General features: G+C 64.5%; 46 protein-coding genes (1 of these 46 running past the window's edge). 19 read left to right on the forward strand and 27 right to left on the reverse strand.

Annotated features, from left to right (window positions below; genetic code table 11):
- Both Q0O95_RS02100 and Q0O95_RS02105 read left to right on the forward strand, forming a co-directional pair.
- Window positions 1-753 (forward strand): acetoin reductase (locus Q0O95_RS02100; protein WP_293694847.1); only part of this gene is annotated, 753 nt, incomplete at its 5' end.
- Between the two features lie 75 nt (window positions 754-828).
- Window positions 829-1,464: a nucleoside triphosphate pyrophosphatase gene (locus Q0O95_RS02105; RefSeq protein WP_293694849.1), complete on the forward strand. Its 636-nt coding sequence runs from the start codon at window positions 829-831 to the stop codon at window positions 1,462-1,464.
- 7 nt (window positions 1,465-1,471) lie between these two features.
- Here Q0O95_RS02105 and Q0O95_RS02110 read toward each other — a convergent pair whose 3' ends face one another.
- Window positions 1,472-1,831, reverse strand: a complete 360-nt coding sequence (locus Q0O95_RS02110) for a DoxX family protein (protein WP_293694851.1) — start codon at window positions 1,829-1,831, stop codon at window positions 1,472-1,474.
- Between the two features lie 63 nt (window positions 1,832-1,894).
- On the opposite strand from Q0O95_RS02110, the gene Q0O95_RS02115 reads away from it, so the two are divergent.
- Window positions 1,895-2,449 carry a TetR/AcrR family transcriptional regulator gene (locus Q0O95_RS02115; RefSeq protein ID WP_293694853.1) on the forward strand — a complete coding sequence of 185 codons (555 nt, stop codon included), beginning with the start codon at window positions 1,895-1,897 and terminating at the stop codon, window positions 2,447-2,449.
- Between the two features lie 71 nt (window positions 2,450-2,520).
- On the opposite strand, the gene Q0O95_RS02120 is transcribed toward Q0O95_RS02115, so the two are convergent.
- The 4 genes from Q0O95_RS02120 to mgtE form a co-directional block, all read right to left on the reverse strand.
- Window positions 2,521-4,569, reverse strand: coding sequence for an ABC transporter ATP-binding protein (locus Q0O95_RS02120; protein WP_293694854.1), 2,049 nt, complete (start codon window positions 4,567-4,569; stop codon window positions 2,521-2,523).
- 2 nt (window positions 4,570-4,571) lie between these two features.
- Window positions 4,572-6,290 carry an ABC transporter ATP-binding protein gene (locus Q0O95_RS02125; protein ID WP_293694856.1) on the reverse strand — a complete coding sequence of 573 codons (1,719 nt, stop codon included), beginning with the start codon at window positions 6,288-6,290 and terminating at the stop codon, window positions 4,572-4,574.
- A 7-nt stretch (window positions 6,291-6,297) separates the two neighbouring features.
- Window positions 6,298-6,897 (reverse strand): TetR/AcrR family transcriptional regulator, encoded by a 600-nt coding sequence (locus tag Q0O95_RS02130; RefSeq protein WP_293694858.1) that lies wholly within the window; start codon window positions 6,895-6,897, stop codon window positions 6,298-6,300.
- Between the two features lie 161 nt (window positions 6,898-7,058).
- Window positions 7,059-8,417 (reverse strand): magnesium transporter, encoded by a 1,359-nt coding sequence (gene mgtE / locus Q0O95_RS02135; RefSeq protein ID WP_293694859.1) that lies wholly within the window; start codon window positions 8,415-8,417, stop codon window positions 7,059-7,061.
- A gap of 378 nt (window positions 8,418-8,795) precedes the next feature.
- On the opposite strand from mgtE, the gene Q0O95_RS02140 reads away from it, so the two are divergent.
- On the forward strand, window positions 8,796-10,559 hold the full coding sequence (locus Q0O95_RS02140; RefSeq protein ID WP_293694860.1) for a biotin carboxylase N-terminal domain-containing protein: 1,764 nt from the start codon (window positions 8,796-8,798) through the stop codon (window positions 10,557-10,559).
- Window positions 10,560-10,763: 204 nt separating this feature from the next.
- Here Q0O95_RS02140 and Q0O95_RS02145 read toward each other — a convergent pair whose 3' ends face one another.
- On the reverse strand, window positions 10,764-12,194 hold the full coding sequence (locus tag Q0O95_RS02145; RefSeq protein WP_293694862.1) for an NAD(P)H-quinone dehydrogenase: 1,431 nt from the start codon (window positions 12,192-12,194) through the stop codon (window positions 10,764-10,766).
- 28 nt (window positions 12,195-12,222) lie between these two features.
- Between Q0O95_RS02145 and Q0O95_RS02150 the strand changes: the two genes are divergently transcribed.
- Window positions 12,223-13,047 carry a purine-nucleoside phosphorylase gene (locus Q0O95_RS02150; protein ID WP_293694864.1) on the forward strand — a complete coding sequence of 275 codons (825 nt, stop codon included), beginning with the start codon at window positions 12,223-12,225 and terminating at the stop codon, window positions 13,045-13,047.
- The gene (locus Q0O95_RS02155; protein WP_293694865.1) at window positions 13,044-14,669 is read left to right on the forward strand and encodes a phospho-sugar mutase; all 1,626 of its coding nucleotides are present in this window, start codon (window positions 13,044-13,046) and stop codon (window positions 14,667-14,669) included. The genes Q0O95_RS02150 and Q0O95_RS02155 overlap by 4 nt, the downstream gene beginning before the upstream one ends.
- A gap of 61 nt (window positions 14,670-14,730) precedes the next feature.
- Here the strand turns inward: Q0O95_RS02155 and Q0O95_RS02160 are convergent, their stop codons facing one another.
- The 15 genes from Q0O95_RS02160 to Q0O95_RS02230 form a co-directional block, all read right to left on the reverse strand.
- Entirely contained in the window at window positions 14,731-15,189 is a 459-nt protein-coding gene (locus tag Q0O95_RS02160; protein ID WP_293694867.1) for a PTS sugar transporter subunit IIA, read from the reverse strand.
- Window positions 15,186-16,295, reverse strand: a complete 1,110-nt coding sequence (locus tag Q0O95_RS02165) for an adenosine deaminase (protein ID WP_293694869.1) — start codon at window positions 16,293-16,295, stop codon at window positions 15,186-15,188. Before Q0O95_RS02165 ends, Q0O95_RS02160 begins: the two co-directional genes overlap by 4 nt.
- Before the next feature lie 114 nt (window positions 16,296-16,409).
- Window positions 16,410-16,892, reverse strand: coding sequence for a hypothetical protein (locus Q0O95_RS02170; RefSeq protein ID WP_293694870.1), 483 nt, complete (start codon window positions 16,890-16,892; stop codon window positions 16,410-16,412).
- Between the two features lie 9 nt (window positions 16,893-16,901).
- Complete coding sequence (locus Q0O95_RS02175) at window positions 16,902-17,876, reverse strand: class C sortase (RefSeq protein WP_293694872.1); 975 nt, start codon at window positions 17,874-17,876, stop codon at window positions 16,902-16,904.
- A 61-nt stretch (window positions 17,877-17,937) separates the two neighbouring features.
- Window positions 17,938-19,377, reverse strand: a complete 1,440-nt coding sequence (locus tag Q0O95_RS02180; RefSeq protein WP_293694874.1) for a SpaH/EbpB family LPXTG-anchored major pilin — start codon at window positions 19,375-19,377, stop codon at window positions 17,938-17,940.
- A gap of 103 nt (window positions 19,378-19,480) precedes the next feature.
- Entirely contained in the window at window positions 19,481-22,105 is a 2,625-nt protein-coding gene (locus Q0O95_RS02185; RefSeq protein ID WP_293694876.1) for a SpaA isopeptide-forming pilin-related protein, read from the reverse strand.
- A 501-nt stretch (window positions 22,106-22,606) separates the two neighbouring features.
- Window positions 22,607-23,083 carry a hypothetical protein gene (locus tag Q0O95_RS02190; protein WP_293694878.1) on the reverse strand — a complete coding sequence of 159 codons (477 nt, stop codon included), beginning with the start codon at window positions 23,081-23,083 and terminating at the stop codon, window positions 22,607-22,609.
- 130 nt (window positions 23,084-23,213) lie between these two features.
- Window positions 23,214-24,506, reverse strand: coding sequence for a thymidine phosphorylase (locus Q0O95_RS02195; protein ID WP_293694880.1), 1,293 nt, complete (start codon window positions 24,504-24,506; stop codon window positions 23,214-23,216).
- Window positions 24,499-24,909 (reverse strand): cytidine deaminase, encoded by a 411-nt coding sequence (locus Q0O95_RS02200; RefSeq protein ID WP_293694882.1) that lies wholly within the window; start codon window positions 24,907-24,909, stop codon window positions 24,499-24,501. The genes Q0O95_RS02195 and Q0O95_RS02200 overlap by 8 nt, the downstream gene beginning before the upstream one ends.
- Window positions 24,910-24,912: 3 nt before the next feature.
- Complete coding sequence (locus tag Q0O95_RS02205; protein ID WP_293694884.1) at window positions 24,913-26,226, reverse strand: ABC transporter permease; 1,314 nt, start codon at window positions 26,224-26,226, stop codon at window positions 24,913-24,915.
- Window positions 26,223-27,446 (reverse strand): ABC transporter permease, encoded by a 1,224-nt coding sequence (locus Q0O95_RS02210; protein ID WP_293694885.1) that lies wholly within the window; start codon window positions 27,444-27,446, stop codon window positions 26,223-26,225. Before Q0O95_RS02210 ends, Q0O95_RS02205 begins: the two co-directional genes overlap by 4 nt.
- The gene (locus tag Q0O95_RS02215; protein WP_293694887.1) at window positions 27,443-28,966 is read right to left on the reverse strand and encodes an ABC transporter ATP-binding protein; all 1,524 of its coding nucleotides are present in this window, start codon (window positions 28,964-28,966) and stop codon (window positions 27,443-27,445) included. Before Q0O95_RS02215 ends, Q0O95_RS02210 begins: the two co-directional genes overlap by 4 nt.
- A gap of 115 nt (window positions 28,967-29,081) precedes the next feature.
- The gene (locus tag Q0O95_RS02220; RefSeq protein ID WP_293694888.1) at window positions 29,082-30,200 is read right to left on the reverse strand and encodes a BMP family ABC transporter substrate-binding protein; all 1,119 of its coding nucleotides are present in this window, start codon (window positions 30,198-30,200) and stop codon (window positions 29,082-29,084) included.
- Between the two features lie 925 nt (window positions 30,201-31,125).
- The gene (locus Q0O95_RS02225) at window positions 31,126-32,088 is read right to left on the reverse strand and encodes a nucleoside hydrolase (protein ID WP_293694890.1); all 963 of its coding nucleotides are present in this window, start codon (window positions 32,086-32,088) and stop codon (window positions 31,126-31,128) included.
- Window positions 32,089-32,095: 7 nt separating this feature from the next.
- Window positions 32,096-33,220, reverse strand: a complete 1,125-nt coding sequence (locus Q0O95_RS02230) for a mannose-1-phosphate guanylyltransferase (protein ID WP_293694891.1) — start codon at window positions 33,218-33,220, stop codon at window positions 32,096-32,098.
- A gap of 110 nt (window positions 33,221-33,330) precedes the next feature.
- Between Q0O95_RS02230 and Q0O95_RS02235 the strand changes: the two genes are divergently transcribed.
- Together Q0O95_RS02235 and Q0O95_RS02240 are read left to right on the forward strand one after the other, a co-directional pair.
- Window positions 33,331-34,122: an NAD(P)-dependent oxidoreductase gene (locus Q0O95_RS02235; RefSeq protein ID WP_293694893.1), complete on the forward strand. Its 792-nt coding sequence runs from the start codon at window positions 33,331-33,333 to the stop codon at window positions 34,120-34,122.
- Window positions 34,123-34,253: 131 nt separating this feature from the next.
- Window positions 34,254-35,414, forward strand: coding sequence for a glycosyltransferase family 1 protein (locus Q0O95_RS02240; protein ID WP_293694894.1), 1,161 nt, complete (start codon window positions 34,254-34,256; stop codon window positions 35,412-35,414).
- Here Q0O95_RS02240 and cydC read toward each other — a convergent pair.
- The 3 genes from cydC to Q0O95_RS02255 are packed head-to-tail and all read right to left on the reverse strand — an operon-like array spanning window position 35,348 to window position 41,571.
- On the reverse strand, window positions 35,348-38,866 hold the full coding sequence (cydC, locus tag Q0O95_RS02245; protein WP_293694895.1) for a thiol reductant ABC exporter subunit CydC: 3,519 nt from the start codon (window positions 38,864-38,866) through the stop codon (window positions 35,348-35,350). The two genes, Q0O95_RS02240 and cydC, sit on opposite strands and share 67 nt — an antisense overlap.
- Entirely contained in the window at window positions 38,863-39,918 is a 1,056-nt protein-coding gene (cydB, locus tag Q0O95_RS02250; protein WP_293694931.1) for a cytochrome d ubiquinol oxidase subunit II, read from the reverse strand. Before cydB ends, cydC begins: the two co-directional genes overlap by 4 nt.
- A 42-nt stretch (window positions 39,919-39,960) precedes the next feature.
- Window positions 39,961-41,571, reverse strand: a complete 1,611-nt coding sequence (locus tag Q0O95_RS02255) for a cytochrome ubiquinol oxidase subunit I (protein WP_293694896.1) — start codon at window positions 41,569-41,571, stop codon at window positions 39,961-39,963.
- Between the two features lie 100 nt (window positions 41,572-41,671).
- On the opposite strand from Q0O95_RS02255, the gene Q0O95_RS02260 reads away from it, so the two are divergent.
- The 6 genes from Q0O95_RS02260 to Q0O95_RS02285 all read left to right on the forward strand — a co-directional run bounded on the left by Q0O95_RS02260 (window position 41,672) and on the right by Q0O95_RS02285 (window position 46,640).
- Window positions 41,672-42,037: a BlaI/MecI/CopY family transcriptional regulator gene (locus Q0O95_RS02260; RefSeq protein ID WP_293694933.1), complete on the forward strand. Its 366-nt coding sequence runs from the start codon at window positions 41,672-41,674 to the stop codon at window positions 42,035-42,037.
- A 10-nt stretch (window positions 42,038-42,047) separates the two neighbouring features.
- Complete coding sequence (locus tag Q0O95_RS02265) at window positions 42,048-43,010, forward strand: M56 family metallopeptidase (protein WP_293694897.1); 963 nt, start codon at window positions 42,048-42,050, stop codon at window positions 43,008-43,010.
- A gap of 162 nt (window positions 43,011-43,172) precedes the next feature.
- Window positions 43,173-43,541: a succinate dehydrogenase, cytochrome b556 subunit gene (sdhC, locus tag Q0O95_RS02270; protein ID WP_293694935.1), complete on the forward strand. Its 369-nt coding sequence runs from the start codon at window positions 43,173-43,175 to the stop codon at window positions 43,539-43,541.
- Complete coding sequence (sdhD, locus tag Q0O95_RS02275) at window positions 43,541-43,993, forward strand: succinate dehydrogenase, hydrophobic membrane anchor protein (RefSeq protein WP_293694899.1); 453 nt, start codon at window positions 43,541-43,543, stop codon at window positions 43,991-43,993. Before sdhC ends, sdhD begins: the two co-directional genes overlap by 1 nt.
- Window positions 43,994-44,013: 20 nt before the next feature.
- Window positions 44,014-45,825 carry a succinate dehydrogenase flavoprotein subunit gene (sdhA, locus tag Q0O95_RS02280; protein ID WP_293694901.1) on the forward strand — a complete coding sequence of 604 codons (1,812 nt, stop codon included), beginning with the start codon at window positions 44,014-44,016 and terminating at the stop codon, window positions 45,823-45,825.
- Window positions 45,826-45,833: 8 nt separating this feature from the next.
- Complete coding sequence (locus Q0O95_RS02285) at window positions 45,834-46,640, forward strand: succinate dehydrogenase iron-sulfur subunit (RefSeq protein WP_293694903.1); 807 nt, start codon at window positions 45,834-45,836, stop codon at window positions 46,638-46,640.
- Window positions 46,641-46,732: 92 nt separating this feature from the next.
- Here the strand turns inward: Q0O95_RS02285 and Q0O95_RS02290 are convergent, their stop codons facing one another.
- Entirely contained in the window at window positions 46,733-47,398 is a 666-nt protein-coding gene (locus tag Q0O95_RS02290; RefSeq protein ID WP_293694904.1) for a hypothetical protein, read from the reverse strand.
- 112 nt (window positions 47,399-47,510) lie between these two features.
- Entirely contained in the window at window positions 47,511-49,154 is a 1,644-nt protein-coding gene (gene ptsP / locus Q0O95_RS02295; RefSeq protein WP_293694905.1) for a phosphoenolpyruvate--protein phosphotransferase, read from the reverse strand.
- A gap of 54 nt (window positions 49,155-49,208) precedes the next feature.
- Between ptsP and Q0O95_RS02300 the strand changes: the two genes are divergently transcribed.
- The 5 genes from Q0O95_RS02300 (at window position 49,209) to Q0O95_RS02320 (ending at window position 55,894) form a co-directional block, all read left to right on the forward strand.
- The gene (locus tag Q0O95_RS02300; protein WP_293694907.1) at window positions 49,209-50,225 is read left to right on the forward strand and encodes a YihY/virulence factor BrkB family protein; all 1,017 of its coding nucleotides are present in this window, start codon (window positions 49,209-49,211) and stop codon (window positions 50,223-50,225) included.
- A 170-nt stretch (window positions 50,226-50,395) separates the two neighbouring features.
- Window positions 50,396-51,268 carry an exodeoxyribonuclease III gene (locus Q0O95_RS02305; RefSeq protein WP_293694908.1) on the forward strand — a complete coding sequence of 291 codons (873 nt, stop codon included), beginning with the start codon at window positions 50,396-50,398 and terminating at the stop codon, window positions 51,266-51,268.
- 11 nt (window positions 51,269-51,279) lie between these two features.
- Entirely contained in the window at window positions 51,280-52,275 is a 996-nt protein-coding gene (gene trpS / locus Q0O95_RS02310; protein WP_293694910.1) for a tryptophan--tRNA ligase, read from the forward strand.
- A gap of 134 nt (window positions 52,276-52,409) precedes the next feature.
- On the forward strand, window positions 52,410-53,009 hold the full coding sequence (locus tag Q0O95_RS02315; RefSeq protein ID WP_293694912.1) for a GNAT family N-acetyltransferase: 600 nt from the start codon (window positions 52,410-52,412) through the stop codon (window positions 53,007-53,009).
- A 38-nt stretch (window positions 53,010-53,047) separates the two neighbouring features.
- Window positions 53,048-55,894, forward strand: a complete 2,847-nt coding sequence (locus Q0O95_RS02320; protein WP_293694914.1) for a LuxR C-terminal-related transcriptional regulator — start codon at window positions 53,048-53,050, stop codon at window positions 55,892-55,894.
- A gap of 106 nt (window positions 55,895-56,000) precedes the next feature.
- On the opposite strand, the gene Q0O95_RS02325 is transcribed toward Q0O95_RS02320, so the two are convergent.
- A protein-coding gene (locus Q0O95_RS02325) for a VaFE repeat-containing surface-anchored protein (RefSeq protein ID WP_293694916.1) crosses the window boundary here: on the reverse strand, window positions 56,001-57,671 show its 3' portion. It continues 1,368 nt past the right edge of the window; 1,671 of the gene's 3,039 nt are visible here — the last part of the coding sequence; its start codon lies off the right edge, out of view; its stop codon occupies window positions 56,001-56,003.

Below are 57,671 nucleotides of genomic sequence, written 5' to 3' on the forward strand. Positions count from 1 at the left end.
GGAGCCGCTCAGGGCATTGGTCGCGGCATCGCGCTCAAGCTTGCGGAAGACGGTTTCGACATCGGTGTAGCGGACCTCCCCGCACAGGCGGAGACCGCCGAGGAAACGATCTCGGGCATCGAGAAGCTCGGCCGCAAAGCCGTGTTCGTCGGCGTGGACGTATCGAAGAAGGACGACATCGAGCAGGCTGTCGACTCTGTCGCCGACTCGCTCGGCGGGTTCGACGTCATCGTCAACAACGCGGGCATCGCGCAGGTGAAGCCGGTGCTCGAGGTGACGGAGGAGGAACTCAACCAGCTCTTCCCGATCAACGTCAACAGCATCTTCTGGGGCATCCAGGCCGCGGTTCGCAAGTTCGATGAGCTCGGCGTGAAGGGCAAGGTCGTCTCAGCCGCTTCGATCGCAGCCGTCAAGGGATTCCCCATCCTGAGCGCGTACTCCGCTTCGAAGTTCGCCGTTCGGGGGTTGACACAGGCCGCCGCGCAGGAGCTCGCGCCGAAGGGACACACCGTCAACGCCTATGCCCCCGGAATCGTCGGAACCGGCATGTGGGAGCTCATCGACCAACGACTGCACGAGATCAACGGCAAGCCGCTCGGGCAGAATCTTCAGGAGAACGTCGAGTCGATCGCGCTCGGACGCATTGAAACGCCCGAGGACGTCGCAGGGGTCCTCTCCTTCCTGGCAAGTGAGAACTCCAACTACGTCACCGGCCAGACGATCATGGTCGATGGCGGAATGGTCTACAACTAGCCCGATCCGCTGACAGCCAACCGAGAGGGGCCCGGCGTGAGCCGTGGCCCTTCTTCGTGCACGTAGCATGGTCGCATGCGTCTCGTGCTCGCCTCCGCCTCACCCGCTCGTCTCATGCTGCTTCGCCAGGCCGGAATCGAACCGATAGTGCGACCGACGGACGTGGACGAGGATCTGCTGATCGCATCCGCGAAAGCAGAGCACGGAACGCTGACACCCGAGACGTACGTGACGCTGCTGGCGCGCGCGAAGGCGGAGGCCTTCCTGAACACCGAGGCGAGCACCGGATTCACGGGCCTCGTGCTGGGCGGCGATTCTTCCCTGGAGCTCGACGGCGAAATGCTCGGCAAACCGCACACTCCCGAACGCGCCCGCGAGCGCTGGCTGCAGCAGCGGGGCAAGACCGCGGTGCTGCACTCCGGTCACCATGTTCTCCGGGTCGAGAACGGCGAGAGAGTCGGCGCGGATGAGGCCTGGACGTCAACCGAGCTCACGTTCTCGGCAGACATCTCAGAGCCTGAGATCGATGCGTACGTCGCAACCGGAGAGCCGCTTCAAGTCGCGGGCGCTTTCACGATCGATGGCCGAGGCGCCGCCTTCATCGACACGATCACGGGTGACCCGTCAACGGTGATCGGGATGAGCATCCCGGCCGTCCGCCGCCTGGCGCGCAGACTCGACGTGCCCTGGCATGAGCTCTGGGCCCCCTAGCGAAACCTCAGACGAGGAAGCACCAGACGAGCACCGCGATGCAGATGGTCAACATGCCAGTCGCGTTGACGAAGAGATTGCGGCCGAAGTCCCGTGCGCGAATGTGCAGCGAGATCGCGACGATGAAGTAAGCCACGAGGCAGAGACTCGTCAGCAGCCCCAGCCACGGCAGCCAGATACCGATGATCAGCCCCGCTGCGGCCGCCGTCTTGATCGGAGTGAGCATCCACCACCACCGCTTGGGAAACCGCACGTCGTGCAGGCACTGCGCGATGAAGGGCACCGGCTTCCAGCAGATCACGGCATCGAAGAGGCAGATGGCCGCGAGCACAACGACTGGCCACACAGGATCGGGAAGGCCGCTCATGCGAAGAACATACCATACGGTATGGTATGGAAACCAGCATTACCGGAAAGCTAGGAGACACGTATGCCGACGAAAGACGACTGGATCGCCGCCGGTCTCGACGCGCTCGCCGAAGGTGGCGAGAGCGCCATCCGCGTCGATCGACTCGCCGCCAGGCTGGGCGTGACGAAAGGCTCCTTCCACCACCACTTCCGCGGCGCTGCCACGCTGCGGGCAGCAGTACTCGAGAGCTTTCGACAGAGCAGAGAGGAGCTCGCGGAAGCCATAGGGCGCGGCGTCGACGAGATGAACGAGGAGGCGGCTCTCGAACACCTCGCGGCGCTCATTGCGCGTGTGCCAGATGATCGCCTCGACCGCGCCGTCCGATCGTGGGCGCTCGTCGATGAGCGAGCTCGCGCAGTGCAGGACGCCATCGACGCTCAGCAGCTCGCTGCGCTGGAATCGATCTGGCGGCGAATCGTGCCGAGCGAGCACGCACGAACCGCCGCGCTCATCCCCTTCCTGGCACTCGTCGGAGCCAGCGCGACGACCGCCGTCGACCGCGACGACATCGAGGCCGTGCTGCGGATGCTCGCGCAGGAGGCCCGCCACGTGCCGGAGATCGTCGCCAGGCTCTGAACTGCGGACATCAGACGGAAACGGCACGCCGAGCGTTCTCAGCGTGCCGTTTCCGTCTCGGGATGACGGGTTCAGGTCTGCGATTCGCCCTGCACGGGAATCGCGCCCGTCTCCAGCGCTTCCTCGGCGTCGATGTCGACTGCGGCCTGCTCGAACTGCGCGTTCAGCAGACGCCAGTAGGCGCCCTGCGCGTCGACGAGCTGCTCGTGCGAACCCTGCTCGACGATCGAGCCCTGTTCCATGACCAGGATGACGTCCGCATCCCGAATCGTGGAGAGCCGGTGCGCGATCACGAACGACGTCCGGTCGCTCCGCAGCGCCGCCATGGCGTGCTGCAGCAGTGCCTCCGTACGCGTGTCGACAGAGCTCGTGGCCTCGTCGAGGATGAGCACGTTCGGCCTTGCGAGGAAGGCCCGCGCAATCGTCACGAGCTGCTTCTCGCCCTGCGAGAGGTTCGTGGCGTCCTCGTCGATGACGGTCTCGTAACCGTCGGGCAGCGACTGCACGAACCGGTCGACGTACGTCGCCCTGGCAGCTTCGAGAATCTCTTCTTCGGTTGCGTCGGGACGTCCGTAGGCGATGTTGTCGCGGATCGTGCCGCCGAACAGCCAGGTGTCCTGCAGCACCATGCCGGTCTGCGCGCGCAGCGCACTCCTGGTCATGTCTCGCGTATCCATGCCGTCCAGCTTGATGCTCCCACCGTCGATCTCGTAGAACCGCATCAGCAGGTTCACGAGCGTGGTCTTGCCCGCACCCGTTGGCCCGACGATCGCGACGGTTTGGCCCGGCTCGACACTCAACGACAGATCCTCGATGAGGGGCTTATCGGCACTGTACGAGAATCGAACGTGCTCGAAAGTCACACGACCGGCACCCTCCTGCACCTCGTCGGCGCCCGTGTCCTCTTCCTCGTCCTCCGCATCCAGGAGGTCGAACACGCGCTCGGCACTCGCCGCACCCGACATGACCATCGACATGTTCTGGCCGATCTGACTCATGTTCTGCGTGAACTGCTGCGAGTACTGGATGAACGCCTGCACGTCACCGACGAGAATCGACCCCGCGGCGACGAAGAGACCACCGGCGACGGCAACGAATACGTAGCCCAGGTTCCCGACGAAGGTCATGAGCGGGAAGATCAGGCCGGAGACGAACTGCGCTTTGAACGCGGCACCGTAGACACCTTCGTTCTCCTCCTTGAACTTCTCGAGGGTGTCGCGCTCACGGCCGAACACCTTCACCAGCGCATGACCGGTGTACGACTCCTCGACGAGCGAGTTCAGTGCGCCCGTACGACGCCACTGCTGCCTGAACAGCCCCTGCGCCGGCCCCATGACGGCACCCATCACGATGGCCGTCAGCGGCAGCGCGATGAGCGCGATGAGGGCTAGACGCCAGTCGATCCAGAACATCATGATGAGAACACCGATGATCGTCAGAACACCCGTCATGATCGCGCTGAACACCTGCGAAAGAGTCTGACCGATGTTGTCGAGGTCGTTCGTCAGACGGCTCAGCAGTTCACCGCGGTTGGTGGTGTCGTAGTACTGCAGCGGTAGCGTGTGCACCTTGTTCTCGACGTCTTCGCGCAGGCCGCGAATCGACTTCTGCACGACCCTGTTGATCACGAAGCCCTGCAGCCAGTTGAAGAAGCTCGCCGCCGAGTAGAGCAGCAGCACGACCGCGAGGAAGATGCTGAGGCGCTCGAAATCGATACCTGCGCCGGGTTCGAAATTGCGCATGGCCTCGATCATGTTGGCGAAGTCGTCTTCGCCCGACGCGCGCAGACCTTCGACGACCTGCTCCTGCGTCACGCCCGCTGGCATCTGCATCTGGATGAAGCCCTCGACGATCACGTTCGTCGCTTCACCGAGCACACGGGGTGCTGCGACGAGTAGTACGACGCCGATCGACCCGATCGCGATTACCGTCGTCAGCAGCCACTTGAACGGCGCCATCAGACCCAGCAGCCGCTTCACGGTCGGTATCAGGTTCTTCGGCTTACCGGGAGGCGGGCCGCCCCAGTCGCCGTCGGCCGCGCGACCGGCCTCTTCGAGCTCCAGCTCTGCGCGCTCTGCGTCTGTCATTTCCGGCTCTGTGGTTACGTTGTTCTCCGCCATGCTCACGCCTCCACACTCATCTGCGACTCGACGATCTCTCGATACGTCTCGTTGGTCTCCAGCAGTTCCTCGTGCTTGCCGAGCCCGACGACTTCACCGTTGTCGATGACGACGATCCGGTCGGCGTTCTGCACGGTCGTGACGCGCTGCGCGACGACGATCCTGGTCACGTGACCGAGCCGGGCGTCCAGCGCCGCCCGCAGCCGGGCATCCGTCGCCGTGTCGAGCGCTGAGAACGAGTCGTCGAACAGCAGGATGCGCGGCTTGCGCACGAGCGCACGTGCAATGGAAAGCCGTTGCCGCTGGCCGCCCGAGAAGTTCGTGCCGCCCTGGGCGACCCTGGAGTCGATACCCTTCTCGGTCACGAAGCCTTTCGCCTGTGCGATGTCGAGGGCGTTCCACAGCTCCTCGTCGTCGGCGCTTTCGTCGCCGTAGCGGAGATTCGAGGCGACTGTACCCGAGAACAGGTACGGGCGCTGTGGCACGAGCCCGAGTGAAGCCCACACCGCTTCCGTGTCCGCCTCGCGGACGTCGACGCCGCCGACGCGGACGCTGCCGCTCGTGACGTCGAACAGTCGCGCAATGAGGTTGACCATCGTGGTCTTGCCTGCGCCGGTCGAGCCGATGATGGCGACGGTCTCCCCTTCCTCAGCTCTGAAGGAGACGCCCCTCAGAACGGGAGCGTCGGCTCCTGGATATGCGAACGTCACGTTGTCGAACTCGACGGTGCCATCGCGAGGAGCAGCCTCTCCCTCGCCCTGTCGCAGCGAGGGCTCGGTCTCGAGCACCTCGGTGATACGGCGGGCACCGACGGCGGCACGCGGAATCATCATGGTCATGAACGTGACCATGATGACGCCCATCAGGATCATCATGAGGTACTGCAGGAAGATCATCATCGTGCCGATCTCCAACTCGCCGGCTTCGACGAGGTGACCACCGAACCAGATGACGGCAACGCTCGAGATCTCGACGATCAGCATGACCAACGGGAACGCGATCACGAAGAGATTGCCGGTCTTGAGCATCGCCATGTAGACGTCCTCGTTCGCGGCGTCGAAGCGACGCTTCTCACGCGGCTCCTGCACGAAGGCGCGTACGACGCGAATGCCGGTCAGCTGCTCTCGCATGATGCGATTGATGCGGTCGATCTTCTCCTGCAGCGTCGAGAAGATCGGGATGAGGCGGCTCACGATGATCGTCATCACGATGAGCATCACGGGAACCGCGACGCCCACGATCCAGAAGAGCGACGCGTCTGCGCGAAGTGCCATGATGATGCCGCCGATCGACAGCATGGGTGCCGACATCAGCATCGTGCACGACATCAGGACCAGCATCTGCACCTGCTGCACATCGTTCGTATTGCGGGTGATGAGGCTTGCGGAACCGAAGCGCTGCATGTCCTGCTCGCTGAAGCCGGAGGCTCGCGAGAAGATGTCGGCGCGCATGTCGCGCCCTGCGCGCATTGCGACGATCGCTCCGCAGAGAATCGCGAGTGCGTTCGCGATGATCTGCATGAAGCTGAGCACGAGCATCCAGCCGCCGAGGCGCCAGATGACTTCTGTGTTGCCCTGGAGCACGCCGTCGTTCAGGATGTCGCCGTTGATGGTCGGCAGCAGCAGGCTGAGCACCGACTGCGCGAATTGGAAGACGACGACGAGCACGAGCAGCCACCAGTAGGGCTGCGTGTATCGCCATGCGAGTCTGAGAAGTCTCACGTTGCTCCTAGTCGTTTTGGGCGCCGCTTGTGGCGGCGCCGTTGAGGAATATGTCAGCGTAGCTTTCGGCTGAAAGCTTCGGACCCCAGGCCGATCCCTGATCGGAAACCGCTACCGCATACATGCGAAGTATGGCGGCGGCCGCATCCGCTTGGATGCGCAGGTCGTTTGCGTGAGGCGCAAGCGCATCGGTCCAGGGCTCGAGCTCCCGTTCGAACTGTTCAATAGCCTCGTCATTCGGCTTATCCATGAGCGGGCCAAGGGCGTAGAAGAGTTGAAAAGATAGCTGATACTGAGCCGCCGCCTGGCCGATGATGCCGATCACCAGCTCGCGTAGTGTCATCCGCTCGGGATCGATCGTGCGCAGCCACTCGCCGACAGCATCCGGCATAGCCGCGTGCTTGCCCGCAAGAGCACGCAGCAGATCGTCTTTCGTGCCGAAGGCTTTGAACAGTGTGCCCTCTGCCACGCCGGCGGCTTCCGCGAGCTCTTTCGAGGTCACGGCCATACCGCGCTCGATGACAACGTCGAGGACACTGTCGAGAATCTGATCTCGCCGGTCTTCGCGTGAGAGTCGAGCGCCACGGTTCAGAGAAGAGTTTGGCACGCACACAATTTACTTGAGTGAGCGCTCACTCACCAAGCTCGGCCGAACGCGATCGGCGTGTCCGGCGCAATTGTGCGGGTACGTACCGGCACCTCCCAGAACCCACTCACTTCGCTGCCCCGCTCGTGTGCAGATTCAACGCATGACGAACGGGGCCATCTCTAGATCTGCAGCACCAGCTTCGCGATCAGGAAGTACACGACGAGTCCTGTCGCATCCACGAAGGTCGTGATGAACGGGTTCGAGAACACGGCAGGATCCACTCGCAACGCACGGGCGACCATGGGCATGATCCCGCCGATGGTCGCGGCCATCGAGCATACGGCCAATAGCGTGAGCCCGATCACCAATCCGATGCGAGGCTCATAGATCAATGCCGTTATCGATCCACCGAGGATGCCCAGGAGGGAACCGAGCGAGAGCCCGACTCCGAACTCCCGGGCAAGGACCCGGAGCAGATCACGCGGCTGTACATCATCGAGCGCGAGTGCCCTCGTCACCGTAGTGGCGGCCTGGTTACCCGTATTCCCGCCGGTGCCGATGAGCAGCGGCACGAAGAGTGCGAGCACGGTTATCTGCTCCAGTGTTGCCTCGAAGATCGAAAGTACCTGGACCGTGAGTGTCGCACCGACGGCGAGCACGAGCAGCCAAACGATCCGCGAACTCACGAGCGATCGCAGCGGAGTTGCGAAGTACGGCCTGCGCAGTGGCTCGACACCTCCCTGACGGGCGGCGTCCTCCGTCTCCTCGTGCTCGAGAATCCTCACGGCATCGTCGATCGTCAGGATCCCGAGCAGCCTCGACTCCTTATCGACGATCGGCAGAGCAAGGAATCCGTGGTCCGTGCATTTCCTGGCCGCCGATTCGGCCGTCTGATACACCGTCGTGACCTCTGCGTGCTGCATGATCTCGGAGATCATGCGTTCGGACTCCGACCGAAGCAGATCCCGCAGGCTCACGACCCCGATGACCCGGCGGCTATCGTCCAGCACGGGCAGCGTATACACCGTCTCGGCGTCGTCGAGACGTGAGCGCACCCGTTGCAGAGTCGCCCCGACACTGGAATCCGCCCTCGTCGAAATGTACTCGGGGCTCATGCGCCGACCAACCGAACCCTTCGGATAACCGAGCACTTCGGCGGTCAGCTGGCGCTCCTTCTCCGTCAGCCCCTGCAGGAGCAGAGGAGCGAGCCCGGCTGGCAGTTCATCCAGCAGCCAGACGCGGTCGTCGGGATCGAGGTCGGCGAAGATCGACGCGACCTCGACGTCTCGCAACGATCCGATCAAGTCGCTCTGCATGCCCGGGGAGAGCTTCTCGAATACATCGACGGCTCGGTCCTTCGGCAGAAGCCGGTAGACGATGGCGCGTTCGTGCATCGGCAATCGTTCGAGCAGGGAGGTCAACTGCTCCGCGGATGCGGGAGTGACGGCATCGATGATCGCCGCGAAATCCTTCTCATCGATCAGCGGCTGAATTGCTTCGGAGAGGTCGATGACCTCAGCGATCTGCTTGGCGTTCATGGCTTGGTCCTTTACGCAGAGGAGCTGCGCCTAGCCGAGCGATAGGGCTCGGTCGGCACGGGAGAAGAACCACGCCCGCTGGTGCGCTACAACTCGAAGACCTGGAAAGGCACCGGGCCGAGTAAGGAGTCGTGCCGCAGGGAGGGCGCGGTGCACGATCGATGACTGGAACTGTCACTGTTCACGGACCCTCACCTCACTTTCAAGACTCGGCGGTGCTGCCAACGGACAAGCTTACCCCTTCACGCATCAACTCAACCTCTGGGCACGCTCGGAGACTCCGTTGTGCGCGTTCTCTGGCGGATTTCAACAGGAGAATCGCGAATTCGATGGAGGTTTGATGCAAGAACGTACCGAGGCGGTTTAGGATTTGGAGCTATGCCCCGAATTTCCAAGGTGCTCATCGCCAACCGCGGTGAGATCGCAGTCCGAGTCGTCAGAGCCGCAAAAGATGCCGGAATCGCCTCGGTCGCCATTTACGCAGACCCGGACCGCGACGCGCAGCACGTTCGCCTCGCCGACGAGGCCTACGGCCTGCACGGCAAGACGAGCGCCGAGACGTACCTCGTGGTCGACAAGATTCTGTCGATCGCGCGCCGGTCGGGAGCGGATGCCGTGCACCCCGGCTACGGGTTCCTTGCCGAGAACGCCGCTTTCGCGCAAGCCGTCATCGATGCCGGTCTCGTCTGGATCGGCCCCAGCCCCGCCGCGATCGACGCACTGGGCGACAAGGTGAAAGCGCGACACATCGCCGAGAAGGTCGGGGCACCCCTTGCACCGGGCACGCTGAACCCTGTCGAGACCGCAGACGAGGTGCTCGAATTCGTCGACGAGCACGGCCTCCCCGTCGCGATCAAAGCCGCGTTCGGTGGCGGCGGACGCGGCCTCAAAGTCGCCCGTACGCGCGACGAGGTCGCTCAGCAGTTCGACTCGGCGACACGCGAGGCCATTTCCGCGTTCGGTCGCGGCGAGTGCTTCGTCGAGAAATACCTCGACAAACCCCGTCACGTCGAGACCCAGTGTCTCGCCGACGCGCACGGCAACGTCGTCGTGGTCTCCACCCGCGACTGTTCGCTGCAGCGACGTCACCAGAAGCTCGTGGAAGAGGCGCCGGCGCCCTTCCTGACGGACGAGCAGCTCGACCGGCTCTACACCTCTTCGAAAGCGATCATGCGGGAGGCCGGCTACGTGGGAGCAGGCACCTGCGAGTTCCTGATCGGCGCGGACGGCACCGTCTCGTTCCTGGAAGTCAACACACGACTGCAGGTCGAGCATCCCGTCTCCGAGGAAGTCACGGGCATCGATCTCGTCCGCGAGCAGTTCCGCCTCGCGGAGGGCGAAGAGCTCGGCTACGACGACCCCGAGATCCGCGGTCACTCGTTCGAGTTCAGGATGAACGGTGAGGATGCGGGCCGCGGCTTCCTGCCCATGCCCGGCCCGATCTCGGTCTTCCGAACCCCTTCCGGCCCCGGCGTACGCGTCGACTCCGGCGTTGTCGCCGGCGATGTCATCGGCGGCAACTTCGACTCGATGATGGCGAAGCTCATCGTGACCGGCCGCACGCGCGAGGAGGCGCTCGACCGCTCGCGCCGAGCCCTGGCGGAGTTCCAGATCGAGGGCCTCCCGACCGTGCTACCCTTCCACAAGCTCATCGTCGATGACCCCGCGTTCACGGCGGCAGACGGCGATTTCCGCGTCTATACCTCCTGGATCGAAACCGAGTGGACGGGCGAGGTCTCCCCGTGGGAGGGCGAGCCCGGCGACCTGGGCACGCCCGAAGAACGCCGCACCGTCGTGGTCGAAGCCGACGGCAAGCGTGTCGAGGTCTCAATGCCGCGCAGGCTCTTCAGCGAGACCAAGGACGCACGTGGACCCGCGCCTCGCCGCAACAAGGCGACCGCAGCATCCGGCGCATCCAGCGGCATCGTGACGAGCCCCATGCAGGCGACCGTCGTGAAGTGCGAGGTCGAGCCCGGCCAGCGTGTTGTCGCAGGCGACCTCCTGCTCGTGCTGGAAGCCATGAAGATGGAGCAGCCGATTCAGTCGGCCGTCACCGGCACCGTCGAAGAAGTGGCTGCTCCCGTCGGCGGCACTGTCTCATCCGGTCACACGCTGCTTCGGATCGCGCCCGACGCTGCGTAGGTCGACCCACGACGAAGAGTAGCCACGACGGGGTTCGGCATCCGGTGCCACTTCCCACCTCGCTGCCCGATCACGAACCAAAATTCAGCAATCGACCCCATCTCAGAAATCAACTTCTCGGTCGCTGGGCGACGACACGCCGGCAGAAAGCCGTCTCGTCGCCAGGCGACCGAGAAGTTGGCGAGACGGATGGGCGGAAGACGGCTACTCGACGATGCGGTGCAGGGCACGCGCCGCGTCGGCGATGGAGCCGGTGAGCGACGGATAGACGGGGAACGTCTTCGCGACCATGTCTACTGTGAGACGGTTCTCGAACGCGATGGCTAGCGGGTAGATCAATTCGCTCGCCTTGGGTGAGACGATGACGCCGCCGATGACGGTGCCCGAGCCCTTGCGTGCGAAGAGCTTGACGAAGCCGTCCTCTATGCCCATCATCTTCGCGCGCGGATTCTGCGCAAGGTGCACGACGTGGATATCGCCGGACGCGATGCCTTCTTCGATGTCTTTCTGCATCCATCCGACCGTTGCGATCTCCGGCTGCGTGAAGATGTTGCTCGTGACTGCGCGTAGGCTGATCGGGTTCACGGCATCACCCATCGAGTGGTACATCGCAGTACGGCCCTGCATCGACGCCACGGATGCGAGGGGCAGCACGTTCGAGCAGTCGCCGACGGCGTAGATGTTCGGGCGATTGGTGCGCGCGACACGGTTGACTTCGATGTGCCCGCTCCCGGTCACCTTGACGCCGGCGGATTCGAGGCCGATGCCCTCCGTGTTCGGCACCGAACCGACGGCCATGAGGCAGTGGGAGCCTTCGACCGTGCTGCCGTCCGTGAGCGTCACCACGACGCCGTCCTCCGTGCGCTCCACGCTCTCGGCACGCGACTTCGACATCACGTTCATGCCCTGCCGCTTGAAGACTTCCTCGATCACGGTCGCTGCGTCGGCGTCTTCCCCCGGCAGCACGCGATCACGAGACGAAACCAGCGTCACCTTCGCGCCGATGTGCGAGTAGGCGCTGGCGAACTCCGCACCCGTAACGCCGGAGCCGACGACGATGAGGTGCTCGGGCGTCTTCTCGAGCCCGTACAGCTGCTTCCATGTCAGGATGCGCTCGCCGTCGGGCATCGCGGACGGCAGCATCCGCGGGCTCGCGCCAACGGACACGATGATCGTGTCGGGCTCGAACTCGTCGAAATCGGTGCCGTCCGGCGCGGTCGAGACGACAACGCGCCGGTCGTCCTCGAGGCGTCCGTGGCCCTGCACGATCGTGACCCCGGCGGCCTGGAGTTCGGTCTTCATGTCCTCAGACTGCTGGGCAGCGAGCGACAGCAGGCGCTGGTTCACAGCACGCAGGTTCACCGCGACCTCGGGCTTGTGCGCGCGCCCGGCATCCCCACGGACGAAGAACTGCACACCGAGGGCGTTCGCATCCCGAATCGCCGCTGCGCTCTCCGCGGTCGCGATGAGCGATTTCGAGGGAACAACGTCGGTCAAGACCGCTGATCCTCCTACGCCTACTCGCTCGATGAGCGTGACGTCGGCTCCGAGCTGCGCGCCCGCTAGGGCCGCTTCCGCTCCGCCGGGTCCTCCGCCGATGACAACTACCTTTTGGGCGCCTTGGGTTCCGTTCACACATCCATTTTGCCGTACGTTAGGGGGCATGGCTTCCAGAAAAGACGAGAACCCGTTCGCACTGGCGCAGCGGGCAGCAAAAGACATCGCCAATCTCACCGGTGTCACGGAGCACGACATCGCTCTGACGCTCGGATCCGGCTGGGCGCAGGCTGCCGATCTCATCGGTGAGACGACGCACGAATTCGATGCGACGGCAGTGACCGGATTCTCGAAACCAGCGCTCGCGGGGCACGTCGGCACGATCCGCTCCATCCTGATCCCGGATGGCCGCCGCGCGCTGGTCATCGGCGCTCGCACGCACTACTACGAGGGTCGCGGGGTACGCTCCGTCGTGCATTCCGTCCGCACGGCAGCAGCGACCGGAGCGAAGATCATGATTCTCACGAACGGAGCGGGCGGCATCAAACGCCACTGGCGGCCAGGACAGCCGGTACTCATCAGCGATCACATCAACCTGACAGCGAATTCGCCGCTCGAAGGGGCTACGTTCGTCGACCTCACCGACCTGTACTCGGCGAGGCTGCGGTCGATCGCACGCGAAGTCGATCCGTCGCTCGACGAAGGCGTGTACGTCCAGTTCCGCGGCCCCCACTACGAGACACCGGCCGAGGTGAATATGGCCGAGAAGATCGGTGGCGACATCGTGGGCATGTCGACCTCGCTCGAGGCGATCGCCGCCCGCGAAGCCGGCATGGAGATCCTCGGGCTGAGCCTCATTACGAACCTCGCAGCCGGCATTCAGGAGACACCGCTTTCGCACGCGGAGGTCGTCGAGGCCGGCAAAGAAGCCGAGTCGGTGATCTCGAAACTGCTCGCGGATGTCGTCGAAGCCATCGGAACACGCGCATGACCCTCATCGACACCGCGAAGGCGTGGCTCGCTCAAGATCCCGACGACGCGACCCGCGTGGAACTCGAGCGGCACATCGCCGCTGCAGAGCGCGGGGATGCGGTAGCGCTCGAAGCCGCTTTCGCTGGCCCCCTCGAGTTCGGGACAGCTGGCCTGCGCGGCCAGCTCGGGTCGGGCCCCGCCAGGATGAATCGCGTCTCGGTCGGCCAGGCCGCAGCGGGGCTCGCGGCATTCCTGTTGAGCCGTGAAGAGCATCCCAGTGTCGTGATCGGCTTTGACGGCCGCGAGAATTCGGACGTCTTCGCCCGCGACACGGCCGAGATCATGGCAGGAGCGGGCGTGCGCGCAATGCTGCTGCCGACGCTCTCGCCGACTCCCGTGACGGCGTTCGCGGTGCGGGAACTCGACGCTTCAGCGGGCGTCATGGTCACCGCGAGCCACAACCCGCCGCGCGACAACGGCTTCAAGGTGTATCTGGGCGGCGAGGATGCCGGCAGCCAGATCGTCTCCCCCGTAGACGCGCAGATCGCGGCGCAGATCGCGGCCATAGCAGCCTCGACGACGTTCTCCGAGTTGCCGAAGGGCACGTTCGAGACGCTCGACGAAAGCGTCCACGATCGTTACATCTCCGCGACCGCCGGGCTCGGCGAGCAGCGCGAGAGCAGCACCGTCGTCTATACGGCGATGCACGGCGTCGGGTGGGCGACGGTCGAGCGCGTGGTCGAGGAAGCGGGTTTCGCACCGCTCGTGCCGGTCGAGGCGCAGCAGCACCCGGATGCGAAGTTCCCGACCGTCGACTTCCCGAACCCGGAGGAGCCGGGTGCGCTCGATCTGGCGATCGCAACGGCGGATCGCGTCGGCGCCAAGCTCATCATCGCCAACGACCCCGACGCGGATCGGCTGTCGATCTGCGTGCCCGTCGACGGCGGTTGGCAGCAGCTCACCGGCAACGAGGTAGGGCTCGTCCTCGGCTGGGATGCCGCCCATCGTGCTCGCGAGGAGGGCACAGAGGGCACACTGGCAGCGTCCATCGTCTCTTCACCTGGGCTCGAGGCGATCGCCAAGCACTTCGATCTCGGATACGCATCCACGCTCACCGGCTTCAAGTGGGTCTCGCGCGTCGAGGGCCTCATCTACGGTTACGAGGAGGCGCTCGGCTACCTCGTCAACCCGGAGACCGTGCGCGATAAGGACGGCATCTCGGCGCTCGTGCGCATCCTCTCGATCCACAGCGCGCTGCGTGCTGAAGGGCTGACGCTGCTGGACATGCTCGCTGCCATCACCGACGCTGTCGGCGCCTTCGCCTCCGGTCAGGTCTCCGTGCGCGTGACGGATCTCGCGCGCATTCCGGCGATGATGGAGAGTCTCCGCACGGCACCGCCGCAGGAGCTCGGCGGCGTCGCCGTCACCGCGGCCGACGATCTGCGGCAGCCGGAGCACGGCAGCATCGGCAACATCCTGCGGCTGACGCTCGCGGACGGCTCACGCGTCATGGTGCGACCGAGCGGGACAGAACCGAAGGTGAAGGCCTACATCGATACCTTCAATGCCGACGGGGATGCGGATGCAGCACGCGCGCAGGTGGGCGTCTACGCGGATGCGCTGCGGCAGTTGATCGTCTAGCCCCGGCCGGCTTCGTTACTAGATTTGCACGATTCTCGTAACGAGATCTGCGCAATTCTCGCTATGCAGTCCCCACACGCGCACGCAGAGCACGCAACGCAGCGTCCTTACCGGACGCCGCGATGAGCTCATCGACCGCGCCCTGACGATCCAGTGCATTCGCGAGCGCGGCGAGCATCGTGATGTGCTGCTTCGCCGTCTTCGCTGCGATGGCGATGACGACTCGCACCGGGTCGTTGTAGGGGTGGCCGAACGTGACCGGCTCGTCCAGCACGACGACGGCCATCCCACTCTGGCGCACGAGCGACCCCGCATTCGAGTGCGGAACCGCGACGTGCGGCGCTACGACGCAGTACGGCCCCGAGTTCTCGATCAGCTGCACCATTTCGTCGATGTACGCCGGCCCGACGGCGGCGGCGTTGACGAGGTCGAGCCCCGCGGCACGCACTGCGTCGCGCCAGGACTCCGCGCTGACGCCGGAGGCGAACGTGGCAGTTTCTACGCGAACTTCCGCGTTCATGACACCTCTGCGAATCCGTCTTCGATGACGTCGGCGAGTTCCTCTCGCTCATCCACCGGCAAGAAAGCTCCCTCTGCAGCGTTCAACTGGAAGGTCTCGTGGTCGTCGAGGTTGTAGCCGAACGCGTCGGTCAGCAGCGCGAGTTCATCAGACAGGGTCGTGTTGCTCTGCAGACGGTTGTCGGTGTTGACCGTCACTGCGAAACCGAGCTGATAGAGCAGATCGAACGGGTGATCCTCGACCTCCTCACCCCACGCTTCTATCGTGCCGGTCTGCAGGTTCGACGAGATGGAGAGCTCGAGCGGGATGCGGCGATCCTTCACCCACTCCGCCAACTGCCCCATGACGACCTGGAAGGCGTCCCCGCGCTCGTCGAGCACTTCGATGTCCTCGGCGATTCTGGCCCCGTGACCGAGCCGCAGCGCGCGACCGGTGATGAGGGCATCCCGGATCGATGCGAGCCCCGCACCCTCGCCTGCGTGCACCGTGACGGGCATGAACTCCTCGGCGAGATACTGGAACGCCGCTGCGTGCGAAGACGGCGGGAAGCCTTCTTCCGGCCCAGCGATGTCGAAGCCCGCGACACCGTTCATGCGGTTGCGGACGGCGAGCTCGGCGATGTCGGTCGCCGCAGAGTTCTGCCGCATAGCGCAGAGCAGCTGCTGCACGCGGATGTCGTGTCCGCGGTCGCGCGCCTCCTCGGTTCCGGCACGCAGTCCGGCACGCACCGCTCCCACGGCCTCGTCGAGCGACAGGGTGCCGCCGAGGTGCTGTTCGGGGGCCCAACGCACCTCACCGTAGACGACGCCGTCATCGACGAGGTCGAGCACGTAGTCGCGCGCCGCCCGTTCGAGCGCTGCGCTCGTCTGCAGCACGGCTGTCGTGAGGTCGAACGTCTCAAGATACGTGGGCAGCGAGCCAGAGTTCGCAGCGTCCGCGAACCAGTCGGCGAGATCATCCGGGTCTTCCGCCGGCAGGTCGATGCCCTCGGATTCCGCGAGTTCGATGATCGTCTCGGTTCGCAGTGCCCCGTCGAGGTGGTCGTGCAGACTGACTTTCGGCAGCGTCACGATGTCGACGTCGTCGTTCATGTACTCATCGACCATGATGCTGCCTCCACTGAACTGGTACGGATGCCATTGTATGCCTTCGCCGCTATGCAACGGCAGTGCAAATGGTGTGACGGCACACTTCGTTCTCCGTCCCGTATACGCGGCAGTTCAGCCGCGCGGAAACCTGACGGCCATGACGTCGTGCACTTTGCCGGTTGCGAAGACCGTGAGCCCCGAAACCGGCACCCCGACGCCCAGCACGATCAGCGAGATCAGCAACCACCACTGCACCTCGGAGCCGCTGACGACGGTGAACCACCCTGCCGCAGCGAGTGGCCCGGCGACGGCCAGCAGCAGGGATGCTCCTCCCGCGAATCGGGTCGCCGCACGTTTCTGCTCCTCGTCGTCGGAGTGTTTTCGCACGACCCCCCAGGTGACTAACGCGACGAGAACACCGGCAAGGACTCCCGCACCGAGCGCAGCGGGGCCGACGAGCACGATGAAGGTGCCGAGGATTCCGAAACCGGACGTGATCAAGCCGAGCACTTCGAGCATGACCACCGTGATGAGACCAGCGAGGACGCCCCACAGCGCGCCCCTGATGACCAGGAACAGCGATCTCGAGTCATTGCCGTACCGGTCGCGCGTCACGGCACCAGTCTACGGGCGCTTGATACGTCGTGCCGCGTCACCATACCCGGTTCGCCAGATGTAGGCGGTTGCCGTAACGACTGCGAGCACTGCTGCGACCGCCCACCACGGGAATCCGGGGATCTCCGGGTCGGCGCCCGCGCCCTCGATATCCTCAATCGGCGTTGGCGTGACCCGTTCCCCTGTGACGAGAATCCGGTGACTGTTGATCCCGAGCGGAGTGCAGGTGATGAACGTGACGAGGTCGCTGTCGGGTTGCGCTCGCAGCGTGTCGGTTTCGTGCGGCTCGACCACCCGGATCTCCCGCACCTCGTAGGTGAGGACCTCGTCGAGCACTTCGATCGTGAATCGATCACCGACCTCGACGCGATCGAGGTTCGAGAACATGGTGGCGTTCGCCAATCCTCGATGTGCGGTGATCACGGAATGCGTTCCGGTACCGCCGACGGGAAGGTGGGAGCCTTCCAGGTGCCCGGCGCCACGATCCAGCACTTCGTCGCTGGTGCCGTGATAGACAGGCAGATCCACGTCGATGGACGGGATGCGCACGCGAGCCATGAGGCCGGCAGAACCCGCGGAGAGCATCTCGTCGTAGACGAGCGTCTCGTCCTGGAGCGTGCCGCTGCCTGTCGCGATGTTCGCGTTCGCTTCGATGTCCACGCCCGCGAGCAATGCGTCGTTGTACTCGTGCGCGAGCCGAAGCTGTTCAGCGGCTCCGGGGTCGGCCTCGGCGACGCTCTGCGAGTAGTCGCCGATCAGCTGCGACTGGTTGTACGACGAAAGCCATGACGCTGTTGAGGGGTAGAACAGGATGCCGACTCCGGTGAGCATGACGAGCGCAATGGTCACCGTGAGTGCACTCGGTCTCCACGGCCGACGCGTGCGGCGAGGTGAAACCCTGGTTGCTGTCACGACTCTCCCGTTGGTCGGATCTTTGCCGCTCAGTCTGAAGGTGATGACCGGAGCGGGGGTACTTCCGGCCATCACCTTCAATTCGACGGCTGCTCGGGAGGGCGCGGGTTCACAACCTACGCCCTCCCTTGTGCTACTGCTGGAGAGCAGCCTTGCGGCGGTTGTACATCACGAGCCCGATGGCGATCGCCAGCAGTGCGATACCGCCGATGATCAGCAGCAGCTGACCGGCAGCACCGGTGAGCGGCAGTGCCGGGACGGACTGCTGCGTGTTCTCGACCTCGACACGTGCGGTAGAGGCCTCCGTGGTCTCACCCGCGACGACCGTGACCTCGATGGAGCCCGTCAGCTGCGTGTAGCCTGCGGGTGCCTGCGTCTCGACAAGGTAGTAGGTGCCGGTCTTCAGACCCGGAATCGTGACGGTGCCGTCCGCTCCCGTTGTGAAGTCGGTGGTTGCCGTGCCGTTCACGTCGACCGAGACCGGGCTGCCGCTGCCTTCAGGATTGGTGAACACCTGGAAGGTCGCGCCCTCCAGCGTCGCCTCGGTAGCGGCGTCGATCTTCGTGATGATGACCTGACCCCAGGGCGTGAAGACCTCGCCGGTCTCGTAGTCGACGCCGCCGACGTTGACGATGGCGTCGTTCGGGATCTCACCGATTCCGATGACCTCTGTGGTGAACGCGAACGTCACGACGGCTCCCGCGTTGAGGGAGTTGAGGTGGTCGAGCCCATCCTGCGTGAATGCAACGGTCAACGTACCTCCGACACCGCCGGGGTGCTGCGCTTCGAAGAAGTCGGAGGAGACTGCGACACCGTCGATCTCGACGACGACAGAGTCGGCGACGTACTCGAGGCGGTCATCCAGGTTGTCGGTGAGGCCGAACTCGGTCAGCGGCTCACCGGAGCCGACACCGATCGGCGGTGCGGTTACCGTCCAGGTCACTTCGTCGCCGGCGCCGATCGCATCGGTGTCGTCGACTTCCTTGGTCGCGACGCCCTCGATGACGTTCTTGGGGTACACGTGCACGTCGTAGTTCCAGCCCTGATCGCCGGTTGGCATCGGCAGTGTCACGAGGAACGGCTGTGCCGGTGCCGTGATGTTGTGGCCTCCTGCATCGGTTTCCTCGACTAGATACAGACCGACCGGCAGATTCGTCGAAACGCTGCCGTCAGCACCTGTAGTCACCGGAACACCTGTCCCGAGCGTAAAGTCATCCGGGTTCGGCGGTGTGGTGTCGTAGTCCGCGATGGCGTCCCAGCTGTCAGGATTCGTGAGATCGATCTGGTCGGATCCGATGGCAGTGACAGGTGTGACGGTGAACTGTACGCCCTCGAGCGGTGCGCGTTCCGGGTCGGTTGGCAGCTGTGTGCCGTCGTGCGCATCCGTCGTGACAGGCGTGCCGGCGTACTTGTGGATCGTCAGCGAGCCTTCGGTGGGAGCGCCCGGCTGGCCGGGTGCGGAATTGTCGCTCTGCGCGTTGGCTGCTCCGGCTCCGGCGAAGCCGAGAGCCGCGATGGCAACCGCTGCGAGGGAGGCCGTGAGTCGCCTCGTGCCGCGGGATTGCAGTTTCATGATGTGCTGTTTCCTTTCTTGCTCCCTTCGACATCGTCGGGAGTGTGCTGTGTGGGTAAAGCGAAGTGAGTAGTCGTCAGTGCAGTTTGGTCCGCGCCCGGGATCACGCCGTCAAAGTTCGCACCTTTCGCCGGTGCCAGATCAGGGCGGCGAGTGCCAGTGCCACGAGCACCGCTCCGATGATGAAGAACAGATCGGCTCCGAGACCGCCGGTCAGCGGTATCGCCAAGGCATCTCGCTGCTGGTTCTCGACCGAGCCGAGATCGAGGTGCAACGTGTCGGAATCGCTTACTGGGCCGATGGTGAAGGCGATCTCTTCTCCGCTCAGCTGGTAGCCCGCGGGGGCTCGAGCCTCAACGAGCGTGTAGTCGCCCCAGACGAGATCTTCGAGCAGGAACGCGCCTGCTGCGCCGTCCTGGTCGGGCCCGTCGGCATTCGGCGCGGTTCCCTCGAAGTCGACGACCTCAATCCCGTCTGTGTCGCTGCCCGGCCCCGTCAGCAGCCACTCGGAGCCTGACAAGAGGACTCCGGAACCGGCTGCGATCTTGTCCCAGGTTACGGAGCCGGGCAGGTCTTTGTTGGTGAACGTGCAGACCACGTCTGCTCCGACACCGATGGTGATTCGCTGGTCGGCGTCGACCGGCACATCCGTGCCCGTCGCGCGATCAACGCACACCAGGCTCTCGAGCACATAGCCGAGTTCTTTCGCCCCGTAGTCAGGTAGCAGCGATTCACTCAGCGTGTACTGCCCCGGCTCCACGGCGACGTCTGTCACAGCGGCGCTGTCGGTGACACCGCTCACACCCGTTGTCGGCCCGTCAGCCTGCAGTAGCCACTGATCGACTCCTGCATCGGGGTCGAACTGCGTCAGCAGTTCCTTCTCGAGTGTGAGCGTTGAATCGCAGGTTACGGTGTTTCGCACGAGGATGCTGTTGACGTTCTCCGTCTGCCCCGTCGTCTGCCCCGTGGCGGTGAGACGATGCGCGTACCCGTTGCTGAAATCGTGCGATGCGGCATCACCATTGATACGAGTGATGCGTTCGCTGTCGACGGTGCAGTGAGCAAGCTCGGAGCTGATCGTCACGGTTTCTGCCAGATTGACCAGCTGACCGACCACGAGACCGCCGTGGACATCACCCCAAGCAAGGGAGCTGCCGTTCACCGTGAGCTGTGTGTCGAGCCCCTCCGGCTGGTCGCCATGCTGATAAACCGTGCCGTTGACCGCCCACTCTTTATCGACGATCAGACCGGCGTTCTTCGTCGCATTCGTGATCGTGCAAACGGTGTCACCCGTCTGGTTCGGGGTCGAGATCTGGAAGCTGAAACCGCTCCCGCTGCCTAGTTGCTGCTGACTTCCTCCGACAGCGGTAAATACACAAGCCCAGGTCGCCTGGTAGTCCTCAAGTGCCGAGGGCCCTTCGTCGATGGTTTCGCTAATGCGGTAGCTCTGATTCGTGCGCGCAATCACTGGGCCGAGCTGAGTGCTGGTGCTCGCACCCTCTGTCGTCACGGAAGCGAAAGGTGGTTCGTTTCCGGTCGCAATGCTGATGGTGAATTGATCCTCAGCGTCCGCGCGTAACGGCAGCTCCTTGATCACCGTGATCGTGGGTGGCTGCTGGCAGGAAGCCAAGTCCGTGCTGCTGCCGAGCCCTGAGAGCGTCGGGCGACCAGGAACCTGGGCAAAGCCGTTACTGGGGTCGAGGAAGAACGCCTGGTTGCCGGTACCGATAATCACGGTTCCGTCGCTGTCGACGGCAACACCATTTGCAGCCGTGCCACCCAGATTCACGGGAGCCTGATTCGTCCGTGCGACGATCTGCGGGTTTCCGCTATTGATCGAGGCACCGGAGATCGTGTAGATGGCGGCCGTGGGATTCGTCCCGGAGTCGGAGCGCAGCAGGAACAGGTCACCCGTTGCACTGAATGCGAAGTCCCCGTTGGCGGGCGAAAGCTCTGATCTACTGGAGTCCACTTGCACGCTGCCTACACTTTGCGCTTGTTCAGTGGCCGGGTCAAAGCTGAACAGGTGGAAGTGGAGTGTGTATTCGGTGTAGCCGATCGGCCAAAACCCTACGTACTGGTTTGATGTGCTGTACACGCCGTAGAAGTACTTTCCGCTCGCGTTGTCGAATGCACCGGCGATGAAGTTTGTTCCGTTGAAGCCTCCACGGGGTGCGTTCTGCAATACGCGCTGAACACCGGTCTCAGTCCATCGATAAATGCCGAGATTGTTCTGGGTTCGGGAATATCCGTACATCGTCGAACCGTCACCGGTGAGCGCGAGTCCGTTGAAAGACGTGCCTTGATTCGGAGCACTCGCGAACGTGGTGATTTGCCCACCGCTGGTGATCTGACGGATCGAACCGTTGGTCTGTATGGAATAGAACTGACCGGGCGAGCACGATGCCCAAGAAGACTCTTGCAGCAACATGCGGTCATCAACGCGAGACCTCTCATTCAATTGAGAAGGGGTTTCCTCAACGGTCTCGGTCGGCGTCGGCTCTACGGGAGCGGGCTCACGAGTCGGCTCGGGCTCGACGTTCTCCGACGGCGTGGGCTCGACGCTCGGCTCGACTTCGGTATCGTCGGACGGCCGAGGTTCGGCGCTCGGGTCGGTGTCAGCGGCAGCGAGCGGCGCATGCGTTTCGTGCTGCTCAGCGGGTTCCGACACCGGGTCTTCTTGGGCGTTCGCCAGGGGTACATGGTCGAGCATGCTGATAGCGGTCACCGCGGCAACCGCACCGATGAGTAGCTTCGTCGCTCGGCGCAACAGTGGCCGTGAGCTCCGTGTGACTACGTGTTCCACAAAGGTTCCTAACGCTCATTGGGGCACAATTGCCAGAGGGGCAGCGCCGCACAGCGTGGTGCAAATTTTTGAGGGGATCTCTCACTGGACGAGTCTCGAAGAGGGCTGGTGTCGCGTGAGTGTAAGGGACGTGTTGCTGCGCTCAATGTACACACGACTAGCGACTAATGTCTAGTTTTATAGAAACTTAAGTAGCTTTATAACCAAGACTCTACAATTGAGTGGACGTTTCTCTGTAGATATTCGTCAATAGCATCGCGTTTAAAGTCGCACACGACGATGTCGCCTCGAGGCACCACAACCTACGCAAGCGCGTTCCGGCCCTCCGGGTTCGACCGCTTGAAGAACGAATCATCCTCGGGAGCAATCTCGCGTCATGCCGTGCCGACCGACGCGGGCGCTACTGCACGGCTACGTTGCGCGTTACGCCGCCCCGGACGCGCAAGCACCTTTGCGGCGCAGGAGCGAACGCACCGTGTGCCACGTCCCGAGCACTCCCACCAGGAACGGAAGCGCCCCGAACAGCACATAGATGCCGAATCGAGACCCAAGCCATCCGCTCTCCGATGCGGCAGCGACGATAACGAGCATCACCGCGTTGATGCCGCCCGGAACGAAAACACCGGCGAACGACGCAAATGACGTGGCAATAGGGATCATGACTGCGATGGCTGCACCGGCGATGGCGATCACCAAGACCGGGCGCTGCCCTGCGAGCAGGAGACGCCATACGAGCCACGCCAGTACTGCCCCGGCACCTAGGCCGAGGAGTGCTCCGATGATGCCGCTCACGACCGCCAAGAACGCCCAACCGCTACTGCCCGTGAAAAAGGCAAGGCCAATGAACGTGACACCGGTTGTGCAACCTGCGACTCCTCCCCATCGGAGTCCGCGTGCCATCAGGAACTTGCGATCCCGATGATCCGGGTTTCTGGCCTCCCCCGTCATGCCGTCGCGTCTCGCTCTTGTTCAGTGAGCGCAGTCTTACGGCACACGAGGCCTCGCAGCGTGAACCACATCCCGAAGACTGCTAGGAGGAGATCCTGTCTCGCACGATCGGCTGCCTGTCGAACGACGTCCCTGCCGGCGCGATCTCGTAGGCGCCCTCGACCGCGTCGAGCGCTCGCTCGAACCGCGCCGCATCATTCGCAGCGAGCGTGAAGAGCGGTTGCCCGGCACGCACCTCGTCACCGGGTTTCGCGTGCAGATCGATGCCCGCCGCGTGGACGACCTCGTCGGATGCTCGTGCACGGCCGGCGCCAAGCCGCCAGGCCGCGACGCCGAACGGCAGCGCATCCTGACGTACGAGCACGCCGTCCTGTTCGGCGACGACGGTGTGCGTTTCGTTGGGCGTCGGGAGAGCCGCATCGGGGTCGCCGCCCTGCGCTTCGACGAATTGCCGCCACGTGTCCATCGCACGGCCGTCCTGCAGGGCGGCTTCGACATCCGCATCCGGCTGCCCGACCGAGGCGAGCATCTCGCGAGCCAGGGCGACCGTCAGTTCGACGACATCTGCGGGTCCGCCGCCGGCGAGCACCTCGACGGATTCGCGCACCTCGTTCGCGTTGCCGATCGTGAGGCCGAGCGGAGTCTCCATGCTGGTGAGCAGCGCGCTCGTCTCGACACCGGCATCCGTGCCGAGCGCCACCATGGTGCGCGCCAGCTCACGGGCACGCTCCTCCTCGCGCATGAACGCGCCGGAGCCGAACTTCACGTCGAGCACGAGCGCGCTCGTGCCCTCGGCGATCTTCTTCGACATGATGGACGACGCGATCAGCGGAATCGCCTCGACCGTGCCGGTGATGTCGCGCAGCGCGTAGAGTCGCTTGTCCGCGGGCGCGAGCCCCTTGCCCGCTGCGCAGATAACACCGCCGAGCCCTTCGAGCTGCTGCAGAATCTGCTCGTTCGACAGCTCTGCGCGCCAGCCGGGGATCGACTCGAGCTTGTCGAGCGTGCCACCCGTATGGCCGAGCCCGCGGCCCGAGAGCTGCGGTACCGCGACACCGAAGCACGCGACGAGCGGCATGAGCGGCAGCGTGATCTTGTCGCCGACACCACCCGTGGAGTGCTTGTCGACCGTGGGCTTCGACAACGACGAGAAGTCCATGCGCTCGCCGGAGTGGATCATCGCCTGCGTCATATCGAAGATCTCGCGACGCTCCATGCCGTTCAGGAAGATCGCCATGATGAGCGCGGACATCTGCGCGTCGTCAACGTATTCGCGCGTGTACGCGTCGATGAGCCAGTCGATCTGCTCGGTCGACAGCGCGGCGCGATCCCGCTTCGAACGGATGATGTCGACGACATCGAATGCTTCAACCACTGGTTCCCTTTCGGTACTCTTCGAGTGAGCGCGGGCCGAATCCGTCCGGCAGCACTTCGTCCATCGTGCGGATGCCCGACACCGTCAGCAGCTCGGTCTCGTCGCTCGAGTGCTCGAACAGCAGCTGCCGGCACCTCCCGCACGGCATGATCACGTCACCGGCGCCGTTCACGCAGACGAAGGCGCGAATCGTGCCGCCACCGGTCATGAACAGCTGTGAGACGAGAGAGCACTCCGCGCACAGCGTGACCCCGTAACCGGCATTCTCGATATTGCAACCGGCCACGAGACGACCGTCATCGGCGATCGCAGCGGCGCCGACGGGATATCCGGAGTACGGCACGTAGGCGTGCTTCGTCGCATCGTGCGCCGCTGACTGCAGCGCTTCCCAATCGATCGTCATCGGCTACTGCTTCGCATACGGTTTACCGCTCGCAGCAGGCGCCTTCGAGAGCCCGATGAAGCCCGTGACCGCGAGAATCGTGATGATGTACGGCAGCATGAGCAGCAGCTCGCTCGGCACCTGACTTCCCGCCGCCGAGAGCGTCTGCTCGAGGGCTCTCGCGAATCCGAACAGCAGCGCTGCGAACGTCGCCTTGAGCGGATGCCACTTACCGAAGATCACGGCCGCGAGCGCGATATACCCGAGCCCGCCCGTCATCTCCTTCGTGAACTGGCCAGTCTGGTCGAGCGTGAAGTACGCGCCGCCGAGGCCCGCAATGGCGCCCGCGAGCGAAACGTTCCAGAACCGCCATCGGCGCACTCGGATGCCGACCGTGTCTGCCGCCAGCGGGTGCTCGCCGAGCGCCCTGGTACGCAGACCCCACGTGCTGTTGAACATCGCGATCGTGATGATGATGACGGCCGCATACATCAGGTAGACGATGATCGTCTGGCTGAAGAACGTCGGACCGATGATCGGAATCTGCGAAAGACCGGGGATCGGCAGACGCGGCAGGCGGCCGGACGAGTTCAGTTCGGGGTTCTCCGACATGACGGTCGAGTAGAAGAACCCGGTCAGCCCGACGACGAGCACGTTCAGCACGACGCCGACGATGACCTGCTCGACCAGGTAGCGGACGGCGAAGGCCGCCAGCACGAACGAGACGAGCATCCCGGCCGCCATCGCCCCGATCAGGCCGGCTGTGAGGCTGCCCGTGATGGATGCGACGAGCGCGCCGGAGAACGCGCCGGAGAGCAGCTGCGCCTCGATGGCGATGTTGACGATACCCGAACGCTCGGAGATCACACCGCCCATAGCACCGAAGATCAGCGGCACTGCGAGGCCGACGGAGGCGATCATGAGATCGGTGAACGAGAACGACTTGCCGGCTGCTGCCCAGGTGAGGAAGTCGATGATGAAGAGTGCTCCGAAGACGATGTAGAGCCAGCCCCACACCTTCTGCCGCTGGATCGTGCGCATGATCGCGAAGGCCGAGATGACCGCCATGATGCCCGTCGCGACGATACCGACGACGCGGACACCGAGCGTGAGGTCGGGGAGCAGGAAGAAATCGTTCGGCCTTGCGAATCGGAAGACGGTCGATTCGTCGTTCCCGAAGCCGACCGTCAGCACGAACGCGACGATCGTGAGCGACGTCAGCGCGACCGCGGGCCGCCATTTCCGTACCTGCACCCGCTCGAGGTGCACCTCCTGCTCGGGAACACCGGCTTCGTGTTCTGTGAGCTGTGCGCTGTTCTGCGCCGGTGTGTTGGTCACGAGCGTGCTCCCTTCGGGTAGAAGAAGATCGTCTTCACCAGCGCCGGGGCTGCGATGAACAGCACGATGAACGCCTGGAGCACGAGTACGAGGTCAATGGGGATCTGCTGCGCCGCCTGCATGTTGAAGCCGCCTGCCCGCATGGCTCCGAACAGGAGGCCCGCGACGAGTGTTCCCCACGGAGAGGATCTGCCTAACAGCGCGACGGTAATCGCCTCGAAACCGATGCCGGCGTCGATATTGGCCGTGAATCCGCTCGTGACCTGCCCCGCGACCTGCACGCCTCCTGCAAGGCCCATGAAAGCGCCTCCGAAGGCCATGGCGAGTGTCGTGACGAGCCCGACGTTCATGCCCGCCTGACGCGCGGCATCCGGATTCAACCCGACGGCCCGGAACTGATACCCGAGGTTCGAACGCTCGATGAACCACCAGTACAGGATCACGACCGCGATCGCGATCAGGATGCCTGCGTGCACGCGGAAGCCGGGCAACGAGTGCAGGATGGCGGTGTCCATCATGGGGGGCGAGACCGGGTTGTTGTTTTCCTGGTTTCGCAGCAGGTCCGGGTTACGGAGCGCGTACTGGATACCCAGGTACGCGACGTAGTTGAGCATGATCGTCAGGATCACCTCGTGAGCGCCCGTTCGTGCCTTGAGCAAGCCGACGATCCCGCCCCAGAGCGCTCCCGCAAGAGCGCCGGCGATCAACGCGACCGCGACGTGCAGGACGGGAGGCAGCGGCACGGTGAAGCCCACCCAGCCGGCGACACCCGCGCCGACCAGCATCTGGCCACGGCCACCGATGTTGAAGAGACCGACCTTGAACGCGATCGCGACGCCGAGACCGGCGATGATGAGCGGAGCCGCGTAGTAGAGCGTCGTCGACAGCGGTGCGAGCACCTGCTGCACCGAGTCCATGCGGTTCGGGTTGAAGATCGCACCCTGGAAGAGCGAAATATACGCACCCGAGACTGCCTGCCACAGCGCTGCGAACGTGTCTCCCGGGCGCGCGAAGAAGTACCCCGCGGCCTCCGCAACGCGGGGGTTCGTGAAACCGATGAGGATGGCGCCCACGACAAGTGAAGCGAGCACCGCGAGCACCGACAGCATCGGTGTCCCGTTGAAGAGCCGGTGGAGGAGCTCGCGGCCGACGTCACGGCGGGGCGCGTCCTCGGTCGGGGGCTCGGGAACAGCGGCCTGCTGGGCGACCTGATTGCTCATGCTTCGACCTCCTCAGCGGCCGGCTGCAAGTGTTTGGGAAGCTCGCCGGCCATCATGATGCCGAGGTCCTCTCGATCGGTGTCGGCCGGAACGATGCCGACGATGCCACCGCGGTACATGACGGCGATCCGGTCGGCGAGGCCGACGACTTCGTCGAGTTCAGTCGATACGACGATGACGGGGATGCCCGAGTCGCGCGTCAGGATGATCTGCTTGTGCACGAACTCGATCGAGCCGACATCGAGCCCTCGCGTCGGCTGCGAAGCCACGAAGAGATCGAGTTCGCGCCCGAGCTCGCGCGCGAGCACGACTTTCTGCTGATTTCCGCCGGAGAGTGAGCTGGCCGGCGAATGAATGCTCTGCGCACGCACGTCGTAGTCCTTCTTGGCCTGCTCGGCGAACTCGTCTCGCGTTGCGAAGTCGATTGTGGCGCCTTTGACGAAGGGGGCGCCGATGTAACGGTCGAGCATGATGTTCTCGGCGACAGTGAACTCCGCGACGAGACCATCAACCTTGCGGTCCTCCGGCACGAATCCGACACCTGCGTCGAGCACTTCGCGCACCGACTTACCCGTGAGTTCTGTTCCGTTGAGTGAAATCGTGCCGTTCTCGGCTTTGAGCAATCCGATGAGTGTCTCCGTCAGCTCCGTCTGGCCATTGCCTTGCACGCCGGCGACGCAGAGCACCTCTCCCCCGCGCACCGAGAAGGAGACATCATTGACGACCTTGTGCCCGACCTTGTCGAGCACCGTGAGGTTCTTCACGGCGAGGGCGTTGTCGGTCAGTTCGGCATCGCCTTTCTCGACGTTGAGCGAGACGGACCGCCCGACCATGAGCGACGCGAGCTCAGCACTCGAAGCGGTCGATTCGGCTGTTCCCACGATCTTTCCGAGGCGGATGACCGTGATCTTGTCGGCCACGGCCCTCACCTCACGCAGTTTGTGCGTGATGAAGACGATCGCCGTGCCTTCGTCGCGCAGTTGCCGCATGACCTCCATGAGCTCATCCGTCTCCTGCGGCGTCAGAACAGCCGTGGGCTCGTCGAACACCAGCACCCCGGCATCCAGCGAAAGCGCCTTGATGATCTCCACGCGCTGCTGCACACCGACCGCGAGGTCCTGCACGAGTGCGTCGGGGTCGATGTCGAAACCGAACCGCTCCGACAGCTCCTTCACCTTTTTGCGCGCGCCCTGTATGCCTCCGAGTCGGCGCTCGTGGCCGAGCAGCACGTTCTCCGCAACCGTGAAGACGGGGATCAGCATGAAGTGCTGGTGCACCATGCCGATTCCGGAGCGCATGGCGTCACCGGGGCTCGCGAAGTGCCGTGTTTTACCGTCGAGCAGGATCTCGCCCTCTTCGGCCCGATAGAGGCCGTAGAGAACGTTCATCAGCGTGGATTTCCCGGCACCGTTTTCGCCTAGCAGACAGTGGATCTCACCGGCTTCGACCGTAAGGTCGATGCTGTCGTTCGCGGTGAACGTGCCGAAGCGTTTTGTGATGCCTCGGAGTTCAAGCCTCATCGCTCTATCCCTTCAGATGTTCTGATTAACCTAGCCCACGCGCACAAGCGACTAGACCGGACAGCGGCGCCGGGGATCGAACTTGACCGATCCCCGGCGCCTCCGGTTGTGCCGCTTAAATGCTGGGCGAGGAGGGTGACTCGACGACGAGGGAGCCGTCGATGATCGCGTCGCGCAGCTCGTCGATGTCGGCATCGATCGTGTCGGGCAGGTCGCTCGCGAAGTCGTAGAAGTCAGCGATACCGACCCCGTCGTTCTCGAGCGTGCCGACGAACGGCTCGTTGTTGAACTCGCCGTTCACGGCCTCCGTGATCGTGTCCTCAACCGAGACGGCGAGGCCCTTCAGCACCGAAGTGAGGAAGATGTCGGCGTACTCGGGAGCCGACTCGGTCAGGTCGGTGTCGACACCGATCATCGCGAGGTGCGGGTTGTCGCCCTGAGCGTCCAGTACCGCTTCGGCAGCGGGCTGGAAGATGGGGCCACCGACGGGCATGAGCACGTCAGCACCCTGCGAGATGAACTGCTCGGCCATCGAGCGCGCCTCCGGGTTGGCTTCGAAGCCGCCCGTGAACGAACCGTCCTGAGCCTCGACATCCCAGCCGAGCACCTCGACCTCGGCGCCGTTCTCTTCGTTAAAGTACTCGACACCCTCCGCGAAGCCGTCCATGAAGATGGTGACGGTCGGGATGTTCATCCCGCCCCAGGTCGCGACCCGGTCGCTCTCGGTGTAAGCGGCGGCAGCGTATCCTGCGAGGAATGCGGCCTGAGCGGTGTCGTAGATGAGCGGCTTGACGTTGTCGGCCACGATCTGGTCGTCATCGATGATCGCGAAGTTGACGTCTTCGTAGTTCGCCGCCATCGTTTCGGTCGCCGGCTGCAGGAGGAAGCCGACCGAGAAGATCAGCGTGCAACCCTGGTTGACGAGGCTCTCGATGTTCGACTCGTAAACCGTGTCGTTCTCAGACTCAACCGTGCGCGGGTCGAGGCCGTGAGCCTCCGAACCGGCGACGAGACCGTCGTGGCTCAGCTCGTTGAACGACTGGTCGTCGAATCCACCGGCGTCGGAGACCATGCAGGGAACCTGGTCACTGCCATTGTCTCCTCCGTCCGCGCCTGTGTCGCCGTCGTCTTCTGGCGCTGTGCCGCAGGCCGCCAATAGACCCGCGATAGCGATCACCGACGCGCCACCGAGCAGGTTGCGACGAGCGGTGCTCTTCTTGGAAAGCGTGCTCAAGGGAATCCTCCGTGTCATGGAACATGCCCCTACCGCAGGGCGCGGCAGGAATTAGATATAAAACGAAATGTTACGCGAAACACCGCATCGTGAGGCGTCGAAGCGGTAGATCGAAACCGAATCGTTGTCGAGCGCCTTGTGCAATGACCCATTTTGGGTTGACCGGCAGGGACGGCAAGCAGGGAGGGAGGCGCGGGAAGTCTGCGGCTTTCGGTCTGCCCAGCTCGGGGCTTCTGGCTTTGGGCTTTGAGCCGGTGGTCTGGCCACGAAATGCGGCGCTATTCGCGATCCGTCACGAAACACGGCACTATTTTCCGCTTCTTGAGCGAAGTGCCGTTCTTCGTGCACGCGGTGATAACAGGGATGACCGATTCCGGCTTGACCGGCAGGGACGGCAAGCTGGGAGAATGCAGCGGGAAGTCTGCGGCCTCCCGTCTGCGCAGGTCGGGGCTTTGGGCCGGCGTCTCAGTCACGAAATGCGGCGTTATTCGAGATCTGTCACGAAATGCGGCGCTATTTGCTGCTTTCCGAGCACAACGCCGTCTTTCGTGCAAGCACGTGTAGTGGGACCTGAAGTTCGCCCCTGGACGCCAGGGGCTGGGTCCCTGCTGTGTGCTGACTGAGTCAGCACACACGACCGCCGGGATATGACTTCGGAGCCTTGCCGCTGGAGTGTGCGTCCGTTGCTGTAGGGACCATAGCGAGCACATTCCGGCTTAGCGGGCAGGGACAGCATGCGGGAAGGGCGAAGCGAGAAGCCTGCGGCTTTCGGTCTGCCCAGCTCGGGGCTTCTGGCTTTGGGCTTTGAGCCGGTGGTCTGGCCACGAAACGCGGCGCTATTCGCGATCTGTCACGAAACGCGGCGCTATTTGCCGCTTCTCGAGCCAAGTGCCGTGTTTCGTGCACTTCCGGCACGTTGCGTCGATCACGCCTTCGGGTTTCCGATGCGCTCGAGGGCGTCGACGATGACATCCCAGAAGCGTTCACGGTCGAGCTCGAGCGCCGCCGACGTTCGGCAGTCCGCCGGTGCTTCTGTACGGAGATCGGCGACCGTCATGCCGAGCGTGTGGGTACCCGTGGTCTCGACGACGATCGGCATCCGCGTCGCACGCACGATCGTGGGGTCGATGACGTGAGCGACTGCGCAGGGGTCGTGCACTGGCGGATGAGCGAACCCCTGCACCTCCCTATACGTGTGCCCGAAAAACTCCAGCAGCTCACCCACGAACCGCGCGGGCACCGTGCCGACATCGTCGACTCGCTGCACGACATCCTCCGTTGCAAGCGCCTGATGCGTCAGGTCGAGCCCGACCATCGTGACGTCCCACCCCGCCGAGAAGACGATGTCGGCGGCCTCCGGGTCGATGACGATGTTGAACTCGGCCATGGGGCTCCAATTGCCGACGCGCACACCGCCGCCCATGAGCACAACCCGTTTAACGCGCTCCACGATCGCGGGGGCTTTCCGCACGGCGAGTGCGATGTTCGTGAGACCCCCGGTGGGCACGAGCGTCACGGTTCCCGGGTCGTGCGCCATGATCGTGTCGATGATCACATCGACCGCGTGCCTGGGGTCGAGGTCGATCACGGGCTCCGGCAGTTCGGGGCCGTCCATGCCGCTCTCGCCGTGAATGGATGGCGCGATCTCGACCTCGCGCAGCAGCGGCCGATCCGCTCCCGCGGCAAAGGGCACGTCGGTGATGCCGGCGACACTCGCAACGGCGAGCGCGTTGCGCGTGACCTTCTCGAGCGTCTGGTTGCCCACGACGGTCGTGACGGCGAGCAGATCGATCACGGGGCTGCCGTGCGCGAGCAGAATCGCGATGGCATCGTCGTGGCCGGGGTCGCAATCGAGAATGATCTTCTCGCGCGTGCTGTTGTGTTGCATGCGATTCCTAGAGCACGCCGGAGTGACCGCTGCGCCGGATGGCGTCCACGACCTGCTTGACGCGCTGCGCCTGCTCCGTCGTGGTCACAAGGAGGGCGTCGGGGGTGTCGACGACAACGATGTCCTTCACGCCGACGAGCGAGATGATGCGCTTCGACTGCGATACGACGACTCCGGACGCGGAATCCGCCAGCACCGTACCGCCGTCGCCGAGGATCGCGAGACGATCGCGGCGTCCGTGATTGTGGAGTTTGGCTACGGAGGAGAAGTCGCCGACGTCGTCCCAGTCGAAGTCACCGGGCACGACGAGCAGCTTCCCTCTGGCCGCGGCGGGTTCGGCGACGGAGTAGTCGATCGCGATCTTCTTCAGCTGCGGCCAGATCCGATCGACGGCAGGGCCCCGCTTCTCCGGTTCATCCCAGACGGCGGCAAGCTCTTCTATCTGTTCGGCGAGCTCCGGCTCGGAGTGCGCGAGCTCCTCCAGCAGCACGTCGGCGCGCGAGATGAACATCCCGGCGTTCCAGAGGTAGTCGCCGGATTCGACGTACTCCTTCGCGACATCGATCGTCGGCTTCTCGACGAAACTGTCGACCCGCCGAGCAGAAGGGGCGCCCTCGATGTCGGCGAGCCCGTCGGCCTTGATGTAGCCGAAGCCGATGGCCGGCTCGGTTGGGGTGATGCCCAGCGTGACGATGAAGCCGTCGCGAGCGGCGGCAACCGCCTCGGAAACGCAGCGGCGGAATCCGCGCCAGTCGTCGATGACGTGGTCGGCCGCGAAGGAACCAACGATGACATCCGGCTCGCGGCGACGGAGAATCGCGGCCGCGAGCGCGATGGCGACCGTCGAGTCGCGAGGGTCGGCTTCGAGCACGATGTTGTGATCGGCGAGTTCGTCGATCTGCTCTTCCACCGCCGAACGATGCGCGCGTCCGGTCACGATCATGATGCGCTGGCGGCCGGCGAGTGGTTCGAGCCGCTCGACCGTCGCCTGCAGCAGCGTGTTACCGCTGCCGGTGAGGTCGTGGAGGAACTTCGGGGCCTCCGCTCGCGACATCGGCCAGAGCCGGGACCCGACTCCTCCCGCCGGGATGATCGCGTAGAAGTCGTCGAGCGGCTGTTGACGATTGAGCATGGTTTCGAGCGTAGCCGTTCGGCCCTCGGCCGGACATTGCACAGCCGGTTCCGTGCGTATTCGCACTCGCAGGTGTAAGGGCTCCTTGGAGGGCTCTGTACGATTCGAAGATGGTAGATCTAGCGGGTAGCTCTTGGGTCGTCACTGGTGCAGCCGGGAACATCGGGGCTGCGCTCCGGCTGGCGTTGCATGAGCGCGGCGTCAGGTTGATCTCGACAGATCTTCGATACGCGCAACCCGTTGGCTCGAATGATGAAGTCATCATCGCCGACATCGCCAACCTTGAACCCCTTGTTGGGCTGTTCGATGGCGCGGATGGTGTCATCCATCTGGGTGGACTGTCGGATGAAGCCGATTTCCGGGACCTCGCAGAGGTCAACATCGTGGGCACCTATCACGTGCTCGAAGCGGCTAGACGCGCTGCGGTGCCGCGAGTGATTTACGCCAGTAGCAACCGTTCGACGGGCATGTACCCGGTAACCGAAACTGTCACGACAGATATGCCGCCTCGCCCAGATGGCTTCTACGGAGTTTCGAAGGTCGCCGGTGAAGCGCTCTGTCAGCTATACACGGACAAGTTCGGTCTCTCCACAATCGCTATACGTATAGGCAGCTACGAGCAGCGTCCGAACTCCGCTCGTGAGCAACGCACTTGGCTGAGCCCTAGCGATGCGGTGCGCGCTTTCATTGCGGCTATGACCACCGATCACGACAGTGCGGTCTTTTACGCTGTCTCCGCGAACGAAAACCTCTGGTGGGACCTCGGCTCGGGCGAAGCAATCGGTTACTACCCCGAAGACGACTCGGCATCTCTAGGGCCCACCGAGCCCATAGACGCTGACGCTCCACAGGGCGGCCCCTACGCATCGGCGAAGTACTCGCTCGAGCGAATGCGAGACTAACCGAGCACCTGTTGCGTCACCTCCACGAGTGGCAGACGGTCTCACGTTTGTATCGGGGGACGATCCGAGGATTCACCGCCAGTTCACCCCGATGGCACCGAACTGGAACACTGAATTCCTACGCTGGCGGCGTGGACATCGAGCGGGTAGCCATCGTGACCGAATCGTTTCTTCCGACTATCAACGGCGTGACCACGAGCGTCTGCCGTGTTCTCGACCATCTGCACCGCACGGGGCGCGAGGCGATCGTCATAACGCCTCGCAGCGGCGCGCCGACGCAGTATCGCGGCACCCCCGTGTTCGAGGTGCCGTCCGTGGCGTACCGCCAGTTCCCCGTCGGGCTGCCGAGCCCGCAGGTAGCCGCGTTGCTCGAACGCTTCAAGCCGGATGTGCTGCATGCAGCGAGCCCGTTCATGCTCGGAGGGCAGGCGATCGGGGAGGCTTCGCGGATGGGCATCCCCTCCGTCGCCATCTACCAAACGGACGTCGCGGGCTACGCGAAACGCAACCGTCTCGGAGCGGGCGCGAAGCTCGCCTGGCGCGTCATTCGGCAGATCCACAACGGCGCCGACAGAACGCTCGCACCGTCCTCGGCGTCGATATACGACCTGAAAGCGGCCGGTGTGAAGCGGGTAAAGCGCTGGGTGCGCGGCGTCGATCTCGAGAGCTTCCACCCCGACAACCGTCGCGGTGCAGCGGCGAGGGTCTTGCGCGAACGCATCGCTCCGAACGGCGAGACCGTCGTCGGCTACGTCGGACGCGTCGCTCCTGAGAAGGGCCTCCACCGCCTCGCCGCCCTGGAGGGCATCGACAACATCCGCATTGCCATCGTGGGCGACGGGCCGGGCATGCCGGACGTGCGCAGACAGCTCGGGCACCTGGACCCGGTCTTCCTCGGGGCTCTCAGCGGGCAGGCACTGTTCTCCGCCTACGGAGCCTTCGACGTGTTCTGCCACACGGGCGCTGAGGAGACCTTCGGCCAGACACTGCAGGAGGCCGCTGCATCCGGGCTCCCCGTCATCGCACCCAGGGCCGGTGGCCCGATCGACCTCGTGGAAGAGGGTGAGACGGGCATCCTGTTCGAACCGGACGACGCCGACGAACTGCAGGCCGCAGTGCAGTCACTCACCGAGGATGCCGCGACGCGAGCGCGGATGGGCGAAGCCGGGCGTCGGCGCGTGCTCGGCAGGTCATGGCCGGCGGTCTGCGACCAGCTGATACGCCACTACGAGAAGGCGGCGGCACGAGCGCTTCGCGGTACGGACGACGCGGAAGAGCTGCTGGGCGTCTGATCCTGCACAAGGATCGCAGCGGGTTCGCCGAGCCGCAGCAACCGGTCACTGTCTGCGATAGCAACGGGGTCGTGCGTGACGCACACCACCAGTCGATCCTCTAATCCCTTGCGTAAGTCCGCCATGAGTGTGCGCGACGTGGGCTCGTCGAGGTGTGCCGTCGGCTCATCGAGCAGCAGGATGGGCGCTCCCGTCAGCAGCGTCCTGGCGAGGCTGACCCGCCTCCTCTCGCCTCCCGAGAGCTGCGTGCCGCCCGCACCGACACGAGTGTCGAGCCCCTCTTCCAACCGCTCGTAGAATCCGCCTAGGCCGACCCGCTGCAGTGCGGCCACGAGCTCTGCGTCGTCGACGCCACCGTGCGGCAAACCCAGGGCGAGGTTCGCCCGGAGCGTGGAGTCGAACAGGTGCGCATCCTGCGGGCACCAGGCGACCGATCCGTGCAGTGCCCGGCCCTCCGCATCGACCACCTCGACCTGCCCGCGCGTTGGGGCCAAGTGGCCCATGATGACCGCCAGCATCGTCGACTTTCCTGCTCCGGACGGGCCGGTGACGGTGAGCCACTCGCCCGACTCGACGCGGACATCCAAGCCGCTGAAGACGGGTTCGGACGCACCTGGCCACTGTGCGGTGACGTCGTCGAGCACGAGGCTGACGGGGCGGTTCGACGGCCGAAGAACAGACGCTTCCTGCTCGTCATCGACGGATGCGCCCGCGTGGGCGAGCGTCGTGTCGATGCGTGCGAGTGCGTCGGCGAGACTCGGCCATCGCTGCGCAGCCGCGGCGCTGTCGAGCAGCGGCTCGATGAGCGCGAGCAGCGCGAAGACCACGAGTGCGATGAGTTTCGCGTCGACGGCGCCCGCAGTCGCAGCATGCAACGCGAGAGCGGCGATCGCCACCGCGCCACCGGCGCCGGCAAGAATCACGATGGCGGCTCCGAGCCCCTGCGCGAGTGCTGCGCGACGTTCGCGCCCCGCCGCATGCTGTTCCGCAGCATCGAGGGAGGCCAGCACGGGAGCCTGGGCACCGTGCACCGCCAGATCGTCCGCCGCATGCAGTAGCGCGCCGAATCGGTGCCCGATCCTCGCCCTGCCGGCAGCGGCTGCGGGAGTCGCGGCACGATCCGCGACGACGGCCGCGAGAGGAGCGGCGAGACCGGCTATCAGCGCGACAGACGCCAGAACGATGCCACCGAGCCCGAGCAGCATCGGCCCGGTCACCGCGCTCTCTGCGGCCCGCAGGCTCATGAGCCCCACGACGACCACGACCAGTGTTGCGGCAGCGCCGATGATAGGGGGCGAGATCACGCGCGGCAGCAGGTCGCGCACACGATCGACGTCGTCGACGAGCCGCTGCAGTGTCGTACCGGTGCGGCGCATCCGCGGGAATCGCAACCCGGCCCTCGAAAGCGCCCGCCAGAGCCGCGAGCGCAGCCCACCCGCGACGCGGAAGACCGCGTCGTGCATGCGCAATCGTTCGTAGTAGCGCAGGGTTGAGCGGGCAAGACCGAAAAAGCGTACGCCGACGATTGCCGTCATGAGGAACAGAATCGGGGGCTGCTCTGCCGAACGGACGATCAACCATCCCGACAGCGCGGGTTGCGCGAGCGCGAACAAGACGGCGCCTATCCCGATGCCGACGGCGCCTGCCATCGGCAGTGTTGCTCCGGCAGCGGATGCCCGCAGCAGTCGCAGCGCTCGTGTCAGCGGCAGCCGCCCCGGCTGCTCCCCTGGGTCCTGCTCCCCTGGGTCCTGCTCCGGCTCGGTCGAAGTCGCTCGGGCGGTGCCGGGAACCTCATCGCCGTAGTCCCGGAATTCGGCATGCTCCTTCGTCGCGACCGCATCGCTGCCCGTCACCGCAGCCGAACGCGGTTCATTGTCTCCTCCGACTTCGACGTGCGTCTCGCACAGCGCCGCCATTCGTGCGTCGTGCGAGGCGATCACGGTGGCTACGCGTGCTATTCGAGCTTCGACCGCCGCACACACCAGCTCAGCAGCGCGATCGTCGAGGTGCGCGGTGGGTTCGTCGAGCAGCAGCAGCGTTGCGCCCGTGTCGACTCTCGCGAGCGCTCGTGCGAGCGCAACCCGTCGCAGTTCGCCGGGGCTCATCGTCTCGCAGGCGGCATCCGGGCGGATACCGACCTCCCACAGCGCACGCTGCGCAGCATCCTCGTCCCGGACGTGCAGCACAACCTCCTCCACCGCTGTCGCCTCGAACGTTTCCGGATGCTGCGGCAACCAGGCAAACCGCGTCGGATCCACACCATCGATGCGGCCGCCCGCAGATTGCCCGTCCTCCCCCGCGACACCGATTCTGCCGGCGAGGGCGCGGAGAATGCTCGACTTCCCCGCGCCGCTGGCTCCCGAGAGCAGAGTCGCCGTGCCGGGAGCCGTCTCGAACGTGACGGGGCCGACCGCTCGACCGCCGGAGTAGCGAACCGATACGTCGTGGGCGCAAACGCGATGGGTTGCGCTCGCCGGCTGTCTGGACCAGATCGGCCTGGGCACGGGGGCGTCACTGACTTCACGCACCCGGTCGAGCGCGGCGACGCCGTCTTCCGCAGCGTGGTAGGCGGCTCCGGCCTCCCGGATGGGCGTGAAACAGTCGGGAGCCAGCACCAGCACGAGCAGCCCGAGCTGCAGATCCATGCCGCCGTAGACGAGGCGGATGCCGACGACAACGGCGACGATCGCGACCGAGATCGTCGCGATCAGTTCGAGCGCGAACGACGACACGAATACCGTGCGCAACGTTCGCATCGTGCGTCGTCGATACTCCTCCGACAGCGTGTCGAGGGTTCTGGCAGGTTCGCGCACTCTGCCGACACCGATCAGCGCCGGCAGGCCCCGCGCGAGTTCGACCAGGTGGTGCGAGAGCCGTAAGATCGCGTCGGTCGCCTCCTCGACTCGATCTCGCGTCTGCTTGCCGATCAGGATCATGAAGAACGGCACGAGCGGAATGACGAGCACGATGATGACAGCGCTGATCCAGTCGGCGAACAGAATTCTCGCACCGATCACGAGCGGAACGACGAGCCCGTTCGCCATCGCCGGCAGGTAGGTCACGAAGTACGCTTCCAGGTCGTCGAGTCCGCGCGTGCCGAGCGTCGTCATGGGCCCCACGTCGCGATCCGATCGCCGCAGAACACGCTGCGCGAGCTCGCGCCGCAACGCGGCCCTCGTCTCGATATCGGCGCGCTGGGCGACCGCACGAGCAGCCCACGCGGTGAGCGCCCGCAACGTCACGCCTGCGATACCGACCCAGAGTGCGCCTTGCCACTCCTCCTGCGTCCGCTGCTCGAACAGTGCGGCGAGCATCCGCGCTATCGCCTCCGCGATCAGGATGAGCGAGACGGCCTTGGCAGCTGCCAGCCCGAGCAGTACCGCGAGCGCGCGACGACCCGGCCTGCCCAGCAGCGCTGCAGGCGATGCGGAGACGCGGGCTCTCGCGGTCACCGCTGCTCCGTCTTGCTCGAAGGAGCCTCGGTGCGGATGGCGGGGAGGATCTCGTGGAGTTCGGGCATGTGCCGCTCGGAGAGTCGTCTGCTGAATACCCAGTAGCTCCACGCCTGCGTTGCGATGACGGCCGGCACGGCAAGCAGTGCAACAACCGACATGACCGTGAGCGTGTAGTCGCTGCTGGAGGCGTTCTCGACCGTAAGCGTGAACGCAGGGTCGATCATCGATGGCAGCACCGCGGGGTACGCGGCGGAGAAGATCGCAGCCACGCCCGCGGCCAGGAACACGCCCATCCCGACGAAGGATGCGCGCATCCTGTTCCGGATCGCCAGCGTCCATGCGATGAGAGCGGCGACCGCCGCGAGCCCCGTGAGCGCCCACGACGCCGACGTTCCGCTCCTGAACTGCACGATGAGCACCCAGAGCACGAGCGGCAGAATCCCGAGCGGCAGCCATCGAACATAGAACGCGCGGGCACGACGCTGCACTTCGCCGCCGGTCTTGAGCGTCAGGAAGAGCGCACCGTGCACAAGACTGAAGAACACGAGACCCAGCCCGCCGATCACGGCCTCCGCCGAGAGCCAGGCGAACGGCCCGCCGACGCGGTCGCCGTACTCATCGATGGGCATTCCCGTGGTGGTGATGGCGAGCATGGCGCCGACACCGAATGATGCTACGAGCGCTGCGACCGCGTGCCCCGTGTCCCACAGGCGCACCCAGCGGGCCGTGTGGTGCTTGCTGCGGTACTCGATCGAGATTGCGCGCACGATGAGCGCCAGCAGCACGATCACGAGCGGCAGGTATAGCCCGGAGAAGAGGGATGCGTACCAGTTCGGGAACGCGGCGAAGATCGCCGCGCCGGCCGTGATCAGCCATACTTCGTTGCCGTCCCAGACCGGCCCGATCGAGTTGAGGATGAGGCGTCGCTGCTGTTGATTCCGCGCCGTGAGCGCGATGTGCATCCCGACGCCCATATCGAAGCACTCGAGGAACAGGTAACCGAACCAGAGCACCGCGATGATAGCGAACCAGAGCGTTGGCAAATCCATCACTTCACGCTCCCTTCGATTGCAACGGCGCGGATGCCGGGGTCAGAATGCGAAATCGAGAACATCGTCATCGGTCTTCGACCTCCTCGTTCGTACCGAATCGTCGTCGCTCAGATGGTCGTCGGCGTCGTCTTCGTGCTGACCGAACGCCTCCGGCATCGCGGAAGCGACGCCTCCACGCACGTACTTCGCCATCAGAAACAGCTCGACCAGCAGCAGGACGCCGTACGTGAGCGTGAAGGCGGTCAGCGAGAAGAGCAGCTCGCCGGCGCTCACACCCGGCGAGACCGCCGCCGCCGTGAACAGAAAGATGTTCTGTTCGATCTCGGGGTTCGGCGCGACGACGAACGGCTGCCTGCCCATCTCGGTGAACACCCAGCCAGCGGTGTTCGCGAGGAAGGATGCAGCGATGCTGAGGACTGCAGCGCGCATGAGCAGTGTGGATGCCGGCACCGTGCCCTTCCTCGTCAGCCACAGGGAAAGCAGACACGTACCCGCGGCAAGCGCTCCGAAACCGATCATGAGCCTGAACCCCCAGTACGTCACCTCCATCTGCGGCAGGTAGTCGATCTCCGCTCCCGAATAGTCGCCGTAGCGGTCGTCGACGGGCAGGTGCGTTCCGTATCTCGCTTCGTAGACGGGCAGCAGGTCGTTGATACCGGGTACCTCGGTCGTGAAGTCCCCCTTGGCCAGGAACGAGAGCACCCCGGGCACTTCCAGGACGGGCACGACATCGTCGCAGGACTGCGAGCCCAGGTCTCCGACCGTGAGGATCGAGAATGCCGTGCCCGTGTGGCACGCGCCCTCAGCACTCGCCATCTTGAGCGGCTGCTGCTCGTACATCAGCTTGCCGAGCCAGTCGCCCGTGAGCGCAACACCGCTGAAGGCGATGAGGCCGACGACGGCTCCGAGCCGGAGCGACTTGATCCAGACGCTGCGATCGCGTCGGTCGCGCCCCACGATCTCCTGCGCTTCCCCGACGATCACGCGGCCGTCCTCGTCGACCGTGTCGATGCCGTCGCGGCGCCGTCGCCACAGGTGATACCAGGAGACGCCCAGCAGGATTCCCCCTCCCACGGCGAGTGCCCCGCAGATCGCGTGGGAGAACGCGGCAAGCGCCGTGTTGTTCGTGAGCACCGCCCAGATGTCGTTCAGCACCGGGCGGCCATCCACCAGTTCGACGCCGACGGGGTGCTGCATCCACGAGTTCGCGACGATGATGAAGAACGCCGACATGATGGATGCCCAGACCGCGCCCGCGAGCGCCAACAGGTGCACTCGCTTCGGCAGTCGCTTCCAGCCGAAGATCCAGGCGCCCAGGAAGATCGATTCGAAGAAGAACGCGAGCAGGCCCTCCATCGCGAGCGGTGCTCCGAACACGTCGCCGACGAATCGGGAGTATTCGCTCCATGCGAGCCCGAACTGGAACTCCTGCACGATGCCGGTTGCGACGCCCATGATGAAGTTGATCAGGTAGATCTTGCCCCAGAACTTGGTCATTCTGAGCCAGAGCTCGTTACCGGTGCGCATCCAGCGCCACTGCATGAACACCAGGATCGGGCCGAGGCCGATCGTGAGCGGCACCATCCAGTAGTGGTAGACGGTCGTGATACCGAACTGCCATCTGGCGATCATCACCGGATCGAGTTCCATGTGGGTCTCCCTCGCGATGAGTTCTACCGTGCGTAGAAGTCGTGATTCCACACTAGATCATTTCTACGCCACGTAGAAGTCCTCGGCGTTTCCCGCTACGCTGTTGCTCATGGGGGAACTCGAACGTCGCATCATGGATCTGCTGTGGGATGCCGGCAGGCCGCTCACCGCCGCGGAACTCCGCGACTCCCTCGATACCGACGGCACGGAGACGCCCGCCATCACGACCGTGCTGACCGTGCTGAGCCGACTCGAGCGCAAGGACTTCGTGCGCCGCGACCGGAAGCGTCGCCCGCACCTGTACGAACCCGCTCGCTCGCGAGCGGAGCACATGGCGGAACTCATGCACGACGTGCTGCGACACAGCCCCGAGCAGGAAGCCGTGCTCGCCCGCTTCGTGCGCAGTGCCGGCCCGAAAGAGGCCGAGCTGCTGCGTAACCTGCTGAACGACGAGCCGGCGCCCTGACCGAGCAAGTGTGACGCTCACGGCCCTTTCGTTCGCGCTCGCCGCGCTCGCGGTAGCGCTTGCCTGGCCGGTGCCGATTCTGCTGGATCGCGCGCGCTGGCCCAGCAGGGCTCCCGCGCTGACGCTGCTGCTGTGGCAGGCGATCGCGCTCGCCGGCGGGTTGTCGATGATCGGTTCGCTCGTCGTCTTCGGCCTGGCCCCGTTCGGTGACTCGCTTCCCTCAGCGATCGCCACGGCGGTAACGGGCGCATTCACCTGGACCTGGCAGGACGGCTTCACGGTGTTCCATGCCGCTGCGCTCGTGTTCGGCGCGTTGCTGTTCGCGCACCTCACGCTCAGCCTCATCGTCACCACGACCCGTACCGTCCGCGGCGTGCGCCGCCATCGCGAGCTGCTGGAGCTGCTGAGCAACCCTGCGCCGGGCGACGAAACAACGCGCATCGTCGACGACGAATCGCCGTTCGCCTACTGCCTGCCGGGCATGACCGACAGCGTCACCGTGCTCTCCGACGGCCTCATCCGACAACTCACACCGACGCAGTTGCGGGCTGTCGTCGAGCACGAGCGCGCGCACCTGCAGCAGCGGCACAACATCGTGCTCACGCTCTTCGCTGCGTGGGCGATCGCGCTCCCCTGGTTCCCGGTTGCGACACGCGCTCGCCGATCGGTCGAACTGCTCATCGAGATGCTGGCCGACGACATGGCGCGCCGGACGGTGCCCGCACGGGATGTCGCGGAGGCGATCAAGCACATCGCCGTCGGTTCCAGCACGGGCGGCAGCCACGCGGCAGCGATCGGCGCGCCGGCCGCCGACGATGACGCAGATGAGAGCGATACGGGCCGACCGCTCCCGGCAGAGCTGCGGATCCGCCGCCTGCTCGCACCCCCTGAGCCTCTGCCGATCGCGGGAAGGTTCGGCCTCGTCGCAGTATCCGTCCTGCTCGTCGGTGTGCCGACCGTCGCCATGCTGTGAGGCGTCGGCGACGAGCGACACAGCGCCGACTGGGTAAGGCCTACCTAACTTCGCTTCGGGCGTAGACTGGATACGTCTCTTGATCAAGAAGTAAGGGGAATGCGCGTGTCCACAAGCACCAGCAACCTCGCAGACGAGACTCCAAAGCCTTCGAAGAACCGCATCGTAGGAACGCTCTACCGCGGAAACGAAGGCATGTGGTCGTGGGTACTGCACCGAATCACCGGTATTGCAATCTATTTCTTCCTCCTGGTGCACGTGCTCGACACGGCGACTGTGCGCATCAGCCCCGAGGTCTACAACGCCATCATCGGCGCATACAAGAACCCGATCATGGGTCTCGGTGAGATCGCACTCGTCGGCGCCGTCGTACTGCACGCGCTGAACGGCATCCGCATCATCCTGGTCGACATGTTCCCGGCCGTCACTCGCGTTCAGCGTCAACTGTTCTGGGGCGTCGTCGGCATCTCCCTGGTGTTGATCATCGCATTCTCGATCCGCCACATCCCCAACGTGTTCGGAGCGCACTGATGACGATCGATAACCCGAACTACGCCTACCCCGCGCGCTCCACCAAGCGTCGCGGCATCAACCTCGAAAAGGCCGGCTGGATCTTCATGCGCGTCTCCGGCGTCGTGCTGATCGTGCTGATCTTCGGACACCTCTTCTACAACCTGATGTGGACCCCCGGTGGCATTCAGGCCATCGACTTCGGCTTCGTCGGTGGCAAGTTCGCGAACCCGTTCTGGCAGTGGTACGACGTCATCATGCTATGGCTGGCGATCATCCACGGCTCCAACGGCGTCCGCACGATCGTCAACGACTACGTACACAACAAGACGGTGCGCGGAGTCCTCCTCTGGGCCATCCTGCTCGCAGGCGCCGTGCTCATCGTGCTCGGCACCCTCATCACGTTCACATTCGACCCGTGCCCGACCGGCGCATCCGCTGAGCTGCTGCCGTCGTTCTGCGCGGACCTGTAGCGAGAAGCTCGTAAAGGACTATGGCAACTTTGAAGAAGAACTCGACCGCTGGCGAGATTCGCGACGGCATCCACTATCACCAGCACGACGTCGTCATCGTCGGCGCGGGAGGAGCGGGGATGCGCGCCGCTATCGAGGCGGCCCCGCACGCATCCACCGCGGTGATCACCAAGCTGTATCCCACCCGTTCGCACACGGGCGCAGCGCAGGGCGGCATGGCCGCAGCGCTTGCCAACGTTGAAGAAGACAACAACGAATGGCACACCTACGACACCGTCAAGGGTGGCGACTACCTCGTCGACCAGGACTCCGCCGAGATCCTGACCCGCGAGGCCATCGACGCCGTGCTCGACCTCGAGAACATGGGTCTGCCTTTCAACCGCACACCGGAGGGCAAGATCGACCAGCGTCGATTCGGCGGCCATACGCGCGAACACGGTAAAGCTCCCGTTCGCCGCGCCTGCTACGCAGCCGACCGCACCGGTCACATGATCCTGCAGACGCTCTACCAGAACTGCGTCAAGCACGGCGTGAACTTCTTCAACGAGTTCTACGCGCTCGATCTCGTCATGGCGGAGGTCGACGGCAAGCAGCGCGTCGCAGGCGTCGTCGCCTACGACCTGGCAACCGGTGACATCCACGTTTTCCAGGGCAAGTCGGTCGTCTTCGCAACCGGCGGCTTCGGCAAGATCTTCAAGACCACCTCGAACGCCCACACGCTCACGGGCGACGGTGTCGGCATCATCTGGCGCAAGGGTCTGCCGCTCGAGGACATGGAGTTCTATCAGTTCCACCCGACCGGCCTGGCCGGGCTCGGCATCCTGCTGACAGAGGGCGCCCGCGGAGAGGGCGCGATCCTCCGCAACGCCTCCGGTGAACGATTCATGGAGCGCTACGCACCCACGATCAAGGACCTCGCACCGCGCGACATCGTCGCACGCTCGATGGTGCAGGAAGTGCTCGACGGTCGCGGAGCCGGCCCGAACAAGGACTACGTGTACCTCGACTGCACCCACCTCGGAGCCGAAGTACTCGAGGAGAAGCTGCCGGACATCACGGAGTTCGCGCGCACCTACCTGGGCGTCGACCCGGTCGTCGAGCGCGTACCCGTCTACCCGACAGCGCACTACGCGATGGGCGGCATCCCGACCAACAACGACGCCGAGGTGCTCGCCGACAACGAGACCGTCGTGCCCGGCCTCTACGCGGCCGGTGAGTGCGCCTGCGTTTCCGTGCACGGCGCGAACCGTCTCGGCACGAACTCACTGCTCGACATCAACGTGTTCGGCAAGCGCGCCGGCGTGAACGCCGTCGAATACTCGAAGACCGCCGATTTCGTCGACCTGCCCAGTGACTCGGCAGGGGAAGTCGTCGGGATGCTGCAGCAGCTCCGCGATGGCACCGGCGAGGAGTCCGTGGCGCAGATCCGCAAGGAGCTGCAGGAGGCCATGGACATGAACGCCCAGGTCTTCCGCACGGAAGAGACGCTGACCCGGGCCACTGAGATCGTGGCCGGGCTCCGTGATCGCTACAGGAATGTCAAGATCCACGATCGCGGCAAGCGCTTCAACACGGACCTGCTGGAGGCCGTCGAGCTCGGCTTTCTGCTCGATCTCGCCGAGGTGCTCGTGCTGTGCGCGCTCAACCGCAAGGAGTCTCGCGGAGCGCACATGCGCGACGACTACCCGAAGCGCGACGACGAGAACTTCATGCAGCACACTATGGCCTATCTTTCCGGCGACCCGCACTCGTCGACGGCAGTGGACCACATCCGCCTGGATTGGAAACCCGTCCGTGGTGGCAAATACGAACCGCAGGAACGAAAGTACTAGGGGGGACGATGACTGAGGCAACGAAGGAGACTCCCGCACCGAATGCGGAGATCGAGGAAGAGATCGAGACGGTCGTCGAGATCGACGAGGCCGAGGAGGCTCCGCAGTCGTTCACAGTGACGCTGAACATTCGCCGCTACGACCCTGAGGTCGACGACGAGCCGCGCTGGGTGGACTACGACGTCGAAATGTATCCGACGGAGCGCATCCTGGACGCCCTGCACCGCATCAAGTGGGAGCAGGACCCGACGCTCGCGTTCCGCCGCTCGTGCGCCCACGGCATCTGCGGTTCGGATGCGATGCGCATCAACGGCCGCAACCGTCTCGCGTGCAAGGCGCTCGTGAAGGACTTCGACATCTCTCGCCCCGTCTACGTCGAGGCGATCAAGGGCCTGCCGCTCGAAAAGGACCTCATCGTCGACATGGAGCCGTTCTTCGACTCCTACCGTGAGATCCAGCCCTTCCTGCAGGCGTCGAGCAAGCCGGAGCGCGAGCGTCATCAGACGATCGAACAGCGCGCTCGCTTCGACGACACCACGAAGTGCATCCTCTGCGCCGCGTGCACGACATCCTGCCCCGTGTTCTGGACCGACGGTCAGTACTTCGGGCCGGCCGCGATCGTGAACGCGCACCGGTTCATCTTCGACTCTCGTGACGAGGCGTCGCAGGTTCGCCTCGACATCCTCAACGACCGCGAGGGCGTGTGGCGCTGCCGCACCACCTTCAACTGCACCGACGCGTGCCCGCGCGGTATCGAGGTCACGAAGGCCATCGCCGAGGTGAAGCAGGCGATGATGCGAGGCGTGAAGCTGTAACGCCACCCCGAACGCCAAGCACCCGAACTCCGCGCTCCCGCACAGCGGGGCAGTAGTCCCACCTGGGATGCGCGGCGTTCGGGTTGCGGCGTCTACGAGACTCGCTGGGTCAGTTCCCGGTACAGGTCTTCTGTGTAACCTGCGAGTTCTTGGGTCGTAATACCCGAGGTCGAATACGCGGTCACGGCGATGTACCCGTCATCACCGACCATGAAGCAGGTGTACCAGGCAATCTCCGTGCTCGACTGGGAGTTGTCGGTTCCGCAGACCGCGGGGCCGACGTAACGCAGATTGTCGTAGCTTGCGAGTCGGTTGTTGTATCCGACGTAGTCCTGCGCGACGGTCACCGAGAGAATCTGGTAGTCGGGGCTCGTGTAGATCGTCGTGACGAAGTTGCTGTAGTGCGTGATCTGCGACGAATGCGTGAAATCGCCGAGTGCATCCGGGAACTCGATCATGAGCGAATCCGGCCAGATGCGATCCGGCTCGTACCTCGGCGGCGTGGCATCGTGACGCGGCGTGCTGTTGTCAGCTCGCGACAGCCCATCGGAATCCTCCTCGTCGGGGAGGTATTCGCTTTCGGGCGGCAGGCCGGAGTCCTTCGTCACCTCCGGCTGCGAGTTCGGCACGTCTTCCGCTGTCGGTGCGGGGTCCTGATTGACGAATGTGGGTGCCGACGAGCATGCGGAGAGAACGAATCCGGCAAGCAGCATCGTGGCGAGCGCCCATGCGCGCCGCCTCGAACGCCGATTCGGCATGCTCACCCCCACAACTTCGGCAAAGACCGTCCTATGGCCGTGCTTCGCCATGCTACTCACCGTTCGGGGGAACTGGCTGGGAAGGCGCTTGACGCTCGCTATCGGGGTGCTACTACAGGACGGCTTCTCTCGCACCTCTCGCGCTCGTGGCGTGGAGCGCTTTGATCGCGCGTTCCTTCGCCTCTTCCATCGTCACCGTCAGCAGTTCGGCCCGCACATCCGCGAGCGCCGCTGGCGACATCGACAGGCTGGTGACGCCGAGCCCGACGAGCACAACCGCGAGGGCCGGATCCGCGGCAGCTTCGCCGCACACACCGACGGGGGTGTCCAGCGCAGCTCCCGCATCCCCGAGTCGTTCGATGAGCCGCAGAACGGCTGGGTGCCACGGGTCCTGGAACTGCGCGACGGTGCCGAGCATGCGGTCGGCAGCGAAGGTGTACTGCGTCAGATCGTTCGTGCCGATCGAGACGAAGTCGGCGTGCTTCATGACCTGATCGGCGAGCACCGCGATCGACGGCACCTCCGCCATCGCGCCAACGGTCTTCAACCCGTACTCGCGTCCGATGGCGACGAAGTACTCGGTCTCTTCCGCGTTGGCGATCATGGGTGCCATAACCCACAGGTCCGCGTTCGTGGCGGCGTCGGCATCCGCGAGGGCCTTGAGCTGATCGCGCAGGATGTTCTCGTTCTTCTCCAGCGCACGAATACCGCGAAGACCCAGTGCGGGGTTCTCCTCATCGGCGTCGTTCAGGAACGACAGCGGCTTGTCGGCACCCGCGTCGAGCACGCGCACGACCACCTTCTTGCCTTCGAATGCGCTCAGCATAGCTGCGTACTGCTCGGTCTGCCATTCGACGCTCGGCGGCTCTTTCGCGTCGAGGAAGAGGAACTCGGTACGGAAGAGCCCAACACCCTCTGCGCCGAGCTTCACCGCCTCCGCAGCCTCCTCGGGGCGGCCGAGGTTCGCGAGCAGCTGCACCTGCGTTCCGTCTGCGAGTGCTCCGGGCGTGATAGGGGCGGATGCCGCCTCACTGCGCCGGGAACGCTCGGCGAGCGCCGCCGCGATCTCGCGGTCGCTGGGATCGAGCGTCACCTCGCCCGTGCGGGCATCCGCAATGATGCCCTGTTCGTCGCTCACGGCATCCAGCAGGCCCGAGACTCCGACGATCGCCGTGATCGATTTCGCACGAGCCAGGATGGCGGTGTGCGACGTGGGTCCGCCGTCCTGCGTCACGAGCGCCTGCACCTTGTCGAGATCGAGCGTCGCGGTGTCAGCGGGCGCGAGGTCTCGCGCGACAAGCACGAACGGTTCGTCGCTCTCCGGGACACCGGGCGCGGGAACACCGCGCAGCCTCGCGATGACGCGCTGCGCAACATCGTCGAGGTCTGTCGCACGCTCGGCCATGTAGCCGCCGAGTGCGACGAGCATCTGCTTGAACTGCCCGAAAGCCTCCTGCACCGCGTATTCGGCGTTGACGCCCGCGCGGATGCGCGACGCGACGTCGTCCGCGAGAGCAGGATCCTGCGCCATGAGCGAGGCGGCCTGCAGAACATCCTGGGCCTCACCGCCGACGACCTCACCGCGCTCGTGCAGTTCTTGCGCGACGGCCGCGAGCGCTTCGCTCGCTCTGCTCGCTTCCGCGTCGCCGTCACCTCCGTGCTGGGCATCGGTCGGCGGTGTGAGCTTTTCTGGCATTCTCAGCGCCTTGCCTGCGGCAATACCGCGGCCGACGCCGACTCCGTGCATCGTGGACATGGACTCAGACTACGCTGTTTACGAGACCCAACGCGAGGCAGCCGGAGGTGGACCGTGCAGATTATCGACCGCGTGAAGCAACTTCGCCCCGTGCGAGCGTGGAATCATTACTCAGAACGCGACGGAGTCGTCTATGCGCAAAGCATGACGCTCTCGGGCTTCTTCTCGATCTTCGCGGGGCTGTTCATCGCCTTCGCGGTCTTCATGCAGATCCTGGGCGGCAATCGCGAACTGCTCGACACGGTCATCGAATCGATCTCCGGGCAGATTCCCGGCCTCATCCGCGACGGCGACGGCAACGGCGTCATCGACCCGGACGCGCTCATCGACTCACGGATCACCGAAGTCGCCGGAATCATCGCCGCTGTCGGTATCGTCATGACTGCTACGCGCTGGATCGCGAACAGCCGTTTGGGTTTCAGAGCGATGCTCGACCTGCCGACGCCGAGCCCGAATTTCGTCGTACTGAAACTCGGCGATCTGGGCGTCGCCATCGGCATCGGCCTGCTGATCCTGATCTCGAGCGGTACGCTCATCGCCTCGCAGACCTTCGCGGCGGCGCTGGGGCTGGGTGGCTTCAGCTGGCTGCTCGGTATCCTCGTGCAGCTCGCACTCGACACCGCGATCGTGCTGCTGATGTTCCGCTTCGCCGGGCACATCAAGTTGCCGCTCAAATATCTTGTCGGAACCGCCTTCGTGGTCGCGATCGCGTTCCTGATTCTGAAGACCTTCGCCTCGCTGCTGTTCGGCTCCGTGAGCAACAACCCGCTCCTGACCTCCATCGCCTCGGTCTTCGTCATCCTGATCTGGCTCGGATTCATCCACCAGATCTACCTCATCGCGCTGTCGTTCATCGCCGTCGGGAATGCGGGTGAACGCTATTCGGAGCTCGAGCACCATCTGACACAGGAACGGAAAGAAGCCGTGGCACGAAAGAAAGAGGAAGAAGCACTGCGAGAGCGCGAACTCGAACGAGTGCGCGAAGAGCTCGCCGCCATCAGGGGGAGAGAAAGCGACCCGAAGAAGCTCGCGAAGAACCTCAAGAAGCAGCAGAAGAAACTGCGCGGCTAACGGCAAAGTCGTTCAGCTAGGGCAGTTCGGGATGGTTTTTACGGGTGCAGACGGCGTCTAGACCGATAAAAACCGTCTGAACCTCCAAAAGCCCAGTGCCTGCCCAGCGTGCTGATCGATAGGCGTTTTCCGAGTAGCGGATGGAGAAGCACAAGCGACGTGGAGCCGCGATGACACGGCTCGTTCGCGTCGCGGGTCTCGACTACGCTGGAGGCATGGTTCGTATTGCCACGGTCAACGTCAACGGTATCCGCGCAGCTATGCGAAAGGGCATGTCCGACTGGCTCGAAGCATCGGGCGCCGACATCGTCGCACTGCAGGAGGTCAGAGCCACTGACGAGATCGTCACGCCGCTCGTACCCGGCTGGCACGTCCTGCACGATGAAGCGACCGCGAAGGGGCGCGCAGGCGTTGCCGTGCTGTCGCGTGAGCCGGCCATCCAGCACCGTACCGTCTTCGGTGCTGACGACTTCGACTCCGCCGGCAGATGGCTGGAGGCCGACTTCGATTTCGGCGGCACGCCCGTCACAGTCGTGTCGACCTACGTGCACTCGGGTGAGGTCGACACCCCGAAACAGGTGCAGAAGTTCATGTTCCTCGACACGATGGATGAGCGACTCCCGCAGCTGCGCGAGCACAGCGACCACGTGCTGGTAACGGGCGACTTCAACGTCGGGCACCGCGAGTTCGACATCAAGAACTGGCGCGGCAACCGCAAGAAGAGCGGCTTCCTGCCCGAAGAGCGCAGCTACCTCGACGGCTTCTTCGGCAATGGCGAAGTGGAGGCCGTGGACGGCCGCGCTCGGACCGGCCACGGCTGGGTCGATGTCGGGCGCACCTTCGCCGGCGAGGTCGACGGCCCCTACACCTGGTGGTCGAACCGAGGGCAGGCCTTCGACAACGACACCGGTTGGCGCATCGACTACCACATGGCATCCCCCGCACTCGCGGCGTCAGTGGGCAATTACCGCGTCGACCGCTACCCCAGCTACGACACCCGGTGGAGCGATCACGCTCCCGTCGTCGTCGATTACGAACTCTAGAAGGACCGATCATGAACAAGCCCCGAATCTATTCGGGCATGCAGCCCTCGTCGGGCTCGCTGCACCTCGGCAACTACGTCGGCGCGCTCACGCACTGGCGACAGCTGCAGGCAGAAGGCGATGCGTTCTTCTCCATCGTCGATCTGCACGCGCTGACGAGCATCCAGGATCCGAAGGTGCTGCGCCAGCAGGTGCGAACGCTCGCCGCCCAGTACATTGCGGGGGGCATCGATCCGGAATCCTCGTGCCTGTACGTGCAATCGCACGTGTCCGCGCACGCCGAAATGGCGTGGCTGCTCTCGATCATCACCGGTTTCGGTGAGGCTAGCCGCATGACGCAGTTCAAGGACAAAACTGCGAAGAAGGGCATGGAGGCCGCGAACGTCGGCCTCTTCACCTACCCGATTCTCATGGCCGGCGACATCCTGCTCTACGACACGAACCTCGTGCCGGTCGGCGCCGACCAGAAGCAGCACGTCGAGCTCACGCGCGACCTGGGCGATCGGTTCAACAAGCGATACGGGGAGACCTTCACGATCCCGCAGCCGCGAATCGCGACGGAAACCGCGCGCATCATGGATCTGCAGGATCCGACGCGCAAGATGTCGAAGTCGGCCGAGACCGACAAGGGCATCGTGTGGTTGCTGGACGAACCTGCGAAGACGGTCAAGAAGATCAAGAGTGCCGTCACCGATACCGACGGCTCCATCCGCATCGACGCTGAGAAAAAGCCGGGCGTGACGAATCTGCTGGGCATCCTGTCGGCGTTCACGGGGCGCACGACCGCTGAGCTCGCGGACGAGTACGACGGGCAGGGCTACGGCGTCTTCAAGGTCGCGGTCGCGGATGCCGTCATCGGCGAACTCGCGCCCATCCGTGAGCGCACGCTCGAGCTGCTCGATGACCCCGCTGAGCTCGACCGCATCCTCGAGGCCAATGCCGCATGCGCACGCGAAGTTGCCGACGCAACGCTCCACCGGGCGATGCGTGCCATGGGCCTCCGCTGAACCCCTTCTTCAACCTCAGCTCACGGGTACACTTCTCGGTCTATGGATGGAATGAACGCGCTATACGGGCGTGTCGCCATGTATAGACCGAGAAGTGTGCTGGACGCATGAGTGGAGAACTGGAGGGAGGTCGGATGAGCGAGCAACTGGCCGGAGGGCGGATGAGCGAGCAACTGGCCGGGCCGACGCTGCCGGTGTTGGGGAAGCGAGTTGTTCTCACGGCGTTGCGTGAGAGCGACATCGAGCGCACGGCCGAGGCGTGCACGACACCGGACGCCGAACGGTTCCTCGATACGCCGTGGCCGTACAAGCGGTCCGATGCGGAGTTCTTCATTCGAGAGTTCGCACCCAGCGGGTGGCGCGGCGAGCACGACGAGCGAGTCTGGGCGATTCGCGAATCCGTAAGCGGCCCGCTGTGCGGTGTGATCGGGCTCCGAGAGGGGCTGCGCGAAGTCGGTTTCTGGCTGCACCCGGATGCACAGGGGAAGGGACTCATGTCGGATGCGCTTCGCACACTGGTAGGGCACGCAGAGGGCTGCCTCGTCTGGCCGGAGGTGCGCTGGCGGTGCCGCGTCGGCAATACGGCGTCAATGCGGGTCGCGAAGGCGACCGGATTCTCCTACCTCGGCATCCGCGAGGGCGAGTGGCGAAATGTCGAGCGCGGCCCAGAGCACTATGCGGTCAAGACGAACCGCGAGGTGCCCGAGGCACTCCCCTGGCCTCCGCTCGAGTAAATTTTGGCATCGACAGGACCTCGCTTCTTACACTCGGTGTGACAACAAGAGTATCCCTCGAAGACACGGCGTTCGCTGCTAGCCTGACTCCTATGGGCTGGGATATGGCAGCGGATTCGCCTGTCAAAACGCGACACGACGCGGCCCGACGCACCCTTGATTCCGCCTACGGTCAAGAAGGAATGGTGCTCGTTGCGCAGGGGCTTGCCGGCATGGGCAAGACCCACTTCCTGCGCGAACTGATGGAGTTGGCGCAGGCGGACAATCGCTGGGCCGTCACCCATGTGACCGCCGACATCTTCGAGCGCGACGAACCGTACGGTTTCCTCGAACGTCTCCTCAGCGGCCCCGCATTGCGGATACCTGACCGCGATCCCGTTGACGGCACGCAGAAACAGCCCATTTCCGTCGCGCGCGAACTGCTTCGACACGCGAACTTCGCGACGGCCGTGCAACAGGTAATCATCGTAGATGACGCGCAGTGGGTCGATACCGAATCGGCGCTCGTGCTTCGGTATCTGCTTCCGAGGCTGACGCAGCGAAGCATGCTCGCTGCGTTCGGTGTCCGCACTCCGCACGCTCCCGGCGGGCTCGGCGAGCACCTTGAACAGCTCGTCTCCGGCGATCCGCGCAACCGCCTGTTGACGTTCGATCCGCTGACGGCCGAGGAGATCCGACTCCTGTCGCAGGCGCGGCTGGGGAGGAGCATTTCGCCCCGCACAGCGGATCGTTTGTTGAACTCTACCGGCGGGTCCTTCCTGCACATCGCCAGCATCTTCGACCACCTCACCGAAGATGAGATCTCTCGACTGCATCTGACCTGGGACATTCCACTGCGAATGATTCACCCGAAGAAGAACCCCTTACTGATCGGTTATGAGAATCTCGGTGCGCCGACGAAAGCCACCACCGAGATCGTCTGCATGAGCGGCGGGATGACGCAATTCGAGCTCGCGCAAGCGGCCTCGGAACTGCACGAGCCCGTCGCGCTGGAGGAGGCGCTGGAGGAGGGCGTGCTGAAGGAGTCGGGGTTCGGAGCAACCGTCATGCCGACGCACGCGCTTGTTGCGCATGCTGTGCAGGATGCCCTCCCCGCAGCTCGCTCACGCGCCATTTCGCGCGTTCTCGCGAAACTCTCCGACGGGTTCCGTTCGATTCACTACGCGCTCAACGCTGCTGACCGTCTCGATGAAGAGCTCCTCCAACAGGTGCGGGAGTACGTGGAGCAGGCGACGGTGACGAGCGCGTTCACGAATATCAACACGGTGTTGGAGGCTGCGCTCGAGCTCGTAGGAGCAGATCAACCGGAAGCGCGTGGAGAGCTGCTGGTTTCGCTCGGACTTGTGAATCTGCGTAACAAGACGCTCTTCCTGCTTCTGCATCGCTATGACGAGTACCAGCGACTCGACGACGATTTCGTGCATGAGCTGCTCGCGATAGCGCTCAGCGCGTACCACCCCGAGGTGCCATTCGCGCAAGAGCGTGCCATGCAGCTGCTGCAGCGGCAGGCCGCGAACTCAGACGAGATCACGGTGCAGGCGTACCTGTCGCTGCTCATGGTGATCATGAATATGCGCACGTTGCACTACACGCATGTGCCGGCGCTGCTCGCCCACGCCAAGAGCTTGCAGCAGAATATGCCGGCGGACCCGACAGCCCTGGGGGATGCCCGCCTTACGTGGATGGCCGATCCTGCCGGGCATTTGGCGCTCCTGCAGGGATTCGAGACAGTGCTGCTGCACAGAAATTACGACACCGAGGGCACACGCGCTTCGATCCCCGAGCTTCGACGCAGCATCGATGCCCTCTCTGATGGCCCCAACAAGGCGGACGCCACCACCGTGCTGGCAGGTGCGGCTGCCCAGATCGGCGAGATGGCGTTGGCTAAGCAGCTCGCGGCCGGAGCCAACGATCTACTCGATCGAGTCCATAAGCCGTGGATGGCGGGGACGACCAGGCTCGTCCTCGCGGACAGTCAGGTACTCCTGGGCGAGTACGAGTCTGCTCGCGAATTCATTACGGCCATCGAAGAGATCAGTTACGACGCGATCGATCTCGAGACCCGGCCCATGTTCACCGCGCTGCAGGCCATAATCGCCGCGGTGACCGGCCGCAGCGGAGCCGGGAAGCTGACACGAGAATCCCTCGTACTGCACGAATTCGAATGGGAAGGCTACGGCCCCGACCTCGCACTGATGGCTCAGTGCGAGTACGCGCGGGTCCAGGCCGATCCTGCAGCCCTGATCGCAGCTATCGATGCAGCGCCGGTGGACTCCATGGTGAACACCAAACGGGGATTCCTGACGTTCCGCGCGCATGCGCTCATCGACCTCGGCAGATTCGACGAAGCCGCCGCGCTGGTGGACACCCTTCGGCAGTGGCGCGGGACCCGCTGGCACGAATGCTGGGGAACACTGCCGTGGCTGGAGGCGCGGCTGTCCCAGCATCGTGGAGAATCGGCCTCCGCGGAGGCACAATATCGCACCGCTCTCGCCACGAAGGACTTCCCGCTTCCTCTTGCTCTGACCCATGCCGACTTCGGGGAATTTCTGGCGGGAACGCACCGGATAGCAGAAGCCCGCACCCAGCTGTTGCACGCACGGGCGGTGCTGCAGAAGGTGAACGCCCGCGCCTACCTCCCTCGGATCGAACGTGCCCTCGCCGACCTGGATACAGCTGACCGAGATTCCCGGAGCGCGCTGCTCGCCGAGCTCACCGCCCGAGAGCGTGAGATAGCCGAGCATCTGGCGAACCGGCTGACCAATCAGCAGATCGCGCAAACCCTTGTGATATCGAACGCCACCGTTCGCTTCCATGTCTCCAACGTGCTGCGCAAGCTCCAACTGACATCCCGAAAGGATGTCGCCGGCGTCCTGCGGGGCTAGCCTCGCGCACGGCTACGGGGCCCGCCGTCCGCCGATGACAGTGTTGGGGAATTTGTCATTGGCGAGCCTGCTGGTAGGCGGGCCCCGTAGGTCGAGGTGTGCCGGGTCAGGACATCTTACGGCGACCGAACGCCCAGGCAAGGCCCGCTCCTACGAGCATCAGGAGTGCCGCTAGCGGCCAGGCCGCCGACGATCCTGTGAATCCTGTTCTCGGTATCTCCGGAGACGAAGCGTCCGGCGACGATTCCGTCGGCGTAGGATCTGGCAGCGGGGCCTCCGGCGGTGTATCGACCTGCACGGTCTGGCTGGCGGCATTCAGATCGGTGTGCGTTGCCAGGAGCAATTCACCCGACTGTTCCTGCTGCGGCAACAGCATCTGCAGCAGGCTGATGGCAGCGGCCGGAACGTCACCGGTGTTCTGGCCGGCGTCGGTCTCTTCCGCGTCCTCCGGCGTCACGAGGTACAGCCATTCGAAGACGACCAGCGTTTCCCCCGCATAGCCGGAGGGCACCTCGAAGTCGACATGCACTATGCCGTCGGGAGCGGTCGGTACGAACACCGTCTCGCCGGTGATGCCTGTGGACTCGCCGGTTTCGTGCAGCATGACTTCTCCGCGTGCAACGTATGTCAATCCCGGCTCAAGGCCCCGGTACGAGAGGTCGTCTCGCAGTGTTGCACCCTCGGGGTCCAGCAGCTGTTCCCCGGTGCGCAGGTTGTAGGCGTAGGTGTCGATCTCCGGACGGTAGACCGTTTGGGCTTCGTCCTCGATATCGGCATGCGCCGCAACTTGAACACCCCCGATGGACAGGTACTCGAAGACCACGATCACCTCACCGAGCAGTTCGCCCTCGGGAATCGTGAAGGTCAGGTCTATCTCGCCGTTCGACTCCTCGGGCACGAAGGTGATCGAGTTCGTGATCCCGGTGGGCTGCCCGCCGTCATCCGTGCGGAGCATCAGCTCGCCGTCGATCGTGTAGGTCTGGCCGACGTGCAGCCCCGAGTAGCGCACGGTGTCGACCACAGTTGCCTCACCGAACTCCGGCAGGAACTGATCTCCGTCTTCACCGTCCACGGCGGTCGTCCCGAGATCCGGCCGGTACACCGTCTGGTGGCGGTCCGTGATGTCCGCGTGAGCGGCGATCAGTACGTCATCACGGTAGAGCTCTTCGAACACCACGATGACCTCGCCGACGAGTTCGGAGGCGGGGATGCTGAACTGCAGTTCCACGGATCCGCTCGGGTGTTCGGGCGTGAAGGTCTCGGACGCGGTGATCCCGGTCGGAACCGCTTCATCGTCGGTGGTCCGGATCATCAGCTCACCTTCGACGGTGTACTCGTGTCCCGGCTCGAGCCCGGAGTAACTGACGATGTCGACGACCGTGACATCTCCTTCTGGATCGAGGTAGTCGCTGCCGTTGCCGTCGTCGGCCGAAGTGCCGATACGGGGGCGGTACACCGTCTGGAATTCGTCTTCGATGTCCGTGTGCTCTGCGATCAGGGTTTCGCCGTGGAAGAGACGCTCGAACACCACGATGGTTTCACCGTCCAGCTGACCGTCGGCGACCGTGAAGGTCAGGTCGACCGTGCCGCTCGAAGTGGTCGGCGTGAATTCGTCCTCCGCGGTGATGCCGGTGGCCTGAGCGCTGCCGTCCTCGTCGCGGGTCATCAGTTCACCCTCGAGCCGGTAGGTTTCGCCCACGTGGAGACCGGCGAAGTTGACCGTGTCTACAATGACCGTTTCTCCCGATTCCGGCAGGAGCTTACTGCCGTCGTCGCC

The sequence above is a fragment of the uncultured Agrococcus sp. genome, assembly GCF_945915485.1.
Lineage (GTDB): Bacteria > Actinomycetota > Actinomycetes > Actinomycetales > Microbacteriaceae > Agrococcus.

Coding starts and splice junctions, on each gene's coding strand:
- Q0O95_RS02225 (WP_293694890.1), bottom strand. CDS start 32,088: ATGCAACACAACAGCACGCGCGAGAAGATCATTCTCGATTGCGACCCC.
- Q0O95_RS02150 (WP_293694864.1), top strand. CDS start 12,223: ATGGCTTCCAGAAAAGACGAGAACCCGTTCGCACTGGCGCAGCGGGCA.
- Q0O95_RS02120 (WP_293694854.1), bottom strand. CDS start 4,569: ATGGCGGAGAACAACGTAACCACAGAGCCGGAAATGACAGACGCAGAG.
- Q0O95_RS02305 (WP_293694908.1), top strand. CDS start 50,396: ATGACACGGCTCGTTCGCGTCGCGGGTCTCGACTACGCTGGAGGCATG.
- Q0O95_RS02175 (WP_293694872.1), bottom strand. CDS start 17,876: ATGGCCGGAAGTACCCCCGCTCCGGTCATCACCTTCAGACTGAGCGGC.
- Q0O95_RS02110 (WP_293694851.1), bottom strand. CDS start 1,831: ATGAGCGGCCTTCCCGATCCTGTGTGGCCAGTCGTTGTGCTCGCGGCC.
- Q0O95_RS02115 (WP_293694853.1), top strand. CDS start 1,895: ATGCCGACGAAAGACGACTGGATCGCCGCCGGTCTCGACGCGCTCGCC.
- sdhD (WP_293694899.1), top strand. CDS start 43,541: ATGACGATCGATAACCCGAACTACGCCTACCCCGCGCGCTCCACCAAG.
- Q0O95_RS02105 (WP_293694849.1), top strand. CDS start 829: ATGCGTCTCGTGCTCGCCTCCGCCTCACCCGCTCGTCTCATGCTGCTT.
- Q0O95_RS02200 (WP_293694882.1), bottom strand. CDS start 24,909: ATGACGATCGATTGGGAAGCGCTGCAGTCAGCGGCGCACGATGCGACG.
- Q0O95_RS02315 (WP_293694912.1), top strand. CDS start 52,410: ATGAGCGAGCAACTGGCCGGAGGGCGGATGAGCGAGCAACTGGCCGGG.
- Q0O95_RS02165 (WP_293694869.1), bottom strand. CDS start 16,295: ATGGTCGATGAGTACATGAACGACGACGTCGACATCGTGACGCTGCCG.
- Q0O95_RS02155 (WP_293694865.1), top strand. CDS start 13,044: ATGACCCTCATCGACACCGCGAAGGCGTGGCTCGCTCAAGATCCCGAC.
- Q0O95_RS02290 (WP_293694904.1), bottom strand. CDS start 47,398: ATGCCGAATCGGCGTTCGAGGCGGCGCGCATGGGCGCTCGCCACGATG.
- cydB (WP_293694931.1), bottom strand. CDS start 39,918: ATGGATTTGCCAACGCTCTGGTTCGCTATCATCGCGGTGCTCTGGTTC.
- Q0O95_RS02190 (WP_293694878.1), bottom strand. CDS start 23,083: ATGGCACGCGGACTCCGATGGGGAGGAGTCGCAGGTTGCACAACCGGT.
- trpS (WP_293694910.1), top strand. CDS start 51,280: ATGAACAAGCCCCGAATCTATTCGGGCATGCAGCCCTCGTCGGGCTCG.
- Q0O95_RS02210 (WP_293694885.1), bottom strand. CDS start 27,446: ATGAGCAATCAGGTCGCCCAGCAGGCCGCTGTTCCCGAGCCCCCGACC.
- ptsP (WP_293694905.1), bottom strand. CDS start 49,154: ATGTCCACGATGCACGGAGTCGGCGTCGGCCGCGGTATTGCCGCAGGC.
- Q0O95_RS02235 (WP_293694893.1), top strand. CDS start 33,331: ATGGTAGATCTAGCGGGTAGCTCTTGGGTCGTCACTGGTGCAGCCGGG.
- Q0O95_RS02140 (WP_293694860.1), top strand. CDS start 8,796: ATGCCCCGAATTTCCAAGGTGCTCATCGCCAACCGCGGTGAGATCGCA.
- Q0O95_RS02180 (WP_293694874.1), bottom strand. CDS start 19,377: ATGAAACTGCAATCCCGCGGCACGAGGCGACTCACGGCCTCCCTCGCA.
- mgtE (WP_293694859.1), bottom strand. CDS start 8,417: ATGAACGCCAAGCAGATCGCTGAGGTCATCGACCTCTCCGAAGCAATT.
- Q0O95_RS02215 (WP_293694887.1), bottom strand. CDS start 28,966: ATGAGGCTTGAACTCCGAGGCATCACAAAACGCTTCGGCACGTTCACC.
- sdhA (WP_293694901.1), top strand. CDS start 44,014: ATGGCAACTTTGAAGAAGAACTCGACCGCTGGCGAGATTCGCGACGGC.
- Q0O95_RS02285 (WP_293694903.1), top strand. CDS start 45,834: ATGACTGAGGCAACGAAGGAGACTCCCGCACCGAATGCGGAGATCGAG.
- Q0O95_RS02230 (WP_293694891.1), bottom strand. CDS start 33,220: ATGCTCAATCGTCAACAGCCGCTCGACGACTTCTACGCGATCATCCCG.
- Q0O95_RS02255 (WP_293694896.1), bottom strand. CDS start 41,571: ATGGAACTCGATCCGGTGATGATCGCCAGATGGCAGTTCGGTATCACG.
- Q0O95_RS02160 (WP_293694867.1), bottom strand. CDS start 15,189: ATGAACGCGGAAGTTCGCGTAGAAACTGCCACGTTCGCCTCCGGCGTC.